Genomic DNA, 57,671 nt, shown 5'->3' with positions numbered 1-57,671 from the left:
CAGCAGCTCGGCCAGCGAGCAGCGCAATGCTGTGGCCAGCTGCAGCAGCACGAGGAAGGATGCATTGCCGACGCCGTACTCAAGATTGGCCAGGTGGCGTTCCGAGATATCTGCAGCAACGGCCAGGGCCTTGCGAGTCATGCCCCGGCTTGACCGGAGTGACCGGACCCGCTCTCCCAGCACGGCCAGAAACGGATTTCGATCTTCTGAAGCGGCATCCCCGGAGCGCACCGGCTCCTGGTCGCCGCCCCCTCCGGAATTAGGTGTTAACCCGGAATCATGCAATATAGTGCTTGACATGGTGCAAAGGAGTGCTTAAGGTTCGTACGCACAATAGTTCATCTTTTAGAGAAACGCAAGCCCAGTTCATCAACTTGAGCTCGATATATGACCCAGGAACAGTTCAAACAGGCACTTGCCAGTCTAACGGCCCAACTCAGCGGGCGGTCGCTAGACGAATCCCTTGAGGGATGGCTCAACACCGAACATGGCGCAGGGAGCGCTCTGTACCAGTCTCTCAAACAGGCTTGCCGGGTCGGTGTCGAGGAGGGGTGGCTGTGCAACCGCGAAGGCGGCGGGCTGCGATACGGGCGTATCTTCAAGCCCGCCCCGGAGCTACACGGGTTCTCTGTCGACGTGGTTGATATGAAGGACATCGTAGGTCCTCACCACACGCACCCCATGGGTGAAATTGATCTCATCATGCCAATCGACGAAGGCGCACTCTTCAATGGTCACCGTGCCGGATGGCTGGTCTGTCCACCCGGCAGTGCGCACAAGCCCACGGTCAGCCAAGGCCGTGCCTTGGTGCTCTATTTGCTGCCCGAGGGGCGCATCGAATTCACCCGCAACTGAGCAACAACATATTCCCTATGACTGAACTTCTCCCCAATTTCCTCGGTGGCCGTTGGCACAACGGCTCTGGCGCTGGCACCGCACTCGTCGATCCCATTCTGGGTACCGAGTTGGTGCGCGTGGATGCCACCGGCCTGGACCTGGCCGCGGGTTTTGCACATGCAAGACAGCAAGGTGGCGCCGCCTTGCGCGCCATGACCTTCCGTGAACGCGGCGCCATGCTCGCGGCCGCTGCCAAGGTTCTGCAGGCCCATCGCGATGCCTACTACGAGATATCTACCGCCAACAGTGGAACGGTGAAGAATGACACGGCCGTGGATGTCGACGGCGCGATCTACACACTGGGAACGTACGCGAAGCTCGGCGAATCTCTGGGCGATCAGCGTTACCTCCTGGAGGGTGACGCGGTGCGATTGGGCAAGGATCCCCTCTTCCAGTCGCAACACGTGCTTGTGCCGACCCGTGGCGTCGCGCTGTTCATCAACGCCTTCAATTTTCCAGCCTGGGGTCTGTGGGAAAAGGCCGGGCCGGCCTTGCTGTCCGGTGTTCCCGTCGTCGTCAAGCCTGCGACGGCGACGGCATGGCTGACCCAGCGCATGGTCAAGGATGTGGTCGATGCGGGTGTCCTGCCTGCAGGGGCTTTGTCGGTGATCTGCGGCAGCCCGGCGGGGCTGCTGGATGTGCTGCAGCCTTTCGATGTGCTGTCCTTCACCGGATCGGCCGACACCGCCGAGAAGATCCGCTCTCACAGCGCCGTGGCACGGAACTCGGTGCGTGTGAATATCGAGGCGGACAGTGTCAATTCCGCGGTGCTGCTGAACGGCGAGGGGCCCGACAGTGCGGCCTTCGAGTTGCTGGTCAAAGAGGTTGTCCGGGAAATGACCGTGAAGACGGGGCAGAAATGCACGGCAATTCGCCGGGTCTTTGTGCCGGAGGCGCTCTATGACGCCGCCGCGCAAGCCATCGGCGCAAGGTTGGCCAAGACCACCGTGGGCAATCCCCGCAATGAGTCGGTGCGCATGGGCTCGCTGGTCAATCGTGCTCAATGGGTCAGCGTGAAGCAGGGCATAGAGGCGCTGCGTCAGTGTGGTGAAGTTCTTTTTGATGGAGCGAACACGACACTGATGGATGCTGATGCCTCAGTGGCCTGCTGCGTCGGCCCTATGTTGCTGGGAACACGCGACACGGATAACGCGATGATCCACCGCACGGAGGTGTTCGGGCCCGTGGCTACGCTGATGCCCTATCGGGACGCAGAACACGGCCTGGATCTGATCCGTCGAGGTGAGGGTTCGCTGACTGTGTCTGTCTACGGCAGTGAGCCACAGGCGCTGTCACAGGCGGCACTGGCGCTGGCGGACAGTCACGGCCGGGTCCACGTGGTGTCGCCGGATGTCGCGCAGTTGCATACGGGGCACGGCAATGTCATGCCGCAGTCTTTGCATGGCGGGCCGGGCCGGGCCGGCGGCGGCGAGGAGTTGGGTGGCCAGCGGGCCCTCAACTTCTACCACCGGCGCAGTGCCATCCAGGCGAGCACGGTGGTCTTGCAGAGACTGCAGCCGACAGACCGCTGAGCCAGGCAAGCAAGACAGGAAAAGAATCAGGAGAAAAGAATGCAAACGGATATTCACCCTCCAGGCGAGCGCTTCAACTTCGCCCAGCATCTGATCAAACGCAATGCGGGCAGAACTGGCAAGGCTGCTTTCATCGACGATGCCGGGGTTCTGAGCTACGGGCAGCTGGATGAGCGCTTGCGGAGGATGGCTTCGGCGTTGCTGGCGGCTGGCGTGCGCCGCGAAGAGCGAGTGCTGCTGCTGATGCATGATTGCAACGACTGGCCGGTCAGTTACCTCGGGGCCATGTATGCAGGGATCGTGCCGGTCGCTGTCAATACGCTGCTGACGGCGGAGGATTACACCTATATGCTGCAGCACAGTCGCGCGCAGGCCGTGCTGGTGTCAGCTGCGTTGCTGCCCGTCTTGCAGACCGCGATGCTGGCTGCCGCAGGGAATGGGGGGCACGAGGTTCGGCGAGTGATCGTGTCACGCCTCACAGGCGCAGTGCCCGAAGGCGCAGAGGCGCTGGACGAATTCCTGAGCAAGCACGATCCGATGGCTGCGCCCGCCATGACCGGGCCCGATGACCCAGGCTTCTGGTTGTATTCGTCTGGCTCGACCGGCAAGCCCAAGGGGGCCTTGCACAGTCAAGCCAACCCTTACTGGACAGCCGAACTCTATGGTACGCCCGTATTGGGCCTGACCGAGAGCGACGTCTGCTTCTCCGCTGCCAAGCTTTTCTTTGCCTATGGCTTGGGCAATGCTCTGAGTTTTCCGCTCAGCGTTGGCGCCACGGTCATCCTCATGGCAGAACGCCCGACCCCTGATGCGGTTTTCAAACGCTGGCGCGGTGCGATCGGTGCCGTCAAGCCGACCGTGTTTTTCGGAGCGCCGACGGGTTACGCCGGCATGCTGGCTGCGCCGACCCTGCCGGCGCGCAAGGACGTGGCGTTGCGCTTGGCCTCGTCGGCGGGTGAGGCACTGCCGGCGGATATCGGCCAGCGTTTCACCGCGCAGTACGGCGTGGAAATCGTGGATGGCATCGGTTCAACCGAGATGTTGCATATCTTCCTTTCCAATCTGCCTGGCAAGGTGCGCTACGGCACGACAGGCTGGCCCGTTCCGGGGTACGAGGTGGAGCTGCGTGGTGAAGACGGGCGCCCCGTGCCGGACGGCGAGACTGGCGACCTTTACATCAAGGGCCCGAGCGCCGCGTTGATGTACTGGGGTAACCGGAGCAAGACAAGAGACACCTTTCAGGGGGAGTGGACCAAGAGCGGCGACAAGTATGTGCGCAACCCGGATGGAACCTATACCTATTCGGGACGTAGCGATGACATGCTCAAGGTCAGCGGAATCTATGTGTCGCCCTTCGAGGTCGAGGCAACGCTGGTTCAGCACCCAGCGGTCCTTGAGGCAGCCGTGATCGGTGTCAATGACCAGAATGGGTTGACCAAGACCAAGGCCTATGTGGTGCTCAAGGCGGGGCAGCAGGTCAGCGAAACGGATCTGCAGGGTTTTGTCAAAGACAAGCTGGCTCCGTACAAATACCCGCGATCGATCGAGTTCATCAGTGAGCTACCCAAAACCGCAACCGGGAAAATCCAGCGCTTCCGTCTGCGTGAGCGCGAGGTGGCGATTCGATGAGCGATACGCCGCAGTCTGCGCAAATCCTCTGGCGGGACCGACCGGTGAGCATCGAGTACCGGTGGGTCGGTGATGGCCGTGAGGAGGCGCCGCTGATCATCTTCCTGCATGAAGGGCTAGGATCCCTGGACATGTGGCGGGATTTCCCGCAGCGGCTTTGCGATGAAGTGGGCTATCGAGGACTGGTCTATTCACGCCCCGGCTACGGACGATCGACTCCGCGTGCAACAGGGGAATCCTGGGCCCCGGACTTCATGCACCGTCAGGCTCACGAAGTTCTGCCGGCACTCATGGATGCTCTGGGGGTCGATCCCGCAGTGAATCCACCCTGGTTCTTCGGCCATAGCGATGGGGGTTCCATTGCGCTGTTGCATGCCGCCCGGTATCCGTCCTTTGTCAAAGGACTCATCGTGCTGGCGCCGCACGTGATGGTCGAGGACATTTCGGTCGCCAGCATTGCGCAGGCGCGTACCGCTTACGAATCGACGGATCTGCGCACCCGTCTTGCGCGCTATCACGTTGATCCGGATTCGGCCTTCTGGGGGTGGAACGATATCTGGCTCAAGCCGGAATTCCGCTCCTGGTCAATACGTGATGAGCTCGTCAGCATTCGTTGCCCGGTACTGGCGGTGCAGGGCAACGACGACCAATATGGGACGATGGCGCAGATCCATGAGATTGCCCGCCTCGTTCCTGCGGCCGAACTTCTGGAACTGAAAGATTGCGGTCATTCGCCGCATCGAGATCAGCCGGAAGCACTCATTGCCAGTGTGAACGAATTCATCCACAGACCCTAAGGAGACAACCATGAAATATCTGCGTCGAACCACCTTGGCTCTTGTCGCGACGGCGCTGGCCGCGCCTCTGGCCATGGCCCAGTCCGCTCCCAAGCTGAAGGTCGGCCTCATGCTGCCCTACACGGGTACTTTCGCATCGCTCGGAAACGCGATAGAGAACGGTTTTCGGCTCTACGTGAACGAGCAGGGAGGCAAGCTCGGTGGCCGCGAGATCGAATTCTTCAAGGTTGACGATGAGTCCTCTCCGCCTAAAGCGACCGACAACGTCAACAAGCTGATCAAGCGCGACCAGGTCGATGTCCTGGTTGGCACCGTGCATTCAGGCGTGGCCATGGCCATGGCAAAAGCGGCCAAGGACAGTGGCACCATGCTGATCGTGCCCAATGCCGGCGCTGATGCTGTCACGGGTGCCATGTGCGCACCGCATATCTTCCGCAGTTCATTCTCCAACTGGCAACCCGCCTATGCCATGGGGGAGGTTGCCGCCAAAAAGGGGCACAAGACGGCGATCACGGTGACCTGGAAGTACGCCGCCGGCGATGAGTCGGTGAATGGCTTCAAGGAGGCGTTCGAGAAGAGTGGGGGCAAGGTTGTCAAGCAACTGACCGTTCCCTTCCCGAATGAGGAGTTCCAGGCGCTGCTGACGGAGATCGCATCCACCAAGCCGGACGCTGTTTACACCTTCTTCGCCGGCGCAGGTGCCGTGAAATTTGTGAAGGACTACGCCGGGGCGGGTCTCAAGAAGTCCATTCCGCTCTACGGTGCTGGTTTTCTTACCGACGGCACCCTCGAGGCCCAGGGCGCCGCAGCGGACGGACTCCTGACGACGCTGCACTATGGCGATGAACTGGGCAGAAAGCGCGACACCGATTTCCGCCTGGCCTATGCCAAGGCCTACAAGCTGCAACCCGATGTCTACGCGGTGCAGGGCTATGACGCTGCACAAATCCTGGCAATAGGTTTGAGCGCGGTCAAGGGCGATATCAGCAAGAAAGCCGAATTCGCTGCTGCAGTCGAGAAGGCCAAGATCGACAGCCCGCGAGGAATTTTCACGCTGTCGAAGAGCCACAACCCTGTGCAAGATATCTATCTGCGCGAGGTCAAGGGCCATGTCAATAAGGTCATCGGTGTCGCCAGCAAGGCGCTGGCCGATCCTGGCCGCGGCTGCAAGATGTAATTGCCTCACGGCACCTCTCCACCGATGCCTTTGCAGACCCACGTCTGACCGACGGTGTGTCGCCGGGCTTCGGTGGGGCTTGAGCGCAGGGCGGGTGCCAATGATCGAGATCCCATGGAAATTTCGACTTTTCTCATACAGTGCCTCAACGCACTTCAGTACGGCCTGCTGCTGTTTCTGGTGGCATCAGGGCTGACGCTCATCTTCGGGATCATGGGCGTCATCAACCTCGCCCATGGCAGTTTCTACATGATCGGCTCCTACATGGCCTATGCGCTTGCACCCGTCGTGGCAGCAACGTTTGGCGGCGGATTCATGGCGACGCTGGTTGTCGGCCTGGTGCTCGCCGTTCTGTTGGGCTACGTTTTGGAGTGGGCCTTCTTCAGCTTTCTATATGACCGTGAGCATCTCCAGCAGGTTCTGATGACCTACGGGTTGATCCTGGTCTTCGAAGAATTTCGCAGTTTGCTCGTTGGTGACGATGTGCACGGCGTCGATCCACCGCCCTGGTTGGCCGGGAGTTTTGCACTGGGTGACGTCATGACCTATCCGATATACAGACTCTTCATCTCGGGTGTCTGCGTGGCGGTGGCATTGCTGCTCTATTTCGTCTTTACCCGGACGCGCTTGGGCATGATGATTCGCGCAGGCTCTACCAATCGCGAAATGGTGCAGTCCCTTGGTATCGACATCAAGTTTCTCTACCGCGTGGTATTTGCCGCCGGTGTGGCCCTGGCCGCACTGGCTGGCATGGTGGCCGCTCCGGTTTCATCGGTTTATCCGGGCATGGGCAACCAGGTGCTGATCATCTGCTTTGTGGTCGTGGTGATCGGCGGCATCGGTTCCATCCGAGGTGCCCTGCTGGCATCGCTGCTGATCGGGCTGGTGGACACCTTCGGCAAGGTGTTTTTCCCGCAGGCTGCAGGTGTGCTGGTTTATGTCCTCATGGCACTGGTGCTGCTATGGAAGCCGGACGGCCTCTTCAAGGCAGGTTGAGCAGGTCACCATGAAACATTCAAAAATTCTTTTTGTGCTGGCGAGCTTCGTCCTGCTGGCTGTATTTCCGTTCATGACGGGAAGCTATGGTGTCGATCTGGTGACCAAGATCATGGTCTTTGCCATCTTCGCCCTGAGCCTTGAGCTCCTTGTGGGGAGTACCGGGCTGGTCTGTTTCGGACAGGCCGCGTTTTTCGGCATTGGTGCCTATGCCACGGTTCTGCTGTCTCCGGGTTACGAGTCAAGCGCGATCTGGTGGCTGTTGCCTGCAGCCATGGCAGCAGCAGGGGGCTATGCGCTCTTCATGGGCTCGCTGTCACTCCGTACCAAGGGCGTCTACTTCATCATGGTGACACTGGCATTCGCGCAGATGGCCTATTACGTCATTCACGACACCCCTCTCGGCGGCGGAACCGATGGCATCTATCTCAATGCCAAGCCAACTTGGGGCAACTGGCTGAGCCTGGACAAGGGCGGCGCTCTTTACGCCTTTACCCTGGTCTCTCTGATCGCTGTCTTCGGGTTCCTGGCGCTGTTGCTGCGTTCGCGCTTTGGTCGAGCGCTGGCAGGTATCCGCGTGAATGAACAACGCATGCGGGCAGCCGGGTATCCGACCTATCCCTACAAACTGGCCGCATTCGTGATTTCTGGTGCCATCTCGGGGCTGGCGGGTTTCCTTTTTGCGGTCAAGGACGGGTATGTCAATCCTGAGATGCTGGGCTGGCATCAATCAGGGGCGGTACTGATCATGATTATTTTCGGTGGTCTGGGTCATCTGCGTGGCGCGCTCATCGGGGCCTTCGCTTTTGTCCTCCTGCAAGAGCTCTTCATGTCAGAAGCCATATTTGGAAACTTCGCCAAGCATTGGCACCTGGGGCTGGGTCTGACCATCATTGCCAGTGTGGCTTTGCTGCCGCGCGGTCTGGTAGGCATTCCGAGTCAACTGGTGCAGCGTCTTGCCGGCCGTCGCAGCTTGGCGCCTCAGGAGGAAGCATGAGCGACCTCAACACCGTTCTGCTGCGCTGCTCCGGGATCACACGTCGCTGGGGAGGGCTGGTTGCAGTCAACCAGGTATCGCTGGAGCTGGAGCGCGGATCCGTCCATGCCGTGATCGGAACCAATGGTGCCGGCAAGTCCACGCTGATCAACATTCTTTCCGGCGAGCTGGACCCATCGGATGGTACGGTCGAATTGCTGGGGCAGGACGTCACCGGTTGGGCACAGCCCAAACGTGCGCGTGCGGGTCTCGGCCGCAGCTATCAGCGCAATACGATTTTCCCCAGTTTCACCGTCTTCGAGAACTGCCGTTTGTCTGCCCAGACCCGGTCTCAAAAGCCATGGGCCTGGTGGAGCAATGCCCAGCGTTGCATTGTCAGTACCCAGGCTGCCCATGAGGCTGCATCACGGGCAGGTCTTGGCGATTGCCTCGACCGGCCGGCCGGCTTGCTGTCGCATGGCCAGAAGCGGCAACTGGAAATCGCCATGTGCCTGGCCACGGCGCCTCAGGTGTTGTTGCTGGACGAGCCACTGGCTGGCATGGGAGCCGAAGAAACCGAACGGATGCTGCGCTTGCTGGGCGAATTGAGACAAGAGCATGCCATCCTCCTGGTGGAGCACGATATGGACGCGGTCTTCCGTGTCGCCGATCGCATCACGGTCATGGTCAATGGCAGCGTTCTGGCCTCGGGTACGCCGGATGCGGTACGCAACAACATCGATGTGCAGGCAGCTTATCTTGGGGGAGGGCACTGAGATGAATGTTGCCAGGAACGATCTGATCCTTGACGCATCGGGCGTGCATGCCTGGTACGGCTCCAGTCACGTTTTGCATGGCGTGGACTTCAGCATCGCGCGTGGTGAGACTGTCGGCCTGCTGGGGCGCAATGGTATGGGGAAAAGCACGCTCATCCGCACACTGATGGGGCACGTCACGCAGCGCGAAGGCAGCATCCATCTTTTTGGCCAGGATGTCTCCCGCGCGCGACCGCATGAGGTCTCCCGTCTTGGGGTGGCCTATGTGCCAGAGGGGCGTGGCATCTTCCCGAATCTCAGCGTTCGAGAAAACCTCGTCATGGCAGCGCGGGCAGGTCGTGATGGTCGGAAAGAGTGGACTCTGGAGCGTGCGCTCGCCACATTTCCACGGCTGAGCGAGCGACTGACCCATATGGGTGCTCAGCTCTCGGGTGGAGAGCAGCAGATGCTCTCAATCAGCCGTGCCCTGATGACGCACCCGGATCTCATCATCCTGGATGAAGCGACGGAGGGCCTGGCCCCGCTGATCGTGGTTGAAATCTGGCGCGTCATCGACGATATCCGGAGCAGCGGAATCGCCACGCTGATCGTTGATCGCGACTACCGCAAAGTCCTCGCTGGTTCTGACCGCGCATTCGTTTTGCAGAAAGGTCAAGTCGTATTGCAGGGCGGTGCGGAGGAAATTAGGGGAAATCCAGAACTCTCAAGTTACCTGGGAGTCTGAGGTGTCTGCAACACCAGAACCAGCGCAATACATGGGCAGTTTCGATATGACCAAGTATGGCTTCCTGCGTAAGGTCTAAAGACGAAACCAAAGGGAAATATGATGTGGGCTCAACGTTTGAGGTGGATCTTTGTTCTCGCTTGGGCGCTGTGCAGCATGGCTCAGGCAGAGATTGTCATTGCGCAAATCTCGCCGCGAACGGGCCCCTTGAGCCCGAACGGCATGGGGAACTTCATTGGAGCCAAGGCCGTCATTGATGAAGTCAACTCTCAAGGAGGCATCCACGGTCAAAAGATCCGCCTCGTGTTCGAAGATGATCAATACAAGCCCAGTGAAACCGTTCGTCTGCTGCAACAGGTGGCAGAGCGCGACAAACCTGTGCTGTTCCTGAATCTGCTTGGCTCCGCAAATGTTGCTGCCGTGATTCAGGACAAGACACTCGAACGCTTGGGTATCCCCGCGGTGGGCATTACGCCTGGGTCGGAAGCGTTGCGCTCCCCCGGTAGCCCTTGGATGTTTCACGTGCAAGCAGGTGACAAACTGCAACTGCAGAAAATCATTACGCACCTGTCCACCATCGGCATCTCATCGATTAGCGTCGTCTACCAAGACATTCCGTTTGGGCAAAGCGGTCTGCGCTTTTTGGAGGAGTTTGCAAATCAAGCGGGTGTCAAACTGATCGAGCGCGTGCCGGTCAAGCCTGGCAGTGACGATCTGCGCGAGGCCGCTGCGCAACTCAAGAAGTCGGGCGCGCAGACATACGTCATGGTGCTTGTCCCGAACAGTGGGGCTTCACTTGTTCGGGACGTTCGTGGCGCTGGTGACATGACGCCTGTTTATGGCATGTCTTACATCAGTGTCAGCGAGGTCATCGGAAAGGCGGGTGCAGTGCAGGCGGTCGGGGTTGCTCTGGCGCAAATTACTCCGAATACCTACAGTGACAGCAGTGGTATGACCCGACGGTTCAAGGACGTCATGCAACGCTTTGGCCCTGGAGATCCACCACCGGACCAGTTTCAGCTGATCGGTTACGCGGCTGCTAGCGTGGCCGTTGAAGCGCTACGCCGGGCCGGTCCTCAGCCAACGCCAGCCAAGTTGCTTGCAACGCTGAGGACCTTGAAGTTGGACGAGGGCGGTTTTCCAATTGACTTCACCCTTGGAAACGTGGGTTCGATGTACGTCAATATCGGGGTCATCAGCAAATCAGGCCGGCTGACCTANACTCGTCTGCCCCTCGCTGTGCCATGCGGCGTTGCAAATGCTCGCCGGGCCTACGGGCCCGTCTGTGCTTTGCGCCTTGCCTGCCGCAGCGCTGGTCAGCCGCTTGCCGGCGATCTCACAGATTCAGTCTACTAGTGATCCGTGCAGGAGTGCAGTTTGACGAAGGCTTAAAGGGCCAAGCAAACCATCGGGGGAATCGGGGGAAGCCCCATCCGGATCTTGTGGCGACGCGAGCTTGCCATCGACCGTGATGACGCTAGGCCGACAGGTAAGTCTCCACCAGGGCTGCCCAGTACGCGGCGCCAGTGCCGAGGATGTCGTCGTTGAAGTCATAACCCGGGTTATGCACCATGCACGCACCCGCAGAGGTGCCGTTACCATTGCCGATCAGCAAATAGCTGCCAGGAACCTGCTCAAGCATGAAGGCAAAGTCTTCGCTGCCAGTTAATGGAGGTCCTTGGAGGGTGACGCCCTGTTCGCCCAACAGGCCGATGCCGACGCGACGGGCAAACTCGGTTTCCTGCGCTGCGTTGATCAGTACGCTATAACCTGCGCGCCAGTCGACTTCAGCGGCTACACCGAAGCTGGTCGCCTGCGCGATCACCAGCTCGCGGATGCGCTGCTCCAGCAGGGCGCGCACCTCAGGGTCGAGTGCGCGCACGCTAAGTTCGAGAACGGCCTGGTCCGGGATGACGTTGTTGGCTTGGCCGGCGTGGAGGGCGCCCACAGTGACTACCGCAGTTTGCTGGGGATCGACGTTGCGTGAAACCACGGTCTGCAAGGCCAATACGATGGCCGCCGCGGCGACCAGCGGATCGCGAGCCAGATGGGGCATGGCACCGTGCCCACCCCGGCCTTGCACCCGGATCGTGGCGTAGTCGCTGGACGCCATCGTCGGCCCTTCGCGGAACACCAGGTGGCCGCTTGGGACGCCTGGCATGTTGTGCATGGCGAATACGGCATCGCAGGGGAAGCGCTGGAACAGGCCGTCGTTCATCATGCGCAACGCGCCGCCGCCGCCTTCCTCTGCGGGTTGGAAGATCAGATGCAGGGTGCCGTCAAAGTGCGATTCGCGGGAAATCGACTGTGCGGCAGCCAGCAGCATCGCGGTATGGCCGTCATGCCCGCAGGCATGCATGCGACCCGCGTGGCGGCTGGCCCAGGGTTTCCCCGGCGACTCCTGAATCGGCAGGGCGTCCATGTCGGCGCGCAGGCCCAAGCGCCGGTTGCTCACGCCGCGTCGCAAGGTCCCTACGACGCCGGTACCTCCCAGGCCCCGGTGTACTTCGTAACCCCAAGCCGCCAGTTTGCCGGCGACCAGATCCGCCGTCCGGTGCTCCTCGAAGGCCAGTTCGGGGTGCTGGTGGATGTCGCGCCGCAGCTGGATAAATTCCCCTACCCGGGCGTGCAGAGCGTCACGCAGATAGCTCATTGTGGTTGCAGGTTGATCGACTTGGCGATCGCACGGAATTGGGCGATACCGTCGGCATAAGCCTTGTCGACCATGGCTGGGGACAGTGGCTGGGCCACCAGCTGGCTGGCGTTTTCCAGGCCGCTGCGTACCTGGGGATCGGTCAGGCTGCCGGTGATGGCCTTGTAAAGCACCCGAACTTGCGGCTCAGGTGTGTCCTTCTTCACGAAATAGCCGGTCCAGATATTGAAAGTAAAGTTCTTCAATGCTTTGCTTTCGCTGATCGCAGGGAAGTCCTTCACACTGTCGAGTCTCCGGTCGTTGAGCATGGCCAGCACCTTGAGCTTGCCCTGCTTGTGCAGGTCGTCGTATTTCTTCTGGTAGGGGGCGAGGAAGAAGTCCACCTGGCTACCCAGCAGATCCTGCTCGGCCGGCGCGGCGCCGCGGTACGGCACGTGGATCATCGGGATGCCGCTGGTTTTCGAAAGATGCTCGCCCAGCAGGTGGTAAAACGAACCCGGTCCGACGCTGGCGTAAGTGAGCGGCTTGCCGTCCTGAGCCATCTTGCGCGCGTAGTCGAGGAACTCGTCCACGCTGTTTGCAGGCAGGTCTTTGCGCACCAGGAAGCCGATCTGCGCGGTGGCGATCATCTGTACCAGGCGAAACTCCTCGCTACGGAACTTCACCGCGGCGTTGGCCAGCGGCGACAGGATCAGCTCATTGGGCGAGCCTTGGAAGAGGGTGTGGCCGTCGGCTGGGGCGCTGAGGACTTTCTGTGCCGCAATGGCGCCGCTGACGCCGCCCAGATTTTCCACGATAACGGGCTGGCCCAGTTGCTTGGCCAGCGTGCTGTTCACGGTGCGGGCAATCACATCCGACAGGCCGCCGGCGGGATAGGGCACCATGAGCGTCACAGGCTTGGATGGATAAGTTTGCGCGTGCGCAAGGGTAGCGAAGGCCAGAGCGGCGGCGGCGAGGAAGCGGGGCAAGGTCACGGTGTGTCTCCTGGATCAGGTTATGAGAGTTGTGGGATGCATGGTAGAAGCCCCAATTTATGCTGTCTAATGCATTCTTCGTGCTCAATCCATGCATTGAACTCATGCATTAAAAATTCGCCATGACGCTCGTTCAATTACGTCATCTGGCCGACCTGGCGCAGACCTTGTCTTTCAGCCGATCGGCAAAGCGCCTGTTCCTCACGCAGCCGGCGTTGAGTCGCAGCATCCAGGCGTTGGAAGAGGAATTGGGGCATGCGCTGTTCGATCGTCTCGGGCGCCGTATCGAGTTGACCGGATTTGGCCTGTCGGTGGCGCAGCGCGCCCGGCAACTGGTCGAGCAGGCAGACGCCTTGCGCGACAGCGGTCGTGCCATGCGGGAAGGAGAGATGGGGCAGATCCGGATCGGATTGGGCTCTGGGCCTGGGGCCCTGCTCGCGACCGCTTTGCTGAGGCATATGGCCCGGCATGCACCCAGAGCGCAGTTCCAGATCTCACGCGGCAGCACCGAGCTGCTGGTGCAGTCGCTGCGCGAGCGGCAACTCGATGCACTGGTGATCGACATCCGCGCGCTGTCGCCTGCGAGCGACCTGCAGGTCGAGACGTTGGGTGAAATGTCGGCGGCGTTCATGTGCCGTAAGACGCATCCGTTGGCTCGGCTTAAAAGCGTGCGTTGGGAGCAGTTGCGCCAGTACCCCATCGCCTCTACGCCCTTGAGCGATGAGGTGGCCAGAATGCTGGTCGAGCGCTATGGCAGCGGTGCGCACCCGGACCAACTGGTCAATCTGCGCTGCGATGAGATTTCCAGCTTGGTTGATACGGCTCAGCACAGCGATGCGGTTCTGTTGGCGGTGCGAGCCGTGGCGCCCGGGCTGCTGGCACTGCCAGTCGTGCCGAGCCTGAACGCGCGTGCCCGCTTCGGGCTGGTGACCCTGGCGAGTCGCAGCGACGCCCTGCTGTTAGGCCCGCTGCGCGGCCTGATGCAGGACTGCATGCACGACTGAGAAGGTCGTACCACCGCAAACTTATTTGCTGGGGGCGGCGTACTGCAAGCAGCAAGCTCAGCGATGGCCTGTGGTCGGTGAGCCATGCCCTTGCCCGCCGGCACGATGGCTGTTACCGCTTGCTTAATTGCACGGAATAACGGTAAAGTCCGTTTGTGACGGTAAAGTCCGTATATCGCCCTCCACTTGAAATTATTGAAGAGCTTGGACTGATATCGACTTGGTGCGATCCTGCGAACCCCAAAGATGAGTGACTGGTCTGCAGCGATTGCTGCCGGTGAAGGCGCAGACCCAGCCACAGCTACGTCACCTTGGCCGCTGACGCCGATGCCCGGCGCGTGCTGTTCGTCACCGAGGGGCGCGACGCCAAGACCATTGGGCGACTTGCCCAGTATCTGGGGGAGCATGGCTGCCCGGCCCAGAACATCACTTCGGCGAGCATCGACATGTCGCCGGCCTTCATCGCCGGGGTCACTCAGCATCTGCCCAACGCCCGCATCACCTTTAACAAGTTCCACGTCATCGGTCATGCCAGCACGGCGCTGGACCAGATGCGTCGCATCGAGCAACGCACGGACAAGTCCCTCAAAGGCATGCGCTGGACTTTGCTCAAGGACACGGCCACGCTCAAGCCCCAGGCGGCGGCTGACCTGGATGCCCTGATTGCCAAGATGACGGTCAAGCGCACCGCGCGCGCCTGGGCCTACAAGGAGCAACTGCGTGAAATCCTGGATCGAAAGCAGATCCATGTCGTGCGCGCCATGCTCAAGCGTTGGTGCAATTGCGTGATGCGCTCCAAGGTCGAGCCGATGAAGGAGGTGGCCAAGATGATCCGAACTCGCACGGAGGGCATCGTGGCCTGGGCGCAGACACGCCAGGCCAATGGATTCCTGGGGGCCATCAATGGCTTGTTCCAGGCCGCCAAGCGGCGTGCTCGTGGCTTCACGCGCATCGACACGATCAGAACGGTGATTTTCCTGATCGCTGGCCGCCTCGACTTCCATGCCATCAACCCTCATGCTGGGCAACCCACTTGAAATTCAACAGAGCCTGAAATAGGGGGCAGGTCGATCGCTGTCCCTCTGTACAACATGGGGGGCCTGGTTGTCGGTGCTCTGAGTCTTTCCAGTCGCGCCGACCGCATGACCGCCAGTGAAATGGCCGAGCAATTGCTTCCAGCCATGCTTCGTAGCCAGGCGTGGGTCCGCTCAAGGTTGTCCTGAAGTCATCAGCTTGCCCATCGCCCCGAGCGGCAGTCATGGTAGCGGCCGCATCGGCGCGCAGCGCAGTGTCGATCGGGCAATACCGCTGACAAGACACGCTCGGCTCTGGCTCATGCCGTGCTCCGTCATTAGCGCTTGCACCAGATCGGCCCAGCAGTGCTCCGGGGTCAGAGCATCCGATCAACTACCTCCTTGAGGGCGCGGTGCGTCAGTACCGCTCGTAGTCGAACAGCTTGCGCATAGCCATTGGCAGAGGAGAGTAGGTAGGGCCTGGGGCCGCGCCGCCAATAGCTGATCAAACGCAAGGGGGATTAAGATCAGATCACAAAGGTATTGTAGTATGTACCTTTAGACATCACGTCAATCTCACTATGCATTCTCAGCGCTCTCGCATTCTCATCTCGGAATGGATGGAAGCTGAAGCCGTTGGTCGTCTCAGAACCGCGCACGATGTTCTCTGCGCACCAGAGCTAGCCGAAAATCGCGCCGAGCTGCTCAGAGCCGTACAGGATGTTGAGGCACTCATCGTCCGCAATCGCACCCAAGTCAATCGTGAGCTGCTGGAAGCAGCTCCCTCGCTTCGAGTCATCGGCCGGCTTGGGGTTGGGCTGGACAACATCGATCTCGGCGTCTGCGACGTTCGCAACGTGCAGGTCATCCCAGCTACTGGCGCCAATGCGCGATCCGTTGCGGAATATGTACTTTTTTGTGCAATGCTTCTTCTTCGGGGCACCGGATATTCCACCCCGGCTGTCGGTAGCGGTCTATGGCCGCGTGAAGCCCTGATGCGAGGTCGTGAGATCGCAGGTAAGACCTTAGGTGTGGTCGGCTTCGGGTCCGTTGGTCGCTGCACGGCAGAACTGGCCACGCGCGCCGGGATGCGGGCAATCTATTACAGTTCCGCCCGCTTGCCAGATGCCGGCACTGCTCAACACGTGGAGAGTCTGCAAGCACTGCTCAAGGAATCCGACGTCGTCAGCATTCATGTTCCGCTTACTGCGGCAACGCGAGGACTTATCGGTTCAGCAGAACTTTCGCTTATGCGATCGGACGCGATCCTCATCAATTCCGCGCGCGGGGGAATCGTCGACGAGACTGCCCTCATTGAGGAACTACGCCGGGGGCGCATCGGCGGTGCCGCCGTGGATGTATTCGAAACCGAACCCCTGCCAGCCGTGAATCCTTGGCGCGGCTGTCCGAATCTGCTTCTCACACCGCATATCGCGGGTCTGACGCGCGAATCCAACCAGCGCGTATCAGATTTCATCGCCGAGCGCGTACTCCAGGCTCTTGCTTCGCCGGTAACGACTGGCTTGGCTGGTTCTGATTCCCCATCACTTCACAAGGAGACAACCCAATGAAGCTTTCAATTGCAGTTGCCGGTGCCCTCGTGGCATGTTTCGCCTCACTATCCGCCCTCGCCGAGACATGGCCAACAAAGGCGGTGACCGTCATCGTGCCGTATGTGGCGGGTGGTGGAGTCGACCCTGTCGCACGCCTGGTGTCGCTCAAGCTGGCGGAGCGCTGGAATCAGCCCGTGGTGGTGGAAAACCGTGCGGGAGCCAGCGGGACGATTGGCGCCAATGCCGTCGCGAACGCACCGGCTGATGGCAACACGATTCTGATGTCGGCCACCGCAGAAGTGGTCATCAATCAGCACTTCATGAAGAAGATGGCCTACGACCCTGAGAAGGATCTGCGGCCCGTCACGTTGCTCGTAAAGCTTCCGTTCGCACTGGTCACCAACCCCTCGAAACCGTACAACGATATGGCCAGCTTCCTGAGCTATGTACGTCAAAACCCGGGGAAGGTGAGCTACGCGTCATCCGGATCTGGCACGCCGCAGCATCTGGCGGGCGTGCTCGTTGAGCAACTCGCCAACGTGTCGATGCTTCATGTCCCGTTCAAGGGAGTGGCCCAGGCAATGACCGACATTCTGAGCGGCCAGGTCGATGTGGGCTTCGCCGGTTTGCCGACGGCTTTGCAGCAGGTGAAAGCAGGAAAAGTTCGCGCACTCGGCGTTTCGTCACGTTCGCCCGCACCAGCAGCGCCTCAGATTCCCCCGCTGGCAAAGACATCGGTGCTGGAAAAGTTTGAGCTGATTCAGTGGTTCGGCGTATTTGTGCCCTCGAAGACTCCGGACTCGGTGGTTTCGAAGATTCAAAACGATATATCCGAAGTACTTGCCTTGCCTGAAGTTCGCGACACCCTGCTCAAACAGGGAGCCGAGCCGAGCGGCATGTCCACGCCGGACTTTGAGAACTTCGTCAAGGACGAGCGTGAGAAGTTCCGCAAGATTGTTCAGACCGCAAAGATCGAACAGTAGCCGCCTGCGGCTGGCGGCTGGATTCACTAGCGTCTACACCGTTAGTGAAATGTCCAGCCTCACTGCTTCACCCCGATAGACCACAACCGCGAAATACACAATGTGTCCGCTGGCATCCTCGAATGCCCGCTCCACGAAAGCAACGGGCGCATTCACCGGAACATCGATCAAAGTAGCGACATCCTCGTCGGCCGTGCCCACGGTGAGAGTCTGATGAGCACGCACTACACGGCAGTTCTTGAGAGACATGAGTACCGGAATGGCGGCACGCTCGCGAAATCGCTTCGCTGCACGCTTGAACAATTCCAGGTCTATGTACACGTCGATCACGCAATAGGGAATGCCCTTATCCGAATGAACCCGCTTAAGGCAGGCATATTGCGTGTCATCACGCCTCCAACCAGGTGGAAGAGGTCCCACCGTCTCGCTGATGGTGCGAATCTCGGGAGGTGTGGCGACATACATATCGCTGAGCGCCTGCAGGCTAGTCTCAACCTTGATGTTTTTCACCGCCGGCAGAACATCCATCACGAACGTTCCGGCGCCCTGGCGGGCTTGCAGCCAGCCGTCCTGCACAAGCAGCTGCACCGCCTGCCGAGCAGTCAGTCGGGCAACGCCGAACTCTTGCGCCAATTCGTTCAGCGAAGGCAGGCAAGATCCTGGTGGCCATATGCCACGGCGAATCCGCTGCCGGAAGGTGTCGGCCAGCACTCCGTACTTCGGCGCCTTGCCGCTGCGATCGATCGATCCCATAGTTTTCTCCCGAGGCCAGAATGATGCCTGATTTGTCTCTCTCTTTCGACATCCGCCAGCTGGACGTCTTCCTGTTTCGAGCGCCTGCCGTGCCACCCGTGCAGACCTCGTTCGGCATCATGAAGCATCGTCCCGCCTTGCTGGTGCGCGTGACCAACGCAGATGGCGGATATGGCTGGGGCGAGATATGGTGCAACTTTCCGATCGTGGGTGACGAGCACCGGGCACGCATGGCGCGCTTTTATTTGCCGGGCCTGGTTTGCGGCCGTCGCTGGGACAGCCCGGCGAGTTGTTTTTCCGAATTGAGCCGCCAACTTGCCGTGCTCGCGCTTCAAAGTGGCGAACCCGGCCCGATACAGCAGATCGTTGCCGGCCTTGACATTGCGCTATGGGATCTCATTGCACGACGTAATGGCCGCCCTTTGTGGCAGATTTTTCAGTCTGCAGCATCTTCCGCACTTCCGCCCCGCATCCAAGTCTATGCCTCAGGCCTGAACCCGACCAATCCCGAGGCACTGGCCGCGACCAAACTTGCGCAGGGATATCGCGCCTTCAAACTCAAAGTCGGTTTCGGCACAGAACGCGATGAGGCCAACTTACGCGCTGTACGGGAGGTCATTGGTCCAGATCTTCCGTTCATGGTCGATGCGAACCAAGCTTGGGATGTTGAATCAGCCATTGCTGCAGGCCGTCGCATGGCGGCACACAAATTGAGCTGGTTGGAAGAGCCGATTCGGGCTGACTCCTCGCTGGCTGATTGGACCCGCCTTGCGACGGAGCAGCCTCTGCCACTCGCTGGCGGCGAGAACCTGGCAGGCCACGATGCTTTCTCTGCTGCGATCGATACCCCCGGCCTTCGAGTCTTACAACCAGATATCGGCAAATGGGGCGGATTCACGGGCTGCCTCAGTGTCGGACGGCAGACGATCGAAAACGGAAAGTTATTTTGCCCGCACTGGCTGGGCGCCGGCGTGGGGCTAACGGCATCCTTTCATCTAAAGGCAGCAGTCGGCGGATCGGGCTACGTCGAAGTTGATGCCAACCCCAATCCACTGAGGGATGGTTTGGCCATTCCGCACTTCGAGCTTAAGGACGGTGCGGTGCTACTGTCCGAACGCCCTGGCCTGGGCGTCGAGCCTGATCTCCAGGCTTGTCGTGATTTTCTGGTGGACCTCTAGGGAAGGTCTGAACAAGTCATAAAGCTGCCACGCGCAGCCCGATGCGCAAGGCAACCACGACGTGCAAGACCAGATCGCACCTGCCCGAAGGACACACCGTCGAATGACGGAGGTACTCTGGGTGTTGCGTAGCGACAGCGCCGTGGGCGCACCAGGTTTCCGGGTTTGGATGTCGCTCACTTCGCGCAGCGAAGTTATGCGACAGCACAAACCGCGCAATTTGGCCAAAAGCGTCACGGTTGAGTGACGCTCACCGAGCGGCCCGAAGCAAGGGCCCGTAGAATTCAAGTGACAGCTCGCACAGACAAACGCACATGTTGAAACCCGAATTCCGCCCCTCCCAGCTTCCAGACTTCACCCCGCCGCCGCAACCGCAAACAGCGCTTAAAAGGGCCGCGGCCGAATATGGGCTGGTCGCGCTCGCAGCGATCGTGGGGCTGGCCTATGTGCTGCTGACAAGCTACATTACCCGCCTCGCGCTGGCGCCTGCCATCGCCATAGGTGTGCTGCTGACCATGCACCTGGCCACGGTGTTCGTCGCACGACTGCGGCAGGGCCAATGGCTGGGGCTGACCGGACTCCTGATCACCTTGCTGGCTGTCATGGCCGCACCTGCTGCAGCCGGCATGGCCGATCCCATAGACCGTGTGGCCCCGGCGGGTGGCTACGTTCCCCTGCCCATCACGCCAACGGACCCCTGGATCGTGCGCAGCGCTCGCGCCATCGCCGACAACGCGGGCCCCATCGTGGTGATCATCGGGGCCCTCATCAGCAGCTGGATCGCCGCGCGCAACGCAAGGCCGAGATAGTCTGCCGGGATATCCCAGACCCGGCGACCACGCATCTTCCTGGCTTGCGGCAAAGTGTTGCCTGAAGCAAATCAGTGTCCGTCGCGGCTCGTGGGTCGTGGATTCGCAGAAAGTGACCGGCGGTGGTCTACTGCCTTGCTGAAACTTTCAGCAAGGCGAAGCGAAGTGATCCCCCTGACTTGATGGGCAAGCTCCGGTGCATGGAACTGCGCGCCCAACTCTTCAGCGACGTTTCAGATCAACATAGCGCCCATTCACCGGGCGCTGCTGTCGGCGACCTGCAGCGTGTCGTACACCGAGCGTTGCCTGGCCTTGTCCACCATGGCGGGCGAGGTATCGACGCCGCTCAGGTGGCCCGCACGCGAACGCACATGGGCGCCGCACGGGCCGGTGCCGCAGCCCGGTTCCGGCACGCGGGGGAAACGGGGGGCTGCCTCGGGCGGCAGGCGGGCTATCCATAACTGGTGGCCCGGGTAGCGCAGTTGCTTGACCGGATGCGCGTCGAATTCGTCGGCGGAGTCATCGAAGAGTTGCCGGACATATTGCTGTGGGGGCGTCGCAATGCCATCCCTGTGCGTCACGGCGGCCGGGAGCCAGTCGCCCGCTTCCAGGGTGTGCAGGCCTTGCAGGAATGCGGCCCTGGCTTGTTCGAGGTGGCCTGCGCTCATGCGGGAATTGCCTGTGCGCGCCAAGCGGATGAAGTGCCCGGCCGCACCGCGCCTGGCGTTTCATGCGGGTTTACCCGGGCGTTCATCCATCGCATGATGATATGGAATAGGACGTAATCGGCATTGGACCCGGGGCGCTTCCGTTTCTAAACTCAGAGCCTGCGCCGCAGCAAACCCCCCTCTGCACGAACGATGGTCATAGATAGCAAACAGGCATTGCTCCACTTCAAACGTCCCAGGCCCTGAGGCTTGGGCCTGCGAGTCTTTTCATCACCATGCCTGACGTCTCCACCACCACCCAGCCCCGCGGTTTCGTGATCGACCGCAAGGACGGCCGGCCGCAACTGCCCGGCAGCCTGCACAGCAACCGCCGTCTTTCGCAGTGGCTGGGTTTCGACGAGCCCGGTGTCGTGCAGGTGTACACCGGCAAGGTCGAGCTGGGGCAGGGCATCCTCACGGCCCTGCTGCTCATCGTGGCCGAAGAGCTGGACGTGCCGCTGGAGAGCGTGCGTATCCGCAGCGCCAGCACCGCGTACGGCCCTGACGAGGGCGTGACCTCGGGCAGCCTCTCCGTGCAGGACAGTGGCGGCGCCCTGCGCCAGGCCTGTGCCGAGGTGCGTGCCATGGCCCTGCAACACGCGGCAGCGCTGGCCGGCCAGAGCGCCGACACGATCGAAGTGCTCGCCGGGCGCTTCCGTTCGGCCCAGGGCCAGGACCTTGGCGACTACGCGGCCTTGCTCGAAGGGGTCGATCTCGACATCGAGTCTCCGGGCACGGCACGGCCCAAGGCGGTGGGACAACGACGCCTGCTGGGGCAGGCGCGCCCCGAGCGCATCGACCTGGCCGACAAGGTGTTCGGCACCGCCCGTTTCATCCAGGACCTGCGCCTGCCCGGCATGCGGCATGGTCGCGTGCTGCGGCCGCCCACGCTGGACGCTACGCTGGCCCGTAGTCCGGCGCAAGACATCGCGGCCCTGCCGCCCGGTGTGCGCTGCTGGATTGATGGGCGTTTCATCGCCATCGTCGCGGCCACCGAGCGTGAGGCCGATGCCGCAGCCGCGCGCCTGGCCAGCCAGATCGAATGGCAGGCCGGCGCGCCGCTGCCCGAGGCGCATGCGCTGGACGCTTTCCTGCGTACGGCTCCGCACGAGACCACCATGACGGCCGAGCGCGGTGAAGCCATCTGGCCCGGCGACGGTCTGCAGCTCCAGGCGGTCTACCTCAAGCCCTATCTGGCGCACGCCTCCATCGGTACCTCCTGCGCCCTGGCGCTGTGGGACGGCCGGCGACTGGAGGTCTGGACGCACAGCCAGGGCATCCACAACCTGCGCGACGATCTGGTCAAGGCCCTGGCCCGCGAGACCACGCCCGTGGCCAAAGAAGACATGGTCGTTCATCACGTCGAGGGCTCGGGCTGTTACGGGCACAACGGCGCCGACGACGTGGCCTTCGATGCGGTGCTCATGGCCCTGCGCTGCCCGGGCCAGCCCGTGCGCGTGCTGTGGTCACGTGCGGACGAATTCACACACAGCCCCCTGGGTGCGGCGCACCGTGTGGCGCTGCGGGCGCGGCTTGACGCCTCGGGGCGCCTGAGCCACTGGCAGCATGAACTCTGGGCCAATGGCTACAGCTCGCGCCCGGGCCGTGCAACCCTGCCGGCCCTGCTGGCCGCCAGTGAACGCGCCGAAGCCACGGCATTGCCCCTGCCCATCAACCCGCCGCTGGCAGCTGGCGGCGGCGCCGAGCGCAATGCCGTGCCGGCCTACGCGGTGCCCAATCTCCAGGTGATTCACCACCGCCTGACCGTGATGCCCCTGCGCACCTCGGCCATGCGCGCGCTGGGCGCCTACGCCAATGTGTTTGCGATCGAGTCCTTTGTGGATGAGCTCGCACGGCAGCTGGGCGAGGATCCCTTGGCCTTCCGCAAGCGCCACCTCGAAGATCCGCGCGCGCTGGCCGTGCTGGACACGGTGGTGCAGCGCTCCACCTGGTGGGGCCAGCGCGAGCAGGAGCCCGAAGGCACAGGCCACGGCCTGGCCTGGGCGCGCTACAAGAACACGGGGGCCTGGTGCGCTGTCATCGCGCGCGTGCGGGTGGACGAACAGGTGCGTGTGCTCAATCTCGACCTGGCGGTGGATGTGGGCATGGTGGTGGACCTGGATGGTGTCGTCAACCAGATCGAAGGCGGTGCGGTCCAGAGCGTGAGCTGGACGACCAAGGAGCAGGTCACCTTTGACCGCGAGGCCATCACCAGCAACGAGTGGCTGACCTACCCGGTGCTGCGCTTCAGCGAGGTGCCCGAGGTGCGCGTGCATGTGATCGACCGGCCCGACGAACCCCCGCTGGGTGCCGGCGAGGCGGCCCAGGGGCCTGTCGCTGCTGCGCTGGCCAATGCCGTGTTCGATGCGCTGGGTGTGCGTGTGCGTGAACTGCCTCTGACGGCCGACACCCTGTTGCGCGCCGTCCATGCCACGGAGGCTGCATGAGCGAAATCAAAAAAGAACCCATGTTCCATGTCAATCAGCAGCCCGTGCACTTTGGCGGCGACGAGAAGGCCACGCTGCTCTCGGTATTGCGCGACGAATTGAACCTGAGCGGCCCCAAGTTCGGCTGCGGCCAGGGCGAGTGCGGTGCCTGCATGGTGCTGGTGGACGGCCAGCCCCAGACCTCGTGCAACCTGCCGGTCTGGTCCATCCAGGGGCGGCAGGTGACCACGCTCGAAGGCCTGGGCACACCGGCCCGGCCGCACCCGGTGCAGACCGCTTTCATCGAAGAGCGCGCCGCCCAGTGCGGCTACTGCGTGGCCGGCATCATCACCTCGGCCTGCGCGCTGCTGGCCCGTAACCCTCAGCCCAGTCGCGCAGACATCGTGCAGGGCCTGGAAAAGCATCTGTGCCGTTGCGGCGCTCATACGCGCATGGTGCGCGCCATCGAGCGCGCAGCAACTGCCCCAAGCTCTGAAAAATCCTGAACCTTCGCCCATGCTCAAGAACTGGCTCTCACCCCAAACCCATGCCCAAGGCTGCAAGGGCTTCTGGTTCTGCAGCTGCGCCGGGCTGCCCATCGTGCCCGGCGGGGGCGGCGGCAGTACCGCCACGGGCCGTGCGCCGGTGATCATCCGCGGCAAGCGGGCCCGCACGGTGGACGCGCACGCGCACTGCTACTTCCAGGCCGGCCTGGACCTGATGGGCGCCGAGGCCAAGGGTGTGCTGCCTCCCGTCAAGGGCGTGCCCGAACACTTCCTGCAGATGGACCAGCAGCTGGCCGCGCGCTTCGAGGCCATGGACACCATGGGCATCGACCTGCAGGTGCTCAGCATCAACCCCTTCTGGTACAAGAAGGACCGCGAGACCGCCGAGGCGATTTGCCGCGTGCACAACGAGAGCTTTGCCGAGCTCTGCGCCAAGCACCCCAAGCGCCTGGCCGCCTTCGCCTCGCTGCCCATGCAGTTCCCCGAGCTCGCCGTGCAGATGCTGGAGGAGGCCGTCAGGAAATACGGCCTCAAGGGCGCGGCCATCGGCGGCAGCGTGGCCGGGGACGACTTCGCCAACCCGCACTACCACCCCGTGCTGGCCAAGGCGCAGGAGCTGGGCGTGATGCTCTTCATCCACCCGCAGAGCACGCCCGAGCTGGCGGCCCGCCTCAAGGGCAATGGCTGGCTGTCCAATGTGATCGGCAATCCGCTGGACACCACGATCGCGCTGCAGAAGCTGATCTTCGAAGGCGTGTTCGACAAATACCCCGAGCTCAAGGTGCTGGGCGCCCACGGCGGCGGTTTCCTCGGCTCCTATGCGCCGCGCATGGACCGCAGCTGTTTTGTCTCGCCGCAGAACTGCAACCCCGACATCGTGCTCAAGAAGAAACCGACGGAGTACATCCGCCAGATCTACTTCGACTCGCTGGTCTTCACGGGCGAGGCGCTGCACCACCTTGCGGCCGAGGTGGGTGCGGGCCAGATCATGATCGGCACCGACCACCCCATCCCCTGGGTGGAGGACCCCGTGGGCCACGTGATGGCCACCCCCGAACTCAGCGACGAGGACCGCCTGGCCATCCTGGGTGAGAACGCGATCCGCGTGCTGGGGCTGACGGTCTGAGGGCCGGTGGCCCGCCCTGTTCATATCACCACGAAGGAGACACCATGAAACAACTTTCCACCTGCACGCGACGTTTCGCCCTGTCGCTGGCGGCTGCGGCCGGCCTCGCGCTGGTCGCACCGGCCCAGGCCCAGGGCACCTACCCCAACAAGCCGATCCGCATGATCGTGCCGCTGGGCGCGGGCAGTGCGGTTGATGTGGCGGCGCGCCTGCTGGCGCAGAAGATGTCGGAGAACATGGGCCAGGCCATCGTGGTCGAGAACATCACGGGCGCCGCCGGCATCATCGGCGCCGACCGGCTGGCCAAGGCCGCACCGGACGGCTACACCATCGGCGGCTTCAACGACAGCGTGCTGACCATGGTGCCCAATTTGAACAAGAACACGCCGTTCAACCCGGTCACCGACTTTGCCCACATCTCGCAGGTCGCGACCATCGAGTTCAGCGTGGCCGTGGCCGCGGACTCGAAGTACAAGACCGCCGCCGAGCTGGTGGCCGCGGCCAAGGCCGCGCCGGGCCAGATCACCTATGCCTCGGGCGGCAACGGCAGCCCGCAGCATCTGGGCGGCGCGCTGTTCGCGGCGCACACCGGCATCGACCTCAAGCACGTACCCTACCGCGACGCCAGTCTGGCGGCCCAGGGCGTGGCCGGCAACCAGGTCGACATGACCGTGCAGGGCATCGCCACCGTGGCCGCCCTGGCCAAGGGCGGCAAGCTGCGCCTGGTGGGTGTGATGGCGGACAGCCGCCAGCCCGAGTATCCCGGCACGATGACGCTCAAGGAGCAGGGCATCCAGGGTTTCGACTTCAGCACCTGGTTTGCGCTGACCTCGCCCAAGGGCACGCCCAAGGAGATCGTCGAGCGCCTGCAGCGTGAAGTGGTCAAGGCCCTGGCCGACCCCATGATCAAGGAGCGTTACGCCGGCCTGGGCCTCAAGCCCAACGGTACCACCCCGGAGCAGCTGACGGCGCTCGTGGGCAACCAGCTGGCCCGCTACGGCCAGGCCATCCGCGACAACAACATCAAGGCCGAGTGAGACGCCGCCGTTCGCATGAGCCGGGCCCCGGCGCATGCGGCGGCACCTGTTTGTCAGGGTTTCTACGCAAGAGCATTTCCCTAGCAAAAACACGGACACGGCCGTCTAGGATGTCAGCTTCGTTGGGTTAGCTGATATCTAAAAAAGAATGTTGACAGTCGTTACCGAGTTCCTCACCACATGGCAGGAGAGGTTGAATCCCCTGCGCGAAGAAACCATCCAGGCGGTCTACCAGATCGACGACATCCGCCAGGCCATGCTGGACAGCCTGGATACCGCCGCCCGGGAAGATTTCCCGCATGTCGAACGCCGCATCCTGCAGGCGTCCAATGTGCCCGCGCTGTGGTTCCTGCGCCCGGACCTGCTGATGGCCCTGGCCGCGCATTCCGGCGAGCAGGCCGCGCGCCGGGTCATCGATGACATCTCGGACATGTTCGATGGCCTTCTGCCCAAGGGCCTGAGCACCAGGCCCAGCAGGCCGCAGCGCTGAGCCTGATCTCGAACTTGCCTGGTCGAGCGAGGTGTATGTGCCAGGTTGGCGCATTCCGCGCACCGCAATGTTTGCGGGCGCGCTCAGCTGCGGTGATCTTGTTCAATCAGTAAGCTGAATCTTGAGCACGCTGCTTCCAGCTTTCTAGGCAAGACGAAACTGTTGTTCCTGCGCTGCGGTCAGATGAGTCATCTGCTATCAAATAAATAGCTACGATGTCCGGTCAATCCTGATTTATTGTTAAATCCTTAAGGAAGAAATCGCCTAAAAAGGAACCGGGCCTTGGCGTATCCCCTGTTTGGGGGATATGCCAGTGATCAAATACAAGCTACTGTCCACGCTTACCCCGTAAGAGGAAAGCTACCGATCCAGGTAGCCATCAGGTGAGGACAGCGCGTGAGCATCAATACCAGTGCCGCTGCGACAAGTGAGGCGCCAGCCGAGCAGCCGCAAGCGCACGTGTCTGTGGCCCATCCGGCTGGCGGAGCGATGCCCTCGCTGGCCCCACTCGCCGCTCTCTGTGCCATCGCCCGTCTGCATCAGGTGGCGGCCGATCCGGCCACGCTGGCCCACCATCTGGGTTTCTCAGGTAATGAGCCATTCCAGCTGGACGATTTGTTGCAGGCTGCCCAGCATCTGGGTTTGAAGGCCAAGCTCTCCCGCAGCACAGTCGAGCGGCTTGCGCTCACGCCCTTGCCGGCCCTGGCCTTGATGCGCACCGAAGATGGCGGCTTGCGCGTGCTCATCCTGGCGCAATGCGACGGCCAGCGCGTGCTGTTGCAGGATCCCGCCGCAGGTGCGGGCAACCACCGCCCCACCATCGAACCCTTGGAAGTCTTCAACAGCCGGTGGACCGGTGAACTCATCCTCTCATCACCAGCCGCGCCAGCATGGCCGGCGATCTGGCCAAGTTCGACTTCTCCTGGTTCATCCCCAGCCTGGTCAAGCACCGCAAGCTGCTGGGCGAGGTGTTGCTCATCTCCTTCATGCTGCAGCTGTTTGCGCTGGTCAGCCCGCTCTTCTTCCAGGTCGTGATGGACAAGGTGCTGGTGCACCGCGGCCTGACCACGCTGGACGTGCTGGTCATCGGACTGGTGGGCGTGGTCATCTTCGAGAGCGTGCTCAACGCCCTGCGCGCCTACGTCTTCAGCCACACCACCAGCCGCATCGACGTGGAGCTGGGCGCGCGCCTGTTCCGCCACCTCATGGCCCTGCCCCTGGCCTACTTCCAGGCGCGGCGCGTGGGCGATTCGGTGGCCCGCGTGCGCGAGCTGGAAAACATCCGCAGCTTCCTGACCGGCAACGCGCTCACCGTGGTGCTCGACGTCTTCTTCTCCGTCGTCTTCATCGCCGTCATGCTGTTCTACAGCGTGCCGCTCACCCTCATCGTGCTGGTCAGCCTGCCGCTGTATTTCGGGCTCAGCCTGGCCGTGGTGCCCGTGCTGCGCCAGCGGCTGGACACCAAGTTCGCCCGCAGCGCCGAGAACCAGGCCATGCTGGTGGAAACCGTCACCGGCATCCAGACCGTCAAGGCCACGGCGCTGGAGCCGGCCTTGGCCCGCCGCTGGGACAAGCAGTTGGCCGCCTACGTCTCGGCCAGCTTCAAGACACAGAATCTGGCGAGTGTGGCGCACGAAGGTGTCAATCTCATCGGCAAGCTGGTCAACGCCGCCACGCTCTGGTACGGCGCCCATCTGGTGATGGACAACCAGCTCACCGTGGGCCAGTTCGTGGCCTTTAATATGTTCGCCGGCCGTGTTTCGCAGCCCATCATGCGCATGGCCCAGCTGTGGACGGACTTCCAGCAGACCGGCATCTCCGTGGCACGCCTGGGCGACATCCTCAACACCCGCACCGAAGTGCCGCCCGCCAGCGCCGCCCAGCTGCCACCGGTCAAAGGCCGCATCACCCTGGACAACGTCACCTTCCGCTACCGGCCCGAAGCCGCCCCCGTGCTCAATGGCGTCAGCCTGGATGTGCGCCCCGGCGAGGTGATCGGTATCGTCGGCCGCTCCGGCTCAGGCAAGAGCACCTTGACCAAGCTGGTGCAGCGCCTGTATGTGCCCGAGCAGGGCCGGCTGATGGTGGACGGTATCGACATCAGCCTGATCGACGCCGCCCAGCTGCGCCGCCAGGTGGGCGTGGTGCTGCAGGAGAACCTGCTCTTCAACCGCAGCGTGCGCGAGAACATCGCCATCACCGACCCGGCCGCCCCCATCGAGGCCGTGGTGCGCGTGGCCCAGCTGGCCGGCGCGCACGACTTCATCAGCGAACTGCCCGAAGGCTATGACACCCTGGTGGGTGAGCAGGGCGGCAGTTTGAGCGGTGGCCAGCGCCAGCGCGTGGCAATAGCCCGCGCCCTGTTTGCCAACCCGCGCATCCTGATCTTCGACGAAGCCACCAGCGCGCTGGACTACGAGAGTGAAGCCATCATCCAGCGCAATATGGCCAGCATCGGCCAGGGGCGTACCGTGCTCATCATCGCCCACCGCCTGAGCGCCGTGCGCCACGCCAACCGCATCATCGTGTTGGAGAAAGGCCGCATCGTCGAGGCCGGCCCGCATGATGCGCTGATCGACAAGCCGCAGGGCCTGTACGCCCATCTCTGGAAGATGCAGGGTGGGCAGGCTGAGCCGGGGGCGGCGCCATGAAGCGCCCGTTTTCAGGACTGAGCCGCTTGTTCCAAGGCCTGGGCGGCCCATTGGTTGACGCTCAGGCCCGCGCGCTCGGCCGCGAAGCTGACGCGCGCATGCACCTGACTGGGCAGGCGCAGCATCATGCGGCCCGAGAATGGCTTCTCGGGCTCTTCGCCGCGCGCCTGGGCCACGGCGATGTAGTTGTCCACTGCGGCGCGGAATGCCTTTTTCAGCTCAGTCACGCTGCCACCGTGGAAACCGACGATGGCGCGTATGCCGGCGATGCGCCCGATGAAGCACTCGTCTTCTTCGCTGTATTCCACCTTGGCGGTGTAGCCCTTGAAGGTCATGGCATTGCTCATGGCTTGACTCCCATCAGTTCCAAAAACTCGCGTGCGCAGCGCACCTGGTATGGCTTGGCCTCCTTGGCCGGGTGCGGGCGGTGGAAATCAGCCCGCTCGCCCTTCAGGAAGAAGCTCACCATGGAGCCGCCACGGTTCACGCATTCGGCCCCCTGCGCTATCAGCAGGGACTCTATGTCCGCCCATTCCAGATTCTTCGGAACGGGTTTCTCAAATATCCGCGTCAGTGTTTTGCGGTGCTTGCTGTTCACGATTCAAATGATATCAAAAATGATGTCATGTGGAGGATTTTCAACCACAGATGGGGCAAGGAGGTACGCATGACCACGAACACCGCAGCACCGATGCCGCGCCACCCTCTCATCGAACTGTGGACGCGTTACCGGGCAGTCTTCAAGGCTGCCTGGGAACACCGGGCCGAACTGGCCGGCCCCCAGCGCCTGGCCGATGAAACCGCCTTCCTGCCCGCCGCACTGAGCCTGCAGGAAACGCCGGTGCACCCGGCATCGCGCCGTCTGGCCTGGACCATCATGGTGCTGTTTGTGCTGGTGCTCGTCTGGTCCATCGTGGGTCAAATCGACATCGTGGCCGTGGCGCCGGGGCGCATCATCGTGAGCGACCGCACCAAGGTCATCCAGCCGCTGGAGGCCAGCGTCGTCAAAAGCGTGCTCGTCAAGGACGGGGACCGTGTGCGAGCCGGTCAGGTGCTGGTCGAGCTGGACCCCACCATGGCCAGCGCCGACAAGGCCAGTGTGCAGGAGCAGCTGAACGCGGCCATCAGCGAAGAGTCGCGCACGGCGGCTTTGCTCAAGGCCCTGTCTTCAGGTCAGGCCCCTTCGTTATCGGCCGTTCGCCCTGAGCCCCACCCCGTTCGCCCTGAGCTTGTCGAAGGGCTCGATGCCCAACGCCAGACGCGAGCCCTGCTGCAAAGCGAATGGCAAGACATCCGCGCCAAGCTCGCCAAGCTGGACGCAGAAATTGCCCGCCGCCAGGCCGAGATGGCCACGGTACAGGCCACCATCGCCAAGCTGGAAGACACCGTGCCCATGGCCCAGGCGCGTGAGGCAGATTTCAAGCGTCTGGTGGACCAGGGCTACATCTCCGGCCACGCCACGCAAGATAAGACGCGTGAAAGGGTGGAACTGGAGCGCGACTTGTCCACCCAGCGGGCCCGCCTGGCGGAAGCCCAAGCCATGCTGCGTGAATCGGAGCAGGCCCGCGCGTCCTTCCGCGCCGAGACCGTGCGCCAGCTCAACGACCGCAAGGCCCAGGCCGCCACCAAACGCCTGCAGTTCGGCGCCGACCACAGCAAGGCCAGCCAGCGCGAGCGCCTGACGCAACTCACCGCCCCGGTGGACGGCATCGTGCAGCAGCTGGCCATCCACTCGGTCGGCGGTGTGGTGACCAGCGCCCAGCCCTTGATGATCGTGGTACCCGACAGCCCCACCGTCACCGCGGAAGTAACCATCGCCAACCAGGACATCGGCTTCGTGAACGCCGGCCAGACGGCCACCGTGAAGCTGGAGACCTTTCCCTACACGCGTTACGGCACGGTAGATGCCAGGGTAGAGGTGGTCACGGCGGATGCGGTGACGGATGAGAAGAAGGGCTCCTACTACCCGGCCATTCTGACGCTGAGCCAGAAGGACATGGACATCGACGGCAAGCGCGTGCCACTGAGCCCGGGCATGAACATCACGGCGGAGATCAAGACGGGTAAGCGCCGGGTGATCGAGTATTTGCTCTCGCCGGTGCAGAGGGCGGGGAGTGAGAGTTTAAGGGAGCGGTAGGACGTGTTTTCACAGGTGGGCGTTTGGTATTGCTGGCGCGGATGTTGAATTTGGACAAGGAGCAGATATGAAAAAGGTCATATGGATTGTTCTGGGTCGGCTGGTGCTGCAAGGCGCAGACAAAAGTCGAAAAGCTCATCTGCGGCCGTGTGCTCTTGTTTCGGTATTTTCTTCACTTTCGTCCTTCAGGTTTCGATGTTAAGCATCGATCCTTGGAAGACGAAAAACGGTGGGCAGCTCATCGGTTGCCGATTCAACCAAAGAGCGCAAGCCGCAAACAACACCAACTGGAGGATGACAGCATGATTGGAATTCTGTTTTTTGGAGCGATAGCCATTTGGGCTTGGGTCGCTTTGGCGCTTGGCAGCAAGCTGCCCCGATGGCTGGGTATCACACGCTATCGCACAGCGTTTGGTTTTGTGTTTGCACTGCTGGTGTTTGTGACGCCTGTGGCGGATGAAATCATTGCCTATCCGCAATTGAAGGCGCTGTGTAGCGATCTCCCGTCCCTTGACTTTGCAGAGGGCATGAACGAACAAAAAGCATTTGGGAGAACAGTGTATTACCGAGACATGTACACATCAATATCCGTTTTTCCCTCTTCGGTGCGTGTGGATCGCCACGATGGGATCTATTTTGATGCGAGGACAAATGAGCCCGTTCTCGCCTATCACGGTTACACACCAAGAAAAGCATTCTTATCTGTTCCGAATGGGAGTAGCGGGGGATTTATGACGCTAATTTTGCGCGGGTGTAGTGGGATGAAATCCGGCGCGGATGGCTACGTCATAGAAAAATTCGATTCAACAAGACTGCCAGTTCGATTCAGTAATTTAAAACTAACAAATACACGATAACTTCAACTTTTAGTACAGGGATTGGCAATGAACACGATCAACGAAACTTATATCAACGCACTTCTGGCTGATGCTTCTTATGTGCGCTTGCAACAAGGTGCTGATGATGCACCTGTTGGGCTGCCGCTTAAAACTGTAGCTGAACAAAATGCCGCCATAGCCGCGCGTCTAACCCAGTCGCAGGCGGACTTCATCACCAGTAACTTCGATGTAGTGAACCAAGAGTTGTCACCCAAAGGCGGATTTGATGCGGTGGTTTGGCGCGGCAAGGCAGGCACGGACTATGCGGGCAAGGTATACGTCTCCATGCGCGGCACGCAAGGTGCAGCCGACATAGCGGACGATGTTAACTTGGCGCTCGCTGGTATTCCTACCTATCAGATTGTCAGCATGGTCAACTGGTGGCTGCGCATGACAACCCCCAGCAACGCGCAAGCCAAGCAAATCGCATGGGGCACCGACCCTGCCAACCCGTTGCAAGTCGTCCCCGGCTTTATGGTGGCTCCAAGCGTAGCCGGCTCGGGCTCTTCTCTGGTCGGACAAAGCAGTATCGAAGCCGTCAACGGCCACAGCCTGGGCGGCTACCTGGCCACCGCGTTTACCCGCCTGTTTGGTGGGGAGCTGGGCTACAACGTGCAAAGCGTCTACACCTTCAACAGCGCTGGTTTCAACAACCTTCAGGCCAGCAGCATTGACAACAACTACAACCAGATCGCCCAATTCATCGGCAGCAGCTTGGGATTGGGAAGTTTTGCGGCTGTGGCGGCCAAGCAAACGAACTACTACGGTGCCAACGGCGTCAACGTCACCACCAACAGCTGGGCTGACTTCAATTTCTTGATGCCTGGTTTCAATCAATATGGTCAGCGCGTCGCCTTGTACCAAGAAGATTCTCTCAATGGGAATCCTATTGCAAATCACAGCATCTACAAGCAGACGGATTTATTGGCTCTGGGCGTGGCGCTTGAAAAGCTCGACAGAACAATGACCTTTGCCAAGCTCAACAACGCGATCAAGTCTGGCAGTGAAAGTATGGTTGGATCGTACGAAGGTGTGCTGGATGGACTGAGGCGACTGTTGCTTGGAAATTCCGTGGCGGCAACTCCGACCAGCGACGACATGACCGCTGACTATCGCAGCCAATACCAAGCCAACCTTGCCGCCCTGACTGCAAGCGATGCCTTCAAGACCCTGGTGGGCAAGGTCACCCTCAGTCTTGCGAGCAGCGAACTCGGAACGACGGCCAAGACGGACTACGCGGCCTTCCTGAGCCTCAGTGCATTGAGCCCCGTGGTCCTGAGCACCACGGACGCGACCGCCCTGGCCGCGCTGCAAGCGCTGGACGCGCAACGGTACATGGTCTGGCAGGCCGACAAGAATGCCCGCCTGTACGGTGACACCAGCAAGGCTTTCGACTACAGCGACAACTGGTATAGCGACCGAGCCGCCATGCTGGGCTATGTGATGCAAGCCAATGCGCAAGACACCACGGTGCTGAGCGTGTCGGGCGCCCAAGGCATGCACTACGAGGATCTGGGCAGCGGCAAGCAGATCGACATCGGGCTGGTCAATGGTACCGTGATCAAGCGTCAAACCCTCTTTGGCGACGCGCAGGGCAACACCTTGACGGGTAAGAAGCTGGTCGATCACCTCTACGGCATGGCCGGCGACGACATCCTGGACGGCCAAGGCGGCAACGACTACCTGGAAGGCGGCTGCGGCGACGACAGCTACCAGTTCACCGGTGTCTGGGGCAAGGACACCATCCTGGACAGCGATGGCCAGGGGCTGATCAAGATCAAGGACCAGGCCCTCGGTCAGATCCAAGGCAACGGCAGCCGAGTGTGGAAATCCACCCTAGCCGACAGCACCGTTGTCAACCTCCAGCTCTTGGAGGACGCGCGCAGCAGCACCGGCCAGAAACTGGTGATCAACGTGGAAGGCGACAGCAGCAACACCATCACCATCCAGAACTTCGATCTGACCGAAGCTCAAAAACCAGATGGCCAAGGCTATCTGGGCATCAAGCTGCCGAAGACCGAAGTGGCGGTAAGGGAAACCGGAGCGGTCAATGCGAGTGGTGCAGAAGGAAAAAGCTTCTGGAGCAACCTGAGTGCCAGCCTGGCCGACCTGGCGGGCAAAGTCTCCAACCTGTCCGAAGGCAACGGCAAGTCCTTCATCGTAGACCTCAACCAGCCCGCCAAAGCCGGCGACACCCTCACCCTGCACCTGGCCCTGGACGACTCGGCTTTGGCCCAGGCCATCCTGGGCGACCGCAAGGTCGATGCCAACGGAGCGGTGATTACCCTGCAAGAAGGCCAGACCAGCGTCAGCTTCGCCCTCGTGACCGAGAGTGACATCAGCGCCGACATAGCCGGCAATCTGAGCGTCACCTATGCCTCCGGCGGCGGCCAGACCGCCACCAGCAACAGCTGGGGCCTGAACGTGAAGGACGCAGGCGAAACCACCCGTACCTACCTGGGTGACCAGCGTGCGCAATTGTGGGGTTCAGAGATTCAGCCCGATCCCGTGGTGAACGAGGACGGCAGCGTCACCCTGGACGTCATCGCTTCAGGTGATTCTCGCTACAACAGCTACGCCTGGAGCAAGACGCAGTGGGCGGCGGACGGCACGTTGACGGGCGGCGTAGCCGAGGCTGGCTTCCATGATGTGATCTACGGCGGCAGCGAGAACGACAAGATCCAGGGCCTGGGCGGCAATGATGCGCTGGACGGTCGCGGTGGCAACGACGTCATGAACGGTGGTGATGGGGATGACCTGATTACCGGTGGGGCGGGCTCGGATCATATCCTGGGCGGTGCGGGCCATGACGTGATCCTGAGCGCCACCACCATGGTGACGCCGCTGCGGCGCAAGTCGGATGACCCAGCTGACCCGGCCCGGATAGAGGGGAACGTCATCGTCAATGGCGGCCCACTGGCGATGGACTCGGCCTCGGATGTGATCGAGGCCGGTGATGGCGACGATGAAGTCTATGCCGGTCATGGTGATGACCGTATTGATGGCGGCAATGGAGCCGATGTCTTGTACGGTCTGGGCGGGGATGATGTGCTGGAGGGGGGCGCCGGCAATGACAAACTGCTCGGCGACGGCGTCACCACGCCCGCTACCTACGGGTCCGCAGCGGAGGCCTTGCATGGCAGTGATTTTATGGATGGCGGCGACGGTGACGACACGCTGGTTGGCGGCGGCAAGGGCGACGTGCTGTACGGCGGCAGCGGTGATGACGATCTGTACGGCGACACCTCGGGCGATCTACTGGCCGGCCAGTACCACGGCGATGACTATCTGGACGGCGAAGACGGCAGCGACAGGCTTTGGGGCAATGGGGGCACTGACACCCTTTATGGCGGTGCGGGCAATGACAAGTTGTACGGCGACGCGAAGGAGTCCGAGCTGGAGGGCCAGTTCCACGGCAGTGACTCTCTGGATGGCGAAGACGGCGACGACCAATTGATTGGCGGCGGTGGTGCAGACATTCTTTACGGCGGCGCAGGCAATGACCAGTTGCAGGGAGACGGCCGTGTTGACGAACTGGGGGCCGAGTTCCACGGTGACGATTACCTGGATGGCGAAGACGGCGACGATGTCTTGATTGGCGATGGCGGCGCGGACACTCTGTACGGCGGCGCAGGCAATGACTACCTGCTGGGTGACAACGCGGCCGCACCTAGCGCGCCCAACCATCTGTCAGGCGAATCTCACGGCAACGACTACCTGGACGGTGGCGAAGGCAATGACACCCTGGCGGGCGACGGCGGTGCCGACACGCTGCTGGGCGGCGCTGGCAGTGACATTCTCTACGGGGACAACACGCTGGACTGGCTGGCTGAGCAGTACCACGGCAATGACTTTGTGGACGGCGGTGACGGCGACGACACGCTCTACGGTGGTGGAGGCGACGATGTGTTGCTGGGTGGCAAGGGCAACGACTTGCTGGCCGGTGAGGCCGGCATCGATCACATGGACGGCGGGGCTGGAGATGACACGTACCTGGCCGGTGCGGGCGACACCGTGGTGGACGACAGCAATGGCGTCAATACCCTGACGCTGGTGGATGGGGAGCCCTTTGGCGTGACAGCCAGCGGGGCTGACCTGCTGCTGGATTACGGCCCGAATGGCGTCTTGACGCTTGTGGGTGCCCTGACCGGGAGCATCAGGCAGATCAACGGCATGAGCACGCGCGATTGGATCAGCAATCGGCTAAGTACCGAAGTGAGTCTGGCCACGACGGGCGAGAATCAAGCGCTTACGGGTGGTATGGGCAATGACGTTCTTGCGGCAGACCATGCCGGCGGGTCGCTGTATGGCGCTGCAGGTGACGACTTGCTCTTAGGCAGCGGCAACTTCGTCCATATGGATGGCGGTGTAGGCAACGATGTGCTGCAGGCTGGAGATGGCGGCAGCGAGATGCATGGCGGCACTGGCGAAGACACGATCTACGGTGGCGCAGGCAATGACTTCCTGGATGGTGGTGCTAACGATGACGTTCTTGTTGGTGGCGGGGGCCTCGATACCTACTACATGTCCTATGGCATGGGTGCGGATCGTGTGATTGATGATGTGTTGGATGGCGGTATGGTTCAGTTGTCGGAAGGGTTGGGCTTGGATGATCTGGCTGCACAACGGCTGGGGAGCGACTTGCTGCTGCAACTGGATTCAGTCAACAGCCTTCGTCTACAAGGCTACTTTGATATGCCCTCAACCTCTTGGATGATCAAGGATGGCCTGGGCAACACAGCCTCGTTTTCGAGTTTACTGGTGCTTGCTGATCCATCCATGGCCCAGGACGAGCTCTCTTTGGTGCAAGGCGAGGAGCTGCTGTACCGGAATCAGCTGGAGGCTGGAATCCGCTTTCACTATGCAACGCTGAATATTGCCAATTATTCGCTGTACCAAACACGGGAAGATGGCACGATTTACGCTCAGAGTGAGGCGCAGTTGCAGGGGTGGGAGAGGACGGGAACCACGACACAAGGTTTTGCAGATGTCCGATCCAGTACGGATATCAACTATTTTGGACAGACTTCATCCTCCTATTCGACATCGGGTATCAGCAACGTTTCCTGGCGTGTTGAGGGTTCGCTTGTTGAAATCAGAAAAACAAGCACAGATGCCACTGCTGCCGTGGTGTACGCCGACGGGTACTACGAAACACAAGTGCAAGACAGGGCAGATGTGGCGTTTCGTGTTAACTGGGGCGGGGTGGATTATTCTTACCAGAGCCCAATTCAAAGTACTTATCAATTCATCGGATACATCACGGCGATGGGGGTCTTCTATGATGAGTCCATCCCATTAAGTGAACGATTGGGGGCGCGGTATGCCTATACCAACACCTCTTACCAGATCAGTTATTTCACTGGGCAAACGGTTGGGCTCCCAGTGAATATGGACGCACCATCAGGTACGCACAGCCTCCCCGCTTATGTCGGAATCCCCTATCGTGAAATCACGACGACACACAAGATTCAGACGATCAACCTGGACGCCTCGGACCACACGGTATACGCCGGACTGCAGACGATAGTTAACTCCAGCGATGGGAATGATGTCATCCACGGTGCCGGGTACGCTTATGGCGGTGCCGGCAATGACACCTTGGCGGGCGGTGGTATCTTGAGAGGTGGGGAAGGAGACGACTTCCTGCGTGACGGCGCATGGATGGCCGGTGGTGCTGGCAATGACATCCTCATCGGTGGTGAGACGATGGTGGCGGGAGCCGGCCATGACGAGATCTACGCGGGTGTGGGGCATGCTACGATAGAGGTTGATCCGACGGTTGTCACGAACGGTCTTCTGGGCGGAGCTGGAGATTCGGCGTATTTTCTGGATCAGTATTACCGGGCCCAGGGCATCGACAACTGGGAGGAGCGCCGTGATTACCCTGGGTTCTACCACCTGAGGCATTCCGATATTGGTTATGGCTACGGGAGCCGTGAAGATCTGGTGCGGGAGTTCGGTGATCTAGCGGTGGGGGGGTGGACATCTTTTGAGCAAGGCTTAGCAGAAGGCTGGATTCGGTACCTTGCACCATTGCCGCTGGCGCCATTGACACGAGCCAACGATTTCAGGGCGCTTGAGCCCTATTACGAACAGGGCGTTCTGCAGCACCACGCGGTTAGCTTTGGTGAGGGAGTGAGCCCAAGCGAGCTCCAGTTGACTTGGGGCGAAGTGACGGGGGTGATCTCAGGCACCGAAGAACAGTTGCCGCTCAAGTACACCACCTTAAACATTGCGTGGGGTAGCGTAAACCAGTATGTACAAGTCATGGTTCCGCATAGCGACGACCCGCTGGGCGCGGGCGTGTCGCAGTTCATCTTTGCTGACGGCGCCACTCTGACAATGGCTGACATGGTGGCCAAAGCGCCGCCAGCACCCAGCTTCGACCCGCAGATTTTTAATTATCAAGTCGGCATGGGGATGGTTGCCGTCAGCTCAGGCTATGACCAAATCAACTTTGGCCAGGGTATCAGCCCGACCGAGATCACATTGGGTGTGGGATCCCTGCTGCTGCGTATTGGTGATAGCGGTGACGTCATCCACATCGATAACTTCGACCCGTCTGACGCAATGGCGGCCAACACCATCCGGCATTTCAATTTTTCCGACGGAACTTCGCTGAGTTACGCGCAGCTGCTGAGCCGTGGATTCGATATCTATGGCACAGACGCCAATGAAGTCCTGACCGGAACAAATCTGGTCAATCGCATCTACGGTGTGGGTGGGGGCGATACCCTGATAGGGTCTGGCGCCAACGACACGCTCGTGTCAGGCGCAGGATCAGACACGCTGATCGGTGGGGCGGGACACGAGACCTTCATCGTCAACGATGCAAGCGACGTAGTCATTGCTCGCCCTGACGCGGCAAGCAACACGATTCTTTCCTCAGTCGATTACGCATTGCCAGATAACGTGCAGAACCTCACGCTGACCGGTACGGCAAACCTTACCGCTATCGGCAACGCGCTGGATAACGTGTTGACCAGTAACTCTGGTGTCAATACCTTGATCGGCGGTACTGGTAACGTCACGTTTGTCGTCAACAACTCGGCCGACATCATTCTCGCCAACCCGAATGCGGCGAGCAACAAAGTTCTGGCGTCTGTGGACTACGAACTTTCTGAGGGTCTGAAGACCCTTGCCTTGATCGGCAATGGAAATGTCACGGCCAAGGGCAACAGCCTGGACAACATCCTTTCGGATAACGCGGGTCATTACACCCTGATGGCCGGCGAAGGTAACGACACTTTGATTGCCGGCACAGGCGATGGAACGTTGATCGCCGGGGATGGGGTCACCACTTTCGTGTTCAACGCTGATGCTGGGCATCAGACCATCATTGAGTCGAACGCGGTCGCGCGTGACATCATGCGGTTTGGAGAAGGCATCACATCCAGCGATCTGGTGTTTGAGCAGCAAGGTTCTGATATGCGGGTCACCTTCTCTGATCGGGGAAGTGTGTTGGTCAGACGCTACGACCTGTTCACTACAGACACGCCACCGTATTTCGGCGAGTGGCAGTTTTCTGACGGCAGTTCGATTTCCATCGCCAGTGGCAGCAACTTTGACGAGCCTGGAAGCTTTGGCGTCAGCAAGTTCAATGCCGATGGGAATCTGGTCGCTGAGCAGTGGGCCTATGCTGGGGGCGAGCATGGCAGGCGTATCTATGGATCATACGGCTCGGTTAGTGCGACCCACTACCGTGCAGACGGTGGTCGCACCATCTACGAAGATGACGGGCAGGGAAACACCATCGAGAGCGAGTTCAGTGCGGGTGGCGGGTTGCTCAACGACATCTGGTCTCACGCGGACGGCAGCTACGGGTCTGGCATCTACGCGGCTGACGGATCGAGTGCTCAAATCAACCACTATGCCAATGGCGGCCGTAGCGAGACTACGAATGACGGCTATGGCGATGTGATGATGATTCGATATGACCGCAACGGAGGAAAAATTGCAAGCCAGTGGACCAAACCTGATGGCTCCTACGGCAGCGACACCTTCAATCCTGACGGGTCAGGCAATGGTACGGCGAATTATCCGGATGGCAGTTACGAGACGTATACGAACGACGATCACGGCAACGTCACGACGCAGTTTTTTGATTCCGACAACAATCTGCTGAACTATGTTGTTGTGAATGATGATGGACACGGCAATGTCCACACATCCACTTTCGATGCTGCAGGAAACCTGATTTCCGATAGTTGGGTGCATGCCAACTCCGCGCCCGCGACTACTCTTATTGCTGCTGAAACCGCACAACAGGGGACTCTCTACGCATTCCATATTCCGGATGGCAGCTTTGTCGATCCTGATGCCGGAGATGTTCTGAGTTACAGCGCCCAGCTGGCTGATGGCTCGACGCTGCCTTCATGGCTGGTATTTGACGCGCAGACCCAGACTTTCCACGGTACGCCGCAGAACGCTGACGTGGGTGCGGTTTCTGTCGCTGTGACGGCTACCGATCTGGCTGGCGAATCTGTGACTGCGATTTTCGAGATCAACGTAGCCAACTCAAACGATGCACCGGTGGTGTTGCTTACGCTTGCGCCGCAGGCCGCGGTTGAACAACAGCCTTTCGCTTACACCTTGCCGGCGGGAATTTTTGCTGACATTGATGTGGGCGATTCTCTGATCTATACGCTGACACAAGCAGATGGATCGGCCTTGCCTGCCTGGCTGACATTTGATGTGACGACAATGATCCTGTCGGGCACGCCTGGTGTTGATGCGGTGGGTGTACTCGACCTGCGGTTGATCGCTGCCGATACGACGGGCGCTACGGCGTTCCAGGATTTGCACATCGGCGTGCAGGCCTTGCCCGTGTTGCAGGGAACGGCTGGCAATGACAGCCTCAGTGCTGCCCCTGCTGGGACTTTGCTCATGGGTATGGATGGAGATGACACCCTGTATGGTCACGTCGGCGGCGACAAGCTTTACGGAGGCACCGGTATCGACAACCTCTACGGCTGGAACGGCAACGATATCCTGGAGGGCGGAGATGGTAATGACTTGCTTGTGGGCGACGCAGGGGACGACAGCCTGGATGGTGGTCTCGGCGATGACCATCTTTTTGGCGAGCAGGGCGATGACGTCCTGCATGGCCAGGAGGGCAGCGATTACCTCGAAGGCAACGACGGCAGCGATATGCTTTACGGCGGTGCGGAGATTGACAATCTCGTCGGGGGCGCCGGGGCGGACACACTGGACGGAGGCTTGGGTGCGGATAATATGGTCGGTGGTGTCGGCGATGATGATTACTACATGGATAACGTACGGGACTGGGCTGAGGAGGGAGCGGTCCAGGGTACCGATACAGTTTTCAGTACTGTGACTTGGACCCTGGCTGAGAACTTCGAGAACCTTACTCTTGCAGGTGATGCGGCCATCAACGGAAGCGGAAACGGACTTGCCAATACGCTGGTCGGCAACAGCGCTGTCAACGCTTTGGCAGGAGGTGGCGGCGCCGATATCCTGGACGGCCGAGCGGGCAACGATACGCTGACGGGCGGTACAGGTAGCGACAGCTACCTTCTGGGACGTGGGTATGGCGCAGATACCGTGATGGAGAACGACATCACGATAGGCGACACCGACGTAGCGCAGTTTCTCATGGGTATCGAGGCCAGTCAGATCTGGTTTCGCCAGGTAGGGAGCAGCCTGGAGGCCGGCATTATCGGGACGACGGACACTCTCACGATCCAGAACTGGTATGTGGCCTCCGAGTATCACGTGGAGCAGTTCAAGACGGCTGATGGCAAGACGCTGCTGGACGGCCAGGTGCAAAACCTGGTGCAAGCCATGGCAGCCTTCACGCCGCCCGCCGCTGGCCAGACCACCTTGCCGGAAAGCTACGCTGCAAGCTTGACCCCCGTGATTTCGGCGAACTGGCAATAGGCGTTCTTCGACCCAGGCAGATTCCAGGGGCGCCCGGCCACAAGCCGGGCGCCCTTGTTTTTGGCTGGAACGAGCTAAAAAGTCCAATTACGGCTGAATGGATGACATTCAGCGGGGTTTGGGAGCGCCCAAGCCCCAAGTTTTTTGAAAATAGGCCTAAATAAGCCCCTATTTCTGCCGTTAACCAATGTACGTAACAGGATAAAAGCCTCCTGCTTCCGGGCTGAGGTGAATAGCGATCATGCAACTACCTAACATTGAGCGAACTGCCATCCGGCCGGCCGGCTCGGAGGTGGTTGTGCCCGCCGCTGCCAGGGTGATCCCGGTGGCGCCGGTGAATCCGCCGGCGCCCGTGCAGGAAAGCGCCGGCGTGGTGAACGACATCAACCCGGTGGTGCAGGCCCAGGCCAACCAGGCGGCCGCCAAAGCCGACCCTTTGCAAGGCGGCAGCCAGGCTGACAACTCTTCCAGGGACTGGACGCAGCGCAAGGAAACCGTGGCCCGGCAGGAAGAGGCGCCGCCCAAGGAGCCGCTGTCCAAGATGCTGATGGACCATATGCATGCGGTCTGGAGCGCCAGCGCGCGCGTGGTCGAGATCTGGATGCAGAACAACCCGGCGCAGAATCCGAGTGTGACCCAGCAGATCCAGACGCAGAGCCAGGCGGCCAACCGTAACGTCGATCCGATGGCCACGCCGGGTGTGATTGCCAAGGAAGTGCTGACTTATTCGCCGAACCGGATCAAGAAGACCGAGAAGCCCGAATAGGCCGGCGGTCGGCCGCGGGCGGGGCTGCCGCTGGCGATACCATTGGCTCATGCTGCACAAGACCGCCCTCGTCCTTTTCTCCGGCGGGCAGGATTCCACCACCTGCCTGGCCCACGCCCTCAAGTCCTACGAGCGCGTCGAAACCATCGCCTTTGATTACCGCCAGCGCCACCATGTGGAGCTGGAAGCCCGCGTGCAGGTGCTGGCCGAGATCCGCCGTCAGTTCCCGCACTGGGCGCCCAGGCTGGGCCAGGACCACATGCTGGACCTGGCCGTGCTGGGCGCGGTGAGCGAGACCTCGCTCACGCGTGAGACGGCCTTCAAGATGGAATCCAGTGGCCTGCCCAACACCTTCGTGCCCGGGCGCAACCTGCTGTTCCTCACACTGGCCGCGGCCGTGGCCTACCGGCGCGACCTGCAGGTCATCGTGACGGGCGTGTGCGAGACCGATTTCTCGGGCTACCCCGATTGCCGCGACGACACCATGAAGGCCATGCAGCTGGCGCTCTCACTGGGCATGGACAAGCGCTACCTGATCGAGACGCCGCTGATGTGGATCGACAAGGCCGACACCTGGCGCATGGCGGAGTCCCTGGGTGGCCAGGCCCTGGTGGACCTGATCGTCGAGCACACCCACACCTGCTACCTGGGCGACCGCGCACACCGCCACCCCTGGGGCTATGGCTGCAGCAACTGCCCGGCCTGCGAACTGCGCGCGCGCGGCTGGGAACGCTATCGCGCCGGGCCAGCTACGGCCTGAGACGTTTCCCTTGACCGTTCGGACTGAGCTTGTCGAAGCCCCAGGCCTGGCAGTCGCTGCGTTTCGGGATCCTCAACGCAAACGGAAGCATCGCAAGGTTTCTAGGCCGGCTTCAGCTCAAACAGCGCCAGGGTTTCATCGCTGCGCTTTTCGAGCGTCCAGCTGTGGCTGTGGTAGGACGCCACGCCGCGCCGATGTGCTATCGAAACAATAGCGCCATCGCCTGACTTCACCATCTCGATCAGTTTGCGGTAGAGCGTCTTCTCGGCCTCTTCGTCGAGCGCGCTGGTGGCTTCGTCGGCAAACACCCAGGCCGGCTTCTTGAGGAACACACGCGCCAGGGCCAGGCGCTGCTGTTCGCCGCCCGAGAGCTTCTGGCCCCAGGCAGCCACTTCGTCCAGCTGGTCAGCCAGCTGCGGCAGCAGGGCGTCGCGCAGGGCCTGCTGCAGCGTGGCATCGTCGTACTTCTCGGCGGATTCCGGATAGGCCAGCGCGTCGCGCAGGCTGGCGTTGGGGAAATAAGGCCGCTGCGGTATGAACATGCGCGAGGGTGGCATGAGCACCCGGCCCGAAGCCAGGGGCCAGATGCCGGCCAGGGCGCGGAACAGGGTGGACTTGCCGCTGCCCGAGGGGCCGCTGAGCAGGATGCTGTCGCCCGGCTGCACCTGCAGCGCGGTGTGCGCGAGCAGGCGGCTGCCGGTGGGCAGGTCCAGCGCCAGGTCTTGCACTTTCAGGCCGGCATCGCTGCTGGTTTCGTGCTGCAGCGTTGCGGCCTGGCTGGCTTTCTGGATGGCCGCTTCGAAGTGCGTGAGACGGTCCGTGGTGGCGCGCCAGGCGGCCAGGCTGTCGTAGTTGTCGATGAACCAGGACAAAGAATCCTGCACGCGGTTGAAGGCTGAGGCGATCTGCATCACCGTGCCGAGCTGGATGGCGCCACTGAAGAAGCGCGGCGCGGCCACGAGGAAGGGGAAGACCGTGGACGCCTGGCTGAAGGTGGCCGTGAACATGGTGAGGCGCTTTTGCGCGTCGATCAGCTGCAGGTAGTTGTGCAGCACGTGGCCGAAGCGCAGGTTCAGCTGCTTGTACTCAACGGTCTCGCCGCGGTCCAGCGCGATGGCTTCGCTGTACTCGCGCACGCGCACCAGGTTGTGGCGGAAGTCGGCTTCGCGGCGTTGCTGCTCGTAGTTCAGCGGGATCAGGCGGCGGCCCACATAGTGCGTGAGAACGGTGCCCACCGCGCAGTAGAGGATGGCCACCCAGAGCATGAAGCCGGGGATGGCGAATTCGCTGCCGTTCCAGCTGAAGGTGAACTCGCCGCTGAGGGTCCAAAGGATGCCGACAAAACTCACGAAGGTGACCAGGGCATTGAGCAGGCCCATGCTCAGGCTCACCGTGCTGCTGGTGAAGAGCTGGAGGTCTTCCTGCATGCGCTGGTCCGGGTTGTCGGGCGACTGGTCGGGCGACAAGGAGGCGTAGCGCGTGAGCTCCAGGTGGTAATAGACCTGGTGGTCCAGCCAGCGCTGCAGGTAGTGGCGCGTCATCCAGGCGCGCCAGCGCATCTCCAGTTGCTGGGTCAGGTAGAAGCGGTAGACCGCGATGACGATGTAGATCAGCGCCAGCACGGTGTAGCGTCCCATCTGCTCGATGAAGACCGGGTAGTTCTTGTCCTGCAGCGCGTCGTAGAACAGACGGTTCCAGTCGTTGAAGAGCACCAGGATGTAAACGAAGGCCAGGTTGAGCCCGATGATGGACGCCAGCAGCGCGCGGGCCTTCCACTTTTCTTCCGATTTGAAATAGGGCAGGGACAGGGCCCAGGCGCGGGCGAGGAAGGCCTTGAAGTCGGCCGCTTTCTGGAGCAGGGGCATGGGGAGACTCGCTGAAAGACAGGCTCAGCTGTTGGAGACGCCGCTGTCCACATGGCCCGAGGGCACGTGCTGCGCGGCGGATTCGATGTGGCCGGTCTGGTCGTCGAAGAAGAAATCGGGTTCGAACTCGCGCAGGAACTCGCCCTTGGGCAGGCCGCCCAGGAACATGGCCTCGTCCACCTCGATGTGCCAGTCCATCAGCGTGCGGATGGCGCGTTCGTGCGCGGGGGCGCTGCGCGCCGTGACCAGGGCGGTGCGGATGCGCATGGTGGGCGTGCCTTCCTGCTGCAGGCGGTGCAGCGCGGCCAGCAGGGGTTTGAAGGGGCCGGCCAGCAAAGGCTGGTGGGCCTTGTCGCGTTCGTGCTGCTGGAAGGCACTCAGGCCTTCGGCCTGGAACACGCGCTCGGCCTCGTCGCTGAAGAGCACGGCGTCGCCGTCGAAGGCGATGCGCACCTCGTTCGGGTGCTTGTCTTGGGCGCGCACCGAATGCGTGGCCACGGTGGCGGCGGGGAAACCCTGGCCCAGGGCTGCGCGCACGTCCTCGGGGTTGGCCGAGAGGAAGAGGTTGGCGTGCAGGGGCTTGAGGTAGCGCCAGGGCGACTGGCCGCGCGTGAAGCTGCCGCGCTCGATGGGCAGGCCGTAGTGCTGGGCCGAGCGGAACACGCGCATGCCCGAGACCGGGTCGTTGCGCGAGAGGATGACCACCTCCACACGCTGCGCCTCCTGGTCGTTGAAGGCCAGCAGCTTCCTGACCATGGAGAAGGCCACGCCGGGTTTGGCCGGCTCGTCCAGCTTGTCCAGCTGGAGCTTCATGTAGGCGCGGTCCTTGTGCGGGCCGTGGCCATGCTCGAAGACCTTGTTCTCTTCCTCGAAGTCGAACAGGGCCCGCGAGGAAATGGCGACGACCAGCTTGCCGTCCAGTGATGCTCCCATGGGTCTTCCTTGTGTTTTCGTCGCTGCTCAGTCAGTCCGCGCGTCGGCAAGGAAGCGTTTGCGCTCTCGGTTCATGCCAGCGATCTTAGCGCCGGCATGAACCGCTGCCATGGGGGCTTGCCCTCAGAACGCGCATGGCAGGAGTTTTGGATACCAGCCCTCAGGCCCAGGAGTCGATCAGCGGTTCGGCCTGTTCGATCAGGAACTTCTTGAAAGACTGCGCCGCCGGCGAGAGCTTTTTCTGGCTCAGGTGGGTGACGTACCACCTGCCCACGATGGGCATGCCGCTGATGTCCAGCAGGGCCAGATGGCCCGCAGCCAGCTCGTGGCGCACCGTGCGCATGGAAAGGAAGGACAGGCCCATGCCGGCCATGACGGCCTGCTTGATGGTCTCGTTGCTGGGCATCTCCATGGCCACCTTGATCGGGATCTCGTACTGCTCGAACAGGCGCTCCATGGCCGCGCGCGTACCCGAGCCCTGCTCGCGCACGACAAAGGGGTGGTCCTTGAGGATGTCGAAGGCCATGCGCTTGCGCCGCACCAGCGGGTGGTCGGGCGGGGCCACGATGCTCAGCGGGTTGCTGGCGAAGGGGGTGGCCTCGCAGTCCAGGTTGGCCGGGGCGCGGCCCATGACCACCAGGTCGAGCTCGTTGCGTGCGAGCATGCCCAGGATGTTGTCGCGGTTGTCGATGCGCAGGGCGATGTCGATGCCTGGCATCAGCTTGGAGAAACGCACCAGCAGCATGGGCACGAAATATTTCGCGGTGCTCACGATGCCCAGTTCGATGCGGCCCTTCTTGGCGCCCACATGCTCGGCCATGCTGGCTTCCAGGTCCTTGAGCTTGCCCAGGGCGGCAATGGCATGGATCAGGAACTCGTGGCCGGCATGGGTGAGCTGGATGTTACGGCCCACCGGTTCTATCAGCGAAAGACCGAAGGCTTCCTCCAGCTGGCGGAGTTGCATGGACACGGCCGGTTGCGTGACAAACAGGCGTTCGGCCGCCCGTGAGACGGACTTTTCGCGGGCGACTTCGATGAAGGTCTGCAGTTGTTTGAGCGTGTAGTTGCGCATGTAATCAAATCAGTAAATGCTGATATTTACAGAAGCAAACATTATATTTTGTTGATGAGTCAGGCGTGGCCACCGGGGGGCGGCGGGGCCATGTGGATGTGGCGGCCGTACTGCTCGGCCAGGAAGGTTTCGCCACGCTCCAGGATGAAGTAGCGGAAGGCCTCGGCTGGCGGCGACAGCAGCTTGGACAGGGTGTGCACCACGTTCCAGGCGCGCACCACCGGGCTGCCCTGGACGTCGAGGATGGCCACCAGCTGATTGTCCAGTTCCAGGCCGATGGTGTGCAGCGAGAGGAAGCTCAGGCCCATGCCGGCCATGACGGCCTGCTTGATGGTCTCGTTGCTCGACATCTCCATGGTGACCTTGGGCTCGAAATTCCCGGCATCGAAGAATTTTTCCATGGCCGCGCGCGTCCCCGAGCCCTGCTCGCGCACGATGAAGCTGTAGGGCTGCAGCGACTGCACGTCCAGCAGGCCGCGTTTGAGCAGCGGGTGGTCCACCGACGCGACGAAGACGTGCGGATGCGCGGCAAACGGCTCGGCGCGCGTGGCCATTTCCTTGGGCGGACGTCCCATGATGGCGATGTCCACCTCGTTGCCCTGCAGCATCTTGAGCAATTGCTCCCGGTTGCCGACGATGAGTCGCACCTCGATGCCCTCGTGCTCGCGCTGGAATTCGGCCAGCAGGCGCGGCAGGAAATACTTGGCGGTGCTGACCATGCCGATGGTCAGCGTGCCGATCTCCAGCTTCTGCAGCCGTGCGGCGGCGTCCTCGGCGTCCTTGAGCGTGGCGAGGATCTTGCGGGCGTAGACCAGCATGTACTCGCCGGCCGTGGTCAGCGCCACCTGGCGGCCGCTGCGCTCGAACAGGGGCAGGCCCACATGGCCCTCGAGTTCCTTGATCTGCATGGTCACGGCCGGCGGTGTCAGGTGCAGCGCCTGCGCAGCCTTGCTGAAACTGAGCTGGCGGGCGACTTCACTGAAAACCCGAAGCTGGCGGAAGGTGGCGTTCTTCATTAAGTAATAGCTTAACCAAAAGCAAATAAAGTTTGAATTTACCTTATTTGCAGATTTTCTTATATTTCATTCCACACCAGCTTTTATCCCCCTCAGGAGATTTTTGATGAGCGCCTCGACCCAGATCACCGACGCCAAAAAGCGCTACAGCGCAGGCGTTCTGAAATACAAGCAGATGGGCTACTGGATGCCCGACTACAGCCCGAAGGAAACGGACACGATCTGCCTGTTCCGCATCACCCCGCAGGACGGCGTCGACCCGGAAGAAGCGGCCGCCGCCGTGGCCGGCGAATCATCCACCGCCACCTGGACGGTGGTATGGACCGACCGCCTGACCGCCTGCGACAGCTACCGCGCCAAGGCCTACAAGGTGCAGCCGGTGCCCAACACCCCCGGCCAGTACTTCGCCTGGGTGGCCTACGACCTGATCCTGTTCGAGGAGGGCTCGATCTCCAACATGACGGCCAGCCTGATCGGCAACGTGTTCTCCTTCAAGCCGCTGAAAGCCGCGCGCCTGGAAGACATCCGCATCCCGGTGGCCTACGTCAAGACCTTCAAGGGCCCGCCGACCGGTCTGATCGTGGAGCGCGAGCGCCTGGACAAGTTCGGCCGCCCCCTGCTGGGCGCCACCACCAAGCCCAAGCTGGGCCTGTCGGGTCGCAACTACGGCCGCGTGATCTATGAAGGCCTCAAGGGCGGCCTGGACTTCATGAAGGACGACGAGAACATCAACTCGCAGCCTTTCATGCACTGGCGCGACCGCTTCCTCTACGTGATGGACGGCGTGAACAAGGCGCAGGCCGTGACCGGCGAGGTCAAGGGCAGCTACCTGAACGTGACCGGCGCCACGATGGAAGACATCTACGAACGCGCCGAGTTCGCCAAGGAGCTGGGTTCGGTCGTGATCATGCTGGACCTGGTGATCGGCTGGTCCGCCATCCAGAGCATGGCCAACTGGGCCCGCAAGAACGACATGATCGTGCACATGCACCGTGCCGGCCACGGCACCTACACCCGCCAGAAAAACCATGGCGTGTCCTTCCGCGTGATCGCCAAGTGGCTGCGCATGGCCGGGGTCGACCACCTGCACACCGGCACCGCCGTGGGCAAGCTCGAAGGCGACCCGATGACCGTGCAGGGCTACTACAACGTCTGCCGCGACAGCTACACCAAGACCGACCTGCCGCGCGGCCTGTTCTTCGACCAGGACTGGGCGGACACCAAGAAGGTCATGCCGGTGGCCTCCGGCGGCATCCACGCCGGCCAGATGCACCAGCTGATCGACCTGTTCGGCGACGACGTGATCCTGCAGTTCGGCGGCGGCACCATCGGCCATCCGCAGGGCATCCAGGCCGGCGCCGTGGCCAACCGCGTGGCGCTCGAAGCCATGGTCAAGGCCCGCAACGAAGGCAAGGACATCAAGAACGAAGGTCCGGAGATCCTGAAGAAGGCTGCCCAGACCTGCGGTCCGCTGAAAGCCGCGCTCGATACCTGGGGCGACATCAGCTTCAATTACCAGTCGACCGACAGCAGCGACTTCGCCGTCACGCCCGCCGTCGCCTGAGACCACGCATACAGGAGAACCGAACCATGATGACCAATCCCACCGGCCGCCTGACCCAGGGCCAGTTCAGCTTCCTGCCCGACCTGAGCGACGCCGAGATCACGCTGCAGATCGAATACGGGCTCAAGAAGGGCTACGCCTGGAGCATCGAGTACACCGACGATCCGCACCCGCGCAACACCTACTGGGAAATGTTCGGCATGCCCATGTTCGATCTGCAGGATGCCGCCGGCGTGATGATGGAGATGAAGAGCTGCCGCAAGGCGTTTCCGAATCACTACATCCGCATGATGGCCTTCGACTCCACCCGCAACGTCGAGTCCATCGTCATGAGCTTCATCGTCAACCGTCCGAAGAGCGAAGGTGGTTTCATGCTGGAGCGCCAGGAAATCGGTGGCCGTTCGATGCGCTACACCACACGCGGTTACGGCGCCAACAAGCCGGAAGGCGAGCGCTATTGATGAAATAGCAAACCGTTCCCGGCCCCGCCGGGAACGGTGCTGCAGAACAGATTCGAGCCATGAACGCCCCCAGCTACTCCATTCCCGGTGTCATGCCGGCGGCGACCGTCCCCGCCGCGGCGCCGGACGAGCCCGCCCACACCCTGGTGGACAGCGGCGCGCGCAGCGTGGCGCAGGTGCTGGCGCAATCGCAGGTCGAGGACGTCCTGGCCGAGCTGGAGCGCGACCTGGTCGGCCTGGCGCCGGTCAAGGCGCGCATCCGCGACATCGCGGCCCTGCTGGTGATTGACAAGCTGCGCATCAACCTGGGGCTGACCAGCCAGGCGCCCAGCCTGCACATGAGCTTCACCGGCAACCCGGGCACGGGCAAGACCACGGTGGCCATGCGCATGGCGCAGATCCTGCACCGGCTGGCTTATGTGCGCAAAGGCCACATGGTGGCCGTCACCCGTGACGACCTGGTGGGCCAGTACATCGGCCACACCGCGCCCAAGACCAAGGAAGTGCTCAAGAAGGCCATGGGAGGCGTTCTCTTCATTGACGAGGCCTACTACCTCTACCGCCCTGAAAACGAGCGCGACTACGGCCAGGAGGCCATCGAAATCCTGCTGCAGGTGATGGAGAACCAGCGCGACGATCTGGTGGTGATCCTGGCGGGCTACAAGGACAGGATGGACACCTTCTTCCAGTCCAACCCCGGCATGTCCTCGCGGATTGCCCATCACCTGGATTTTCCCGACTACTCGGTGGGCGAGCTGATGCAGATTTCCGGGAAAATGCTGGAGACGCAGAATTACCGCTTCGGTCCCGGTGCAGCCGAGGCCTTCGACCGGTACCTGCAATTGCGCACCGTCCAGCCGCATTTCGCCAACGCACGCAGCGTGCGCAACGCGCTGGACCGGGCCCGTCTGCGCCAGGCGAGCCGCCTGTTTGCCGAGCGCGACCGCGAATTGACCCGGGACGACCTGACGACCATCGAGGCGCAGGACATCCTGGCCAGCCGACTGTTTAAAACCGAGTGAGGTTCTCCATGACCCAGCCCACGCTTCAAGCCCTGATCTTCGACGTCGACGGCACCATTGCCGACACCGAGAGCCTGCACCTGGAGGCCTTCAACTACGCCTTCAACGAGCTGGACCTGGGCTGGCACTGGGACGAGGCGCTGTACACCGAACTGCTGGAGGTTTCCGGTGGCAAGGAGCGCGTGCAGCACTACTGGAAGCAGATCAACGCCGACGTGAAGGCGATCGATGCGCAGGCGGTTCAGCACACGGTGAATCGCATCCACGAACTCAAGACCGCCTATTACGAGGGCGCCATCAACGCCGGCGCCGTGGGCTTGCGCCCGGGGATCCTTGACCTGTTCGAGGAAGCCGCCGCCGCAGGCGTGCAATTGGCCATCGCCACCACCACCTCGCCGGTCAACATTGCCGCGCTGCTGCGCCGTGCCATGGGGCCGGGCTGGCGCCACGCATTCGCGGCCATCGGTGATGGTTCCACGGCGCCGCTGAAGAAACCGCATCCCATGGTGTACGTACAGATCCTGCAGACCCTGAAGCTCGACCCGCGGGCCTGTCTGGCGTTCGAGGATTCGGGCAATGGCCTGAAGGCCGCCACCCTGGCCGGCCTGGCCACGGTGATCACGCCCACCCTGTACACGCGTCACCACGATTTCAGTCGCGCCATGCATGTGCTGACTGACCTGGGCAAGGTGCATCTGGCGGACCTGCGGCAATGGCACCAGGCGCACTGGTCCGGCGAGCGCCTCCTGAGCGTCGAGCAATAAAGAGAAACACCCATCATGCCGCTGTCCAAACGCACCACCCTGACCCAGTTTCTCATTGAGGAGCGCCGTCGCTTTCCGGATGCACGAGGCGACTTCAATGCGCTGATCCTCGACGTGGCCCTGGCCTGCAAGGCCATCGCGCGCGCCGTGGCTTTCGGTGAACTCGGTGGCGTGCTGGGCAACCAGGCCGGCGAGACGGGCGACAGCGTCAACGTGCAGGGCGAGACGCAGAAGAAACTCGACGTGCTGAGCAATGAGCTCTTCACGCACCTGAACGAATGGGGCGGGCACCTGGCCGGCATGGCCTCCGAGGAGATGGACCTGCCCTACCAGATCCCGGCCAAGCATCCGCGCGGCAAGTATCTGCTGGTGTTCGATCCCCTCGACGGCTCCAGCAACATCGACGTCAATGTCTCCGTGGGCAGCATCTTCTCCATCCTGCGGGCACCGCAGGAGGTGGTGGCCAGCGGCCGCGATGTGGCCGAAGCCGACTTCCTGCAGCCCGGCGCGCAGCAGGTGGCGGCCGGTTATGCGCTCTACGGCCCCACCACCATGCTGGTGCTGACGGTGGGCAACGGTGTCAACGGTTTCACGCTCGACCCCAATCTGGGCGAGTTCATGCTCACGCATCCGCAACTGCAGATCCCGGCCGATACCCAGGAATTCGCCATCAACGCGTCCAACAGCCGCTTCTGGGAGTCGCCGATCCGGCGTTATGTGGACGAGTGCCTGGCCGGCAAGACGGGTGCGCGCGGCAAGGACTTCAACATGCGCTGGATCGCCTCCATGGTGGCCGAGGCGCACCGCATCCTGATGCGCGGCGGCGTTTTCATGTACCCCAAGGACAGCAAGGAGCCGGCCAAGAACGGCCGCCTGCGCCTGCTGTACGAGGCCAATCCCGTGGGTTTCATCATGGAGCAGGCCGGTGGCCGCGCCAGCACCGGCCGCCAGCCCATGCTAGCGGTGCATCCCACCGCGCTGCACCAGCGCATCGGTCTGGTGTTCGGCTCGAAGAACGAGGTGGAGCGCATCGAGCGCTACCACGCCGAGCCGACCCGGGTCGAGAGCGACAGCCCGCTGTTCGCCGAGCGCGGCCTGTTCAGGGTATGACCCCCCTGAGTGCCCTGCGGGCCCTCCGTACCAACAGCCGGAGTCTGTGGCTCTTCGGCCTGTCCAAGCCTGCGCAGGCAGGCTTGGAGCCGCAGGCCTCAGCCCCCAAGGGGGGACGACACCGGCGGCCCGGTTCCGCGGTGTTCCGCGACAAATCCCGCGGGCGCTGGCAGGGGCACACATCGCATGCGGTGAAAGATTTTTTAGCTCCAGGAGACCTCCGTGTCTGAACGTCATCCCATCATCGCGATCACTGGCTCATCGGGGGCCGGCACGTCCACCGTGACGCGCACCTTCGCCAACATCTTCCGCCGCGAAGGCGTGAAGGCCGCCATCATCGAGGGCGACAGCTTCCATCGCTACAACCGCAAGGAAATGAAGCTCAAGGCCGGCGAGGCGGAGAAGGCCGGGAACAAGCACTTCAGCCATTTCGGCTCCGACAACAACCTGTTCGGCGAACTCGAGAGTCTGTTTGCCACCTATGCCAAGTCCGGCGCCGGGCGCGCGCGCAAGTACCTGCACAACGACGAAGAGGCGGCGCCCTACAAGCAGGAGCCCGGCACCTTCACACCCTGGGAGGAACTGCCGGCCGACACCGACATGCTGTTCTACGAGGGTCTGCACGGCGCCGTGGTGACTCCCGAGCACAACATCGCCCAGCACCCGGACCTGCGCATCGGCGTGGTGCCGGTGATCAACCTGGAGTGGATCCAGAAACTCTGGCGCGACAAGCACCAGCGCGGCTACAGCACCGAGGCGGTGACCGACACCATCCTGCGCCGCATGCCCGACTACGTGAACTACATCGTGCCGCAGTTCGCGCACACGCACGTGAACTTCCAGCGCGTGCCCATGGTGGACACCTCCAACCCTTTCATCTCGCGCGACATTCCCTCGGCCGACGAAAGCATGGTGGTGATCCGTTTCGCCAACCCCAAGGGCATCGACTTCCCCTACCTGCTGAACATGATCGACAACTCCTGGATGAGCCGGGCCAACACCATCTGCGTGCCCGGCGGCAAGATGGAACTGGCCATGCAGCTGATTTTCACGCCCTTCGTCTGGCGCATGATGGAACGGCGCAAGCGCGCCCTGGGGGCGATCTGAGATGGCCGCTCACATGACATCCCCCCCGTCCGAACTCGCTGCTCGCATGGCCAACGCCATCCGTATGCTGGCGGTTGATGCCGTCGAGCAGGCCAAGTCCGGCCACCCCGGAGCGCCCATGGGCATGGCCGACATCGCCGAAGTGCTGTGGAACCGCCACCTGCGCCACAACCCGGCCAATCCGCAGTGGGCCGACCGCGACCGCTTCGTGCTCTCCAACGGTCACGGCTCCATGCTGCTGTATGCGCTGCTGCATCTCACCGGTTATGACCTGCCGATGGAGGAGATCAGACGCTTCCGCCAGCTGCACAGCAAGACCGCCGGCCATCCCGAAGTCGGCGTGACGCCCGGCGTGGAAACCACCACCGGTCCCCTGGGGCAGGGCATTGCCAATGCCGTGGGCATGGCGCTGGCCGAGAAGCTGCTGGCCCGGGAATTCAACCGCGACGAACTGGCCATCGTCGATCACCACACCTACACCTTCCTCGGTGACGGTTGCATGATGGAAGGCATCAGCCACGAGGCCTGCTCGCTGGCCGGTACGCTGCGCCTGTCCAAGCTCATCGCGCTTTACGACGACAACGGCATCTCCATCGATGGCCATGTCGAAGGCTGGTTCACCGATGACACGCCGGCGCGTTTCCGCGCGTACGGCTGGCATGTGATCCCCCAGGTCGACGGCCACGATCCCGCCGCCATCGACCGCGCCATCGCCGAGGCGCGCGCCCAGGCGCAGCGCCCCGACGGCAAGCCCACCCTGATCTGCTGCAAGACCGTGATCGGCCAGGGCGCGCCCAACAAGGCCGGCACCCACGAGGTGCACGGCGCGGCACTCGGCGCGGCCGAGGTGGCCGCCACACGCGAGGCGCTGGGCTGGACCGCCGCGCCTTTCGAGATACCCGCCGACGTGGCCCAGGCCTGGAATGCCGTGACGCGCGGCCAGGCCCTGCAGGAAGAGTGGCGGCAGCGTTTCGAGCGTTACCGCACGCTCTACCCGGACGATGCGGCCGAGTTCGAGCGCCGCATGCAGGGCGACCTGCTGCCCGAATTCGGCGAGCGCCTGTCGCAGATTTTCGAGACTGTCGCTGCGCGCACGGACGCCGTGGCCACGCGCAAGGCCAGCCAGAATGCGCTGGACCTGCTGGCCCCGCTGCTGCCCGAGTTCTTCGGTGGCAGCGCCGACCTGACCGGTTCCAATCTGACCAATTTCAAGAACTGCACGTTGGCCGGACGCGACGTCTGGGGCAACCATCTGTCCTACGGCGTGCGCGAGTTCGGCATGGCCGCCATCATGAACGGCATCGGCCTGCACGGCGGCTACATCCCCTACGGCGGCACCTTTCTGACCTTCAGCGACTACAGCCGCAATGCCATCCGCATGGCCGCGCTGATGAAGCAGCGCGTGGTGCACGTGTTCACCCACGACTCCATCGGCCTGGGTGAAGACGGCCCGACGCACCAGTCGGTCGAGCATGTGCCTTCGCTGCGCATCATTCCCAACCTGGATGTCTGGCGCCCGGCCGACGGCCTGGAGACGGCGGTGGCCTGGGCCTGCGCCATCGAGCGCCATGACGGTCCCAGCGCGCTGGCGCTGTCCCGGCAAAACCTGCCACGTCTGGCGGATCGCGCCGAGCTGGCGGCCCACATCCGTCGTGGGGGCTACATCCTGGCCGAGCAGGACGGGCCCGAGGCCGTGATCATCGGCACCGGCTCCGAAACCTCGCTGGCCATGCTGGCGCATGCGCAACTGGCCAAGGAAGGCATCAGCACGCGCGTGGTGTCCATGCCCTGCAGCAATGTGTTCGACCGTCAGCCCCCCTCCTACCAGGACGCCGTGCTGCCGCTGGACCTGCCCGCCGTGGCAGTGGAGGCCGCGCACCCGGATTTCTGGCGCAAGTACGTCGGCCGCCGCGGCCATGTGGTGGGCATCGCCAGCTTCGGCGAGTCGGCGCCGGCCAAGGACCTGTACCAGCACTTTGGCATCACGGTGGAAGCCATCGTGCAGGCCGTGCGGGGGCTGGTGCGCGAACGTGCCGCAGCGGCCGCCTGATCTTTTTTTGCCAGATTTACTTCCATGAATAAGCAAGTAAAAACGCCTTTCGATCTGGTCATGTTCGACCTGGACGGCACGCTGATCGAAACCGCGCCTGAAATCTGCGACGCCGTCAACGACACGCTGCAGCACTTTGGCCTGGCGCAGGTGCAGCAGGACCAGGTGGACCGCTGGATCGGCCATGGCACGCGCGAGCTGCTGGTGCAGGCGCTGGCCCAGGTGCGCCGGCTCACGGTGGAGGAGGTTCGCCGCTGTGATGACTTGCCCCTCATCGCCGCCGAATTCGATCGCCATTACCAGCGCCGCTGCGGCACGCGCAGCCACCTTTATCCGCATGTGCTCGAGGTGCTCGAGAGCTTGCGTGCCCAGGGCGTCTACCTGGCCGTGGTCACCAACAAGGAGGCGCGTTACACGCGCACCGTGCTGGCCGCCCATGCCCTGGAACCGCTGTTCGACCGCGTGGTCAGCGGCGACACCTTGCCCACCAAGAAGCCCGATCCGGCCGGCATCCACAGTTGCCTGTCGCAGTTCCAGGTGGACGCCGCGCGCGCCCTGTTTGTCGGCGACTCGTCGATCGACGTGGCCAGCGCGCGCAATGCCGGTGTGCCGGTCTGGGCGCTGCCCTATGGCTACAACATGGGCCAGCCCATCGAGGCTTGCCGGCCCGACCGCGTGATCCCCGACTTCCGTCAACTGTTGAATTGACAAACCATAACAGGAGAGCTTTGTGACGATCAAGGTAGGTATCAACGGCTTCGGCCGCATTGGGCGCAACGTGCTGCGTTCAGCCGTCGCCAACTTCAAGGACATCGAGATCGTGGGCATCAACGACCTGCTCGAGCCCGACTACCTGGCCTACATGCTCAAGTACGACAGCGTGCACGGCCGCTTCA

General features: G+C 62.1%; 46 protein-coding genes and 2 pseudogenes (1 of these 48 running past the window's edge). 37 read left to right on the top strand and 11 right to left on the bottom strand.

Annotated elements, in window-relative coordinates; genetic code table 11:
* A protein-coding gene (locus tag ACYVH8_RS10770) for a helix-turn-helix transcriptional regulator (RefSeq protein WP_460488854.1) crosses the window boundary here: on the bottom strand, window positions 1–300 show its beginning. 663 nt of this gene lie to the left of the window's left edge; the window shows 300 of its 963 coding nt (coding positions 1–300); it begins with the start codon at window positions 298–300; the stop codon falls past the left edge of the window.
* Between the two features lie 87 nt (window positions 301–387).
* Here ACYVH8_RS10770 and ACYVH8_RS10765 point away from each other — a divergent pair, with 87 nt between their 5' ends.
* From ACYVH8_RS10765 to ACYVH8_RS10720, 10 genes are all read left to right on the top strand, one after another.
* Window positions 388–855, top strand: coding sequence for a DUF4863 family protein (locus ACYVH8_RS10765; protein ID WP_460488853.1), 468 nt, complete (start codon window positions 388–390; stop codon window positions 853–855).
* A gap of 17 nt (window positions 856–872) precedes the next feature.
* Window positions 873–2,429, top strand: a complete 1,557-nt coding sequence (locus ACYVH8_RS10760) for a 3,4-dehydroadipyl-CoA semialdehyde dehydrogenase (protein ID WP_460488852.1) — start codon at window positions 873–875, stop codon at window positions 2,427–2,429.
* A gap of 39 nt (window positions 2,430–2,468) precedes the next feature.
* Window positions 2,469–4,058: a benzoate-CoA ligase family protein gene (locus ACYVH8_RS10755; protein ID WP_460488851.1), complete on the top strand. Its 1,590-nt coding sequence runs from the start codon at window positions 2,469–2,471 to the stop codon at window positions 4,056–4,058.
* Complete coding sequence (locus ACYVH8_RS10750) at window positions 4,055–4,855, top strand: alpha/beta fold hydrolase (protein ID WP_460488850.1); 801 nt, start codon at window positions 4,055–4,057, stop codon at window positions 4,853–4,855. Before ACYVH8_RS10755 ends, ACYVH8_RS10750 begins: the two co-directional genes overlap by 4 nt.
* Window positions 4,856–4,865: 10 nt before the next feature.
* Window positions 4,866–6,032 carry an ABC transporter substrate-binding protein gene (locus ACYVH8_RS10745; protein ID WP_460488849.1) on the top strand — a complete coding sequence of 389 codons (1,167 nt, stop codon included), beginning with the start codon at window positions 4,866–4,868 and terminating at the stop codon, window positions 6,030–6,032.
* Window positions 6,033–6,146: 114 nt separating this feature from the next.
* Window positions 6,147–7,028 (top strand): branched-chain amino acid ABC transporter permease, encoded by an 882-nt coding sequence (locus ACYVH8_RS10740; RefSeq protein ID WP_460488848.1) that lies wholly within the window; start codon window positions 6,147–6,149, stop codon window positions 7,026–7,028.
* Between the two features lie 10 nt (window positions 7,029–7,038).
* Entirely contained in the window at window positions 7,039–8,025 is a 987-nt protein-coding gene (locus ACYVH8_RS10735) for a branched-chain amino acid ABC transporter permease (protein ID WP_460488847.1), read from the top strand.
* A complete protein-coding gene (locus ACYVH8_RS10730) occupies window positions 8,022–8,780 on the top strand; it encodes an ABC transporter ATP-binding protein (RefSeq protein ID WP_460488846.1) in 759 nt (252 codons plus the stop codon). The genes ACYVH8_RS10735 and ACYVH8_RS10730 overlap by 4 nt, the downstream gene beginning before the upstream one ends.
* Window position 8,781: 1 nt before the next feature.
* Window positions 8,782–9,504, top strand: a complete 723-nt coding sequence (locus ACYVH8_RS10725; protein WP_460488845.1) for an ABC transporter ATP-binding protein — start codon at window positions 8,782–8,784, stop codon at window positions 9,502–9,504.
* A 99-nt stretch (window positions 9,505–9,603) separates the two neighbouring features.
* On the top strand, window positions 9,604–10,860 hold the full coding sequence (locus ACYVH8_RS10720; protein WP_460488844.1) for an ABC transporter substrate-binding protein: 1,257 nt from the start codon (window positions 9,604–9,606) through the stop codon (window positions 10,858–10,860).
* Window positions 10,861–10,981: 121 nt separating this feature from the next.
* Here the strand turns inward: ACYVH8_RS10720 and ACYVH8_RS10715 are convergent, their stop codons facing one another.
* The gene (locus ACYVH8_RS10715; RefSeq protein ID WP_460488843.1) at window positions 10,982–12,157 is read right to left on the bottom strand and encodes a M20 aminoacylase family protein; all 1,176 of its coding nucleotides are present in this window, start codon (window positions 12,155–12,157) and stop codon (window positions 10,982–10,984) included.
* Window positions 12,154–13,131, bottom strand: coding sequence for a tripartite tricarboxylate transporter substrate binding protein (locus ACYVH8_RS10710; protein WP_460488842.1), 978 nt, complete (start codon window positions 13,129–13,131; stop codon window positions 12,154–12,156). Before ACYVH8_RS10710 ends, ACYVH8_RS10715 begins: the two co-directional genes overlap by 4 nt.
* A gap of 122 nt (window positions 13,132–13,253) precedes the next feature.
* Here ACYVH8_RS10710 and ACYVH8_RS10705 point away from each other — a divergent pair, with 122 nt between their 5' ends.
* The 5 genes and pseudogenes from ACYVH8_RS10705 to ACYVH8_RS10685 all read left to right on the top strand — a co-directional run bounded on the left by ACYVH8_RS10705 (window position 13,254) and on the right by ACYVH8_RS10685 (window position 17,684).
* The gene (locus tag ACYVH8_RS10705; protein WP_460488841.1) at window positions 13,254–14,135 is read left to right on the top strand and encodes a LysR family transcriptional regulator; all 882 of its coding nucleotides are present in this window, start codon (window positions 13,254–13,256) and stop codon (window positions 14,133–14,135) included.
* Window positions 14,136–14,419: 284 nt separating this feature from the next.
* Window positions 14,420–15,172: pseudogene (locus tag ACYVH8_RS10700) on the top strand (ISL3 family transposase); the annotation flags it as partial.
* A gap of 18 nt (window positions 15,173–15,190) precedes the next feature.
* Window positions 15,191–15,358 (top strand): IclR family transcriptional regulator domain-containing protein, encoded by a 168-nt coding sequence (locus tag ACYVH8_RS10695; protein ID WP_460488906.1) that lies wholly within the window; start codon window positions 15,191–15,193, stop codon window positions 15,356–15,358.
* 371 nt (window positions 15,359–15,729) lie between these two features.
* A complete protein-coding gene (locus tag ACYVH8_RS10690; RefSeq protein WP_460488840.1) occupies window positions 15,730–16,719 on the top strand; it encodes a hydroxyacid dehydrogenase in 990 nt (329 codons plus the stop codon).
* Window positions 16,716–17,684, top strand: a complete 969-nt coding sequence (locus ACYVH8_RS10685) for a Bug family tripartite tricarboxylate transporter substrate binding protein (RefSeq protein ID WP_460488839.1) — start codon at window positions 16,716–16,718, stop codon at window positions 17,682–17,684. Before ACYVH8_RS10690 ends, ACYVH8_RS10685 begins: the two co-directional genes overlap by 4 nt.
* 33 nt (window positions 17,685–17,717) lie before the next feature.
* Here the strand turns inward: ACYVH8_RS10685 and ACYVH8_RS10680 are convergent, their stop codons facing one another.
* The gene (locus tag ACYVH8_RS10680; RefSeq protein WP_460488838.1) at window positions 17,718–18,437 is read right to left on the bottom strand and encodes a GntR family transcriptional regulator; all 720 of its coding nucleotides are present in this window, start codon (window positions 18,435–18,437) and stop codon (window positions 17,718–17,720) included.
* Window positions 18,438–18,457: 20 nt separating this feature from the next.
* Here ACYVH8_RS10680 and ACYVH8_RS10675 point away from each other — a divergent pair, with 20 nt between their 5' ends.
* A complete protein-coding gene (locus ACYVH8_RS10675; RefSeq protein WP_460488837.1) occupies window positions 18,458–19,615 on the top strand; it encodes a mandelate racemase/muconate lactonizing enzyme family protein in 1,158 nt (385 codons plus the stop codon).
* 314 nt (window positions 19,616–19,929) lie between these two features.
* Window positions 19,930–20,424, top strand: coding sequence for a hypothetical protein (locus ACYVH8_RS10670; RefSeq protein WP_460488836.1), 495 nt, complete (start codon window positions 19,930–19,932; stop codon window positions 20,422–20,424).
* Between the two features lie 254 nt (window positions 20,425–20,678).
* On the opposite strand, the gene ACYVH8_RS10665 is transcribed toward ACYVH8_RS10670, so the two are convergent.
* The gene (locus tag ACYVH8_RS10665) at window positions 20,679–21,092 is read right to left on the bottom strand and encodes a class I SAM-dependent DNA methyltransferase (RefSeq protein WP_460488835.1); all 414 of its coding nucleotides are present in this window, start codon (window positions 21,090–21,092) and stop codon (window positions 20,679–20,681) included.
* 275 nt (window positions 21,093–21,367) lie between these two features.
* Here ACYVH8_RS10665 and ACYVH8_RS10660 point away from each other — a divergent pair, with 275 nt between their 5' ends.
* From ACYVH8_RS10660 to ACYVH8_RS10635, 6 genes and pseudogenes are all read left to right on the top strand, one after another.
* Window positions 21,368–23,578 carry a xanthine dehydrogenase family protein molybdopterin-binding subunit gene (locus ACYVH8_RS10660; RefSeq protein ID WP_460488834.1) on the top strand — a complete coding sequence of 737 codons (2,211 nt, stop codon included), beginning with the start codon at window positions 21,368–21,370 and terminating at the stop codon, window positions 23,576–23,578.
* A 20-nt stretch (window positions 23,579–23,598) separates the two neighbouring features.
* Window positions 23,599–24,063, top strand: a complete 465-nt coding sequence (locus ACYVH8_RS10655) for a (2Fe-2S)-binding protein (protein WP_460488905.1) — start codon at window positions 23,599–23,601, stop codon at window positions 24,061–24,063.
* 10 nt (window positions 24,064–24,073) lie between these two features.
* Window positions 24,074–25,189 carry an amidohydrolase family protein gene (locus ACYVH8_RS10650; RefSeq protein WP_460488833.1) on the top strand — a complete coding sequence of 372 codons (1,116 nt, stop codon included), beginning with the start codon at window positions 24,074–24,076 and terminating at the stop codon, window positions 25,187–25,189.
* 44 nt (window positions 25,190–25,233) lie between these two features.
* On the top strand, window positions 25,234–26,226 hold the full coding sequence (locus ACYVH8_RS10645; RefSeq protein ID WP_460488832.1) for a Bug family tripartite tricarboxylate transporter substrate binding protein: 993 nt from the start codon (window positions 25,234–25,236) through the stop codon (window positions 26,224–26,226).
* Window positions 26,227–26,374: 148 nt separating this feature from the next.
* On the top strand, window positions 26,375–26,716 hold the full coding sequence (locus ACYVH8_RS10640; RefSeq protein ID WP_460488831.1) for a hypothetical protein: 342 nt from the start codon (window positions 26,375–26,377) through the stop codon (window positions 26,714–26,716).
* A 489-nt stretch (window positions 26,717–27,205) separates the two neighbouring features.
* Window positions 27,206–29,367 (top strand): annotated as a pseudogene (locus ACYVH8_RS10635) (type I secretion system permease/ATPase).
* 11 nt (window positions 29,368–29,378) lie between these two features.
* Here ACYVH8_RS10635 and ACYVH8_RS10630 read toward each other — a convergent pair.
* Together ACYVH8_RS10630 and ACYVH8_RS10625 are read right to left on the bottom strand one after the other, a co-directional pair.
* Window positions 29,379–29,714 (bottom strand): type II toxin-antitoxin system HicB family antitoxin, encoded by a 336-nt coding sequence (locus tag ACYVH8_RS10630; RefSeq protein WP_460488830.1) that lies wholly within the window; start codon window positions 29,712–29,714, stop codon window positions 29,379–29,381.
* Window positions 29,711–29,965 (bottom strand): type II toxin-antitoxin system HicA family toxin, encoded by a 255-nt coding sequence (locus tag ACYVH8_RS10625; RefSeq protein WP_460488829.1) that lies wholly within the window; start codon window positions 29,963–29,965, stop codon window positions 29,711–29,713. Before ACYVH8_RS10625 ends, ACYVH8_RS10630 begins: the two co-directional genes overlap by 4 nt.
* Window positions 29,966–30,034: 69 nt before the next feature.
* Here ACYVH8_RS10625 and ACYVH8_RS10620 point away from each other — a divergent pair, with 69 nt between their 5' ends.
* From ACYVH8_RS10620 to queC, 5 genes are all read left to right on the top strand, one after another.
* Window positions 30,035–31,504, top strand: coding sequence for an HlyD family type I secretion periplasmic adaptor subunit (locus ACYVH8_RS10620; RefSeq protein WP_460488828.1), 1,470 nt, complete (start codon window positions 30,035–30,037; stop codon window positions 31,502–31,504).
* Between the two features lie 212 nt (window positions 31,505–31,716).
* Window positions 31,717–32,361, top strand: a complete 645-nt coding sequence (locus ACYVH8_RS10615) for a hypothetical protein (protein WP_460488827.1) — start codon at window positions 31,717–31,719, stop codon at window positions 32,359–32,361.
* Window positions 32,362–32,388: 27 nt separating this feature from the next.
* A complete protein-coding gene (locus ACYVH8_RS10610) occupies window positions 32,389–42,285 on the top strand; it encodes a putative Ig domain-containing protein (RefSeq protein WP_460488826.1) in 9,897 nt (3,298 codons plus the stop codon).
* A 241-nt stretch (window positions 42,286–42,526) separates the two neighbouring features.
* Window positions 42,527–43,051 carry a hypothetical protein gene (locus ACYVH8_RS10605; RefSeq protein WP_460488825.1) on the top strand — a complete coding sequence of 175 codons (525 nt, stop codon included), beginning with the start codon at window positions 42,527–42,529 and terminating at the stop codon, window positions 43,049–43,051.
* A 52-nt stretch (window positions 43,052–43,103) separates the two neighbouring features.
* Complete coding sequence (queC, locus tag ACYVH8_RS10600; RefSeq protein ID WP_460488904.1) at window positions 43,104–43,811, top strand: 7-cyano-7-deazaguanine synthase QueC; 708 nt, start codon at window positions 43,104–43,106, stop codon at window positions 43,809–43,811.
* Window positions 43,812–43,912: 101 nt separating this feature from the next.
* Here the strand turns inward: queC and ACYVH8_RS10595 are convergent, their stop codons facing one another.
* From ACYVH8_RS10595 to ACYVH8_RS10580, 4 genes are all read right to left on the bottom strand, one after another.
* Window positions 43,913–45,676 carry an ABC transporter ATP-binding protein/permease gene (locus tag ACYVH8_RS10595; protein ID WP_460488824.1) on the bottom strand — a complete coding sequence of 588 codons (1,764 nt, stop codon included), beginning with the start codon at window positions 45,674–45,676 and terminating at the stop codon, window positions 43,913–43,915.
* Between the two features lie 24 nt (window positions 45,677–45,700).
* Entirely contained in the window at window positions 45,701–46,609 is a 909-nt protein-coding gene (locus tag ACYVH8_RS10590) for a 5'-nucleotidase (protein ID WP_460488823.1), read from the bottom strand.
* Between the two features lie 160 nt (window positions 46,610–46,769).
* On the bottom strand, window positions 46,770–47,681 hold the full coding sequence (locus ACYVH8_RS10585) for a LysR family transcriptional regulator (RefSeq protein ID WP_460488822.1): 912 nt from the start codon (window positions 47,679–47,681) through the stop codon (window positions 46,770–46,772).
* A gap of 59 nt (window positions 47,682–47,740) precedes the next feature.
* Window positions 47,741–48,697 carry a LysR substrate-binding domain-containing protein gene (locus ACYVH8_RS10580; protein ID WP_460488821.1) on the bottom strand — a complete coding sequence of 319 codons (957 nt, stop codon included), beginning with the start codon at window positions 48,695–48,697 and terminating at the stop codon, window positions 47,741–47,743.
* Window positions 48,698–48,803: 106 nt separating this feature from the next.
* On the opposite strand from ACYVH8_RS10580, the gene ACYVH8_RS10575 reads away from it, so the two are divergent.
* From ACYVH8_RS10575 to ACYVH8_RS10535, 9 genes are all read left to right on the top strand, one after another.
* Window positions 48,804–50,261, top strand: coding sequence for a form I ribulose bisphosphate carboxylase large subunit (locus ACYVH8_RS10575; protein WP_460488820.1), 1,458 nt, complete (start codon window positions 48,804–48,806; stop codon window positions 50,259–50,261).
* Between the two features lie 26 nt (window positions 50,262–50,287).
* Window positions 50,288–50,722 (top strand): ribulose bisphosphate carboxylase small subunit, encoded by a 435-nt coding sequence (locus ACYVH8_RS10570; protein WP_460488819.1) that lies wholly within the window; start codon window positions 50,288–50,290, stop codon window positions 50,720–50,722.
* Between the two features lie 59 nt (window positions 50,723–50,781).
* Window positions 50,782–51,744 (top strand): CbbX protein, encoded by a 963-nt coding sequence (cbbX, locus tag ACYVH8_RS10565; protein WP_460488818.1) that lies wholly within the window; start codon window positions 50,782–50,784, stop codon window positions 51,742–51,744.
* Between the two features lie 8 nt (window positions 51,745–51,752).
* Window positions 51,753–52,508, top strand: coding sequence for an HAD-IA family hydrolase (locus ACYVH8_RS10560; RefSeq protein ID WP_460488817.1), 756 nt, complete (start codon window positions 51,753–51,755; stop codon window positions 52,506–52,508).
* A gap of 15 nt (window positions 52,509–52,523) precedes the next feature.
* Entirely contained in the window at window positions 52,524–53,618 is a 1,095-nt protein-coding gene (locus ACYVH8_RS10555) for a class 1 fructose-bisphosphatase (RefSeq protein ID WP_460488816.1), read from the top strand.
* A 222-nt stretch (window positions 53,619–53,840) separates the two neighbouring features.
* Window positions 53,841–54,725: a phosphoribulokinase gene (locus tag ACYVH8_RS10550; protein ID WP_460488815.1), complete on the top strand. Its 885-nt coding sequence runs from the start codon at window positions 53,841–53,843 to the stop codon at window positions 54,723–54,725.
* Between the two features lie 13 nt (window positions 54,726–54,738).
* Complete coding sequence (tkt, locus tag ACYVH8_RS10545) at window positions 54,739–56,775, top strand: transketolase (protein WP_460488814.1); 2,037 nt, start codon at window positions 54,739–54,741, stop codon at window positions 56,773–56,775.
* Between the two features lie 24 nt (window positions 56,776–56,799).
* Window positions 56,800–57,483 (top strand): HAD family hydrolase, encoded by a 684-nt coding sequence (locus ACYVH8_RS10540; RefSeq protein WP_460488813.1) that lies wholly within the window; start codon window positions 56,800–56,802, stop codon window positions 57,481–57,483.
* A 22-nt stretch (window positions 57,484–57,505) separates the two neighbouring features.
* On the top strand, window positions 57,506–57,671 hold a 166-nt coding region (locus tag ACYVH8_RS10535), incomplete at its 3' end, for a glyceraldehyde 3-phosphate dehydrogenase NAD-binding domain-containing protein (protein WP_460488903.1).

It is taken from the genome of Curvibacter fontanus (genome assembly GCF_054780335.1).
The sequence above is the reverse complement of the archived record's forward strand: the minus strand, read 5'-3'. Positions and strand labels throughout refer to the sequence as shown.

Excerpts from the sequence above, each read along its gene's own strand:
- ACYVH8_RS10575 (WP_460488820.1), top strand. The coding sequence starts at position 48,804 with ATGAGCGCCTCGACCCAGATCACCGACGCCAAAAAGCGCTACAGCGCA.
- ACYVH8_RS10715 (WP_460488843.1), bottom strand. The coding sequence starts at position 12,157 with ATGAGCTATCTGCGTGACGCTCTGCACGCCCGGGTAGGGGAATTTATC.
- ACYVH8_RS10725 (WP_460488845.1), top strand. The coding sequence starts at position 8,782 with ATGAATGTTGCCAGGAACGATCTGATCCTTGACGCATCGGGCGTGCAT.
- ACYVH8_RS10620 (WP_460488828.1), top strand. The coding sequence starts at position 30,035 with ATGACCACGAACACCGCAGCACCGATGCCGCGCCACCCTCTCATCGAA.
- ACYVH8_RS10610 (WP_460488826.1), top strand. The coding sequence starts at position 32,389 with ATGAACACGATCAACGAAACTTATATCAACGCACTTCTGGCTGATGCT.
- ACYVH8_RS10755 (WP_460488851.1), top strand. The coding sequence starts at position 2,469 with ATGCAAACGGATATTCACCCTCCAGGCGAGCGCTTCAACTTCGCCCAG.
- ACYVH8_RS10730 (WP_460488846.1), top strand. The coding sequence starts at position 8,022 with ATGAGCGACCTCAACACCGTTCTGCTGCGCTGCTCCGGGATCACACGT.
- ACYVH8_RS10680 (WP_460488838.1), bottom strand. The coding sequence starts at position 18,437 with ATGGGATCGATCGATCGCAGCGGCAAGGCGCCGAAGTACGGAGTGCTG.
- ACYVH8_RS10595 (WP_460488824.1), bottom strand. The coding sequence starts at position 45,676 with ATGCCCCTGCTCCAGAAAGCGGCCGACTTCAAGGCCTTCCTCGCCCGC.
- ACYVH8_RS10675 (WP_460488837.1), top strand. The coding sequence starts at position 18,458 with ATGATGCCTGATTTGTCTCTCTCTTTCGACATCCGCCAGCTGGACGTC.
- ACYVH8_RS10750 (WP_460488850.1), top strand. The coding sequence starts at position 4,055 with ATGAGCGATACGCCGCAGTCTGCGCAAATCCTCTGGCGGGACCGACCG.
- ACYVH8_RS10630 (WP_460488830.1), bottom strand. The coding sequence starts at position 29,714 with ATGAGCAATGCCATGACCTTCAAGGGCTACACCGCCAAGGTGGAATAC.
- ACYVH8_RS10590 (WP_460488823.1), bottom strand. The coding sequence starts at position 46,609 with ATGGGAGCATCACTGGACGGCAAGCTGGTCGTCGCCATTTCCTCGCGG.
- ACYVH8_RS10670 (WP_460488836.1), top strand. The coding sequence starts at position 19,930 with ATGTTGAAACCCGAATTCCGCCCCTCCCAGCTTCCAGACTTCACCCCG.
- ACYVH8_RS10685 (WP_460488839.1), top strand. The coding sequence starts at position 16,716 with ATGAAGCTTTCAATTGCAGTTGCCGGTGCCCTCGTGGCATGTTTCGCC.
- ACYVH8_RS10650 (WP_460488833.1), top strand. The coding sequence starts at position 24,074 with ATGCTCAAGAACTGGCTCTCACCCCAAACCCATGCCCAAGGCTGCAAG.
- ACYVH8_RS10660 (WP_460488834.1), top strand. The coding sequence starts at position 21,368 with ATGCCTGACGTCTCCACCACCACCCAGCCCCGCGGTTTCGTGATCGAC.
- ACYVH8_RS10745 (WP_460488849.1), top strand. The coding sequence starts at position 4,866 with ATGAAATATCTGCGTCGAACCACCTTGGCTCTTGTCGCGACGGCGCTG.
- ACYVH8_RS10570 (WP_460488819.1), top strand. The coding sequence starts at position 50,288 with ATGATGACCAATCCCACCGGCCGCCTGACCCAGGGCCAGTTCAGCTTC.
- ACYVH8_RS10645 (WP_460488832.1), top strand. The coding sequence starts at position 25,234 with ATGAAACAACTTTCCACCTGCACGCGACGTTTCGCCCTGTCGCTGGCG.
- ACYVH8_RS10560 (WP_460488817.1), top strand. The coding sequence starts at position 51,753 with ATGACCCAGCCCACGCTTCAAGCCCTGATCTTCGACGTCGACGGCACC.
- ACYVH8_RS10740 (WP_460488848.1), top strand. The coding sequence starts at position 6,147 with ATGGAAATTTCGACTTTTCTCATACAGTGCCTCAACGCACTTCAGTAC.
- ACYVH8_RS10580 (WP_460488821.1), bottom strand. The coding sequence starts at position 48,697 with ATGAAGAACGCCACCTTCCGCCAGCTTCGGGTTTTCAGTGAAGTCGCC.
- ACYVH8_RS10735 (WP_460488847.1), top strand. The coding sequence starts at position 7,039 with ATGAAACATTCAAAAATTCTTTTTGTGCTGGCGAGCTTCGTCCTGCTG.
- ACYVH8_RS10585 (WP_460488822.1), bottom strand. The coding sequence starts at position 47,681 with ATGCGCAACTACACGCTCAAACAACTGCAGACCTTCATCGAAGTCGCC.
- ACYVH8_RS10765 (WP_460488853.1), top strand. The coding sequence starts at position 388 with ATGACCCAGGAACAGTTCAAACAGGCACTTGCCAGTCTAACGGCCCAA.
- ACYVH8_RS10540 (WP_460488813.1), top strand. The coding sequence starts at position 56,800 with ATGAATAAGCAAGTAAAAACGCCTTTCGATCTGGTCATGTTCGACCTG.
- ACYVH8_RS10605 (WP_460488825.1), top strand. The coding sequence starts at position 42,527 with ATGCAACTACCTAACATTGAGCGAACTGCCATCCGGCCGGCCGGCTCG.
- ACYVH8_RS10760 (WP_460488852.1), top strand. The coding sequence starts at position 873 with ATGACTGAACTTCTCCCCAATTTCCTCGGTGGCCGTTGGCACAACGGC.
- ACYVH8_RS10705 (WP_460488841.1), top strand. The coding sequence starts at position 13,254 with ATGACGCTCGTTCAATTACGTCATCTGGCCGACCTGGCGCAGACCTTG.
- ACYVH8_RS10640 (WP_460488831.1), top strand. The coding sequence starts at position 26,375 with ATGTTGACAGTCGTTACCGAGTTCCTCACCACATGGCAGGAGAGGTTG.
- ACYVH8_RS10665 (WP_460488835.1), bottom strand. The coding sequence starts at position 21,092 with ATGAGCGCAGGCCACCTCGAACAAGCCAGGGCCGCATTCCTGCAAGGC.
- ACYVH8_RS10555 (WP_460488816.1), top strand. The coding sequence starts at position 52,524 with ATGCCGCTGTCCAAACGCACCACCCTGACCCAGTTTCTCATTGAGGAG.
- ACYVH8_RS10690 (WP_460488840.1), top strand. The coding sequence starts at position 15,730 with ATGCATTCTCAGCGCTCTCGCATTCTCATCTCGGAATGGATGGAAGCT.
- cbbX (WP_460488818.1), top strand. The coding sequence starts at position 50,782 with ATGAACGCCCCCAGCTACTCCATTCCCGGTGTCATGCCGGCGGCGACC.
- ACYVH8_RS10655 (WP_460488905.1), top strand. The coding sequence starts at position 23,599 with ATGTTCCATGTCAATCAGCAGCCCGTGCACTTTGGCGGCGACGAGAAG.
- tkt (WP_460488814.1), top strand. The coding sequence starts at position 54,739 with ATGACATCCCCCCCGTCCGAACTCGCTGCTCGCATGGCCAACGCCATC.